The 44,429-nt window shown below is 72.2% G+C and carries 24 protein-coding genes and 1 tRNA gene; 10 read left to right on the forward strand and 15 right to left on the reverse strand.

What is annotated here, in order from left to right; genetic code table 11:
* Positions 1 to 17: 17 nt before the first annotated feature.
* Positions 18 to 91 (reverse strand) — tRNA-Pro (locus ACFVH5_RS28160).
* 99 nt (positions 92 to 190) lie between these two features.
* Between ACFVH5_RS28160 and ACFVH5_RS28165 the strand changes: the two genes are divergently transcribed.
* The 3 genes from ACFVH5_RS28165 (at position 191) to ACFVH5_RS28175 (ending at position 3,812) form a co-directional block, all read left to right on the forward strand.
* On the forward strand, positions 191 to 718 hold the full coding sequence (locus tag ACFVH5_RS28165) for a DUF309 domain-containing protein (protein WP_385836539.1): 528 nt from the start codon (positions 191 to 193) through the stop codon (positions 716 to 718).
* Between the two features lie 69 nt (positions 719 to 787).
* Positions 788 to 1,609: a precorrin-6A synthase (deacetylating) gene (gene cobF / locus ACFVH5_RS28170; protein WP_385836540.1), complete on the forward strand. Its 822-nt coding sequence runs from the start codon at positions 788 to 790 to the stop codon at positions 1,607 to 1,609.
* Between the two features lie 208 nt (positions 1,610 to 1,817).
* On the forward strand, positions 1,818 to 3,812 hold the full coding sequence (locus ACFVH5_RS28175; RefSeq protein ID WP_385836560.1) for an MDR family MFS transporter: 1,995 nt from the start codon (positions 1,818 to 1,820) through the stop codon (positions 3,810 to 3,812).
* Between the two features lie 234 nt (positions 3,813 to 4,046).
* Here ACFVH5_RS28175 and ACFVH5_RS28180 read toward each other — a convergent pair whose 3' ends face one another.
* Together ACFVH5_RS28180 and ACFVH5_RS28185 are read right to left on the reverse strand one after the other, a co-directional pair.
* On the reverse strand, positions 4,047 to 5,936 hold the full coding sequence (locus tag ACFVH5_RS28180) for a glycoside hydrolase family 15 protein (RefSeq protein WP_385836541.1): 1,890 nt from the start codon (positions 5,934 to 5,936) through the stop codon (positions 4,047 to 4,049).
* Positions 5,937 to 6,161: 225 nt separating this feature from the next.
* Complete coding sequence (locus tag ACFVH5_RS28185) at positions 6,162 to 6,944, reverse strand: sulfite exporter TauE/SafE family protein (protein WP_384804099.1); 783 nt, start codon at positions 6,942 to 6,944, stop codon at positions 6,162 to 6,164.
* A 181-nt stretch (positions 6,945 to 7,125) separates the two neighbouring features.
* Between ACFVH5_RS28185 and ACFVH5_RS28190 the strand changes: the two genes are divergently transcribed.
* Both ACFVH5_RS28190 and ACFVH5_RS28195 read left to right on the forward strand, forming a co-directional pair.
* Positions 7,126 to 7,932: an alpha/beta hydrolase gene (locus ACFVH5_RS28190; protein WP_385836542.1), complete on the forward strand. Its 807-nt coding sequence runs from the start codon at positions 7,126 to 7,128 to the stop codon at positions 7,930 to 7,932.
* A gap of 73 nt (positions 7,933 to 8,005) precedes the next feature.
* The gene (locus ACFVH5_RS28195; protein WP_385836543.1) at positions 8,006 to 8,356 is read left to right on the forward strand and encodes a DUF3140 domain-containing protein; all 351 of its coding nucleotides are present in this window, start codon (positions 8,006 to 8,008) and stop codon (positions 8,354 to 8,356) included.
* 64 nt (positions 8,357 to 8,420) lie between these two features.
* On the opposite strand, the gene ACFVH5_RS28200 is transcribed toward ACFVH5_RS28195, so the two are convergent.
* The 8 genes from ACFVH5_RS28200 to ACFVH5_RS28235 all read right to left on the reverse strand — a co-directional run bounded on the left by ACFVH5_RS28200 (position 8,421) and on the right by ACFVH5_RS28235 (position 17,661).
* Positions 8,421 to 9,110: an SDR family NAD(P)-dependent oxidoreductase gene (locus tag ACFVH5_RS28200; protein ID WP_385836545.1), complete on the reverse strand. Its 690-nt coding sequence runs from the start codon at positions 9,108 to 9,110 to the stop codon at positions 8,421 to 8,423.
* Positions 9,107 to 10,021 carry a cupin domain-containing protein gene (locus ACFVH5_RS28205; protein WP_385836546.1) on the reverse strand — a complete coding sequence of 305 codons (915 nt, stop codon included), beginning with the start codon at positions 10,019 to 10,021 and terminating at the stop codon, positions 9,107 to 9,109. The genes ACFVH5_RS28200 and ACFVH5_RS28205 overlap by 4 nt, the downstream gene beginning before the upstream one ends.
* On the reverse strand, positions 10,018 to 11,379 hold the full coding sequence (locus ACFVH5_RS28210) for an amidohydrolase family protein (RefSeq protein ID WP_385836547.1): 1,362 nt from the start codon (positions 11,377 to 11,379) through the stop codon (positions 10,018 to 10,020). The genes ACFVH5_RS28205 and ACFVH5_RS28210 overlap by 4 nt, the downstream gene beginning before the upstream one ends.
* Before the next feature lie 72 nt (positions 11,380 to 11,451).
* Positions 11,452 to 12,432: an alpha-ketoacid dehydrogenase subunit beta gene (locus ACFVH5_RS28215; protein WP_385836548.1), complete on the reverse strand. Its 981-nt coding sequence runs from the start codon at positions 12,430 to 12,432 to the stop codon at positions 11,452 to 11,454.
* Positions 12,420 to 13,427 (reverse strand): thiamine pyrophosphate-dependent dehydrogenase E1 component subunit alpha, encoded by a 1,008-nt coding sequence (locus ACFVH5_RS28220; RefSeq protein WP_385836549.1) that lies wholly within the window; start codon positions 13,425 to 13,427, stop codon positions 12,420 to 12,422. The genes ACFVH5_RS28215 and ACFVH5_RS28220 overlap by 13 nt, the downstream gene beginning before the upstream one ends.
* A complete protein-coding gene (locus ACFVH5_RS28225; RefSeq protein WP_385836550.1) occupies positions 13,424 to 14,761 on the reverse strand; it encodes a M24 family metallopeptidase in 1,338 nt (445 codons plus the stop codon). The genes ACFVH5_RS28220 and ACFVH5_RS28225 overlap by 4 nt, the downstream gene beginning before the upstream one ends.
* Before the next feature lie 47 nt (positions 14,762 to 14,808).
* Entirely contained in the window at positions 14,809 to 15,477 is a 669-nt protein-coding gene (locus ACFVH5_RS28230; protein WP_385836551.1) for a helix-turn-helix domain-containing protein, read from the reverse strand.
* 66 nt (positions 15,478 to 15,543) lie between these two features.
* Positions 15,544 to 17,661: a penicillin acylase family protein gene (locus tag ACFVH5_RS28235; RefSeq protein WP_385836552.1), complete on the reverse strand. Its 2,118-nt coding sequence runs from the start codon at positions 17,659 to 17,661 to the stop codon at positions 15,544 to 15,546.
* A 143-nt stretch (positions 17,662 to 17,804) separates the two neighbouring features.
* Here ACFVH5_RS28235 and ACFVH5_RS28240 point away from each other — a divergent pair, with 143 nt between their 5' ends.
* Positions 17,805 to 18,464: an isochorismatase family protein gene (locus ACFVH5_RS28240; RefSeq protein WP_384804077.1), complete on the forward strand. Its 660-nt coding sequence runs from the start codon at positions 17,805 to 17,807 to the stop codon at positions 18,462 to 18,464.
* A 101-nt stretch (positions 18,465 to 18,565) separates the two neighbouring features.
* Here ACFVH5_RS28240 and ACFVH5_RS28245 read toward each other — a convergent pair whose 3' ends face one another.
* The 4 genes from ACFVH5_RS28245 to ACFVH5_RS28260 all read right to left on the reverse strand — a co-directional run bounded on the left by ACFVH5_RS28245 (position 18,566) and on the right by ACFVH5_RS28260 (position 40,051).
* Entirely contained in the window at positions 18,566 to 18,796 is a 231-nt protein-coding gene (locus ACFVH5_RS28245) for a hypothetical protein (RefSeq protein WP_385836553.1), read from the reverse strand.
* Positions 18,793 to 20,367 carry an amidohydrolase gene (locus tag ACFVH5_RS28250; protein WP_385836554.1) on the reverse strand — a complete coding sequence of 525 codons (1,575 nt, stop codon included), beginning with the start codon at positions 20,365 to 20,367 and terminating at the stop codon, positions 18,793 to 18,795. The genes ACFVH5_RS28245 and ACFVH5_RS28250 overlap by 4 nt, the downstream gene beginning before the upstream one ends.
* A 9-nt stretch (positions 20,368 to 20,376) precedes the next feature.
* Positions 20,377 to 20,601 (reverse strand): MbtH family protein, encoded by a 225-nt coding sequence (locus ACFVH5_RS28255; RefSeq protein ID WP_385836555.1) that lies wholly within the window; start codon positions 20,599 to 20,601, stop codon positions 20,377 to 20,379.
* 103 nt (positions 20,602 to 20,704) lie between these two features.
* Entirely contained in the window at positions 20,705 to 40,051 is a 19,347-nt protein-coding gene (locus ACFVH5_RS28260; protein ID WP_385836556.1) for an amino acid adenylation domain-containing protein, read from the reverse strand.
* 188 nt (positions 40,052 to 40,239) lie between these two features.
* On the opposite strand from ACFVH5_RS28260, the gene ACFVH5_RS28265 reads away from it, so the two are divergent.
* From ACFVH5_RS28265 to ACFVH5_RS28280, 4 genes are all read left to right on the forward strand, one after another.
* Positions 40,240 to 41,262, forward strand: coding sequence for a FecCD family ABC transporter permease (locus tag ACFVH5_RS28265; protein WP_385836557.1), 1,023 nt, complete (start codon positions 40,240 to 40,242; stop codon positions 41,260 to 41,262).
* Between the two features lie 101 nt (positions 41,263 to 41,363).
* Positions 41,364 to 42,383, forward strand: a complete 1,020-nt coding sequence (locus ACFVH5_RS28270) for a FecCD family ABC transporter permease (protein ID WP_385836561.1) — start codon at positions 41,364 to 41,366, stop codon at positions 42,381 to 42,383.
* A 4-nt stretch (positions 42,384 to 42,387) separates the two neighbouring features.
* Entirely contained in the window at positions 42,388 to 43,248 is an 861-nt protein-coding gene (locus ACFVH5_RS28275; protein WP_385836559.1) for an ABC transporter ATP-binding protein, read from the forward strand.
* A 239-nt stretch (positions 43,249 to 43,487) separates the two neighbouring features.
* Complete coding sequence (locus ACFVH5_RS28280) at positions 43,488 to 44,348, forward strand: glycoside hydrolase family 16 protein (RefSeq protein ID WP_366782508.1); 861 nt, start codon at positions 43,488 to 43,490, stop codon at positions 44,346 to 44,348.
* Positions 44,349 to 44,429 lie beyond the last annotated feature (81 nt).

The raw sequence follows: 44,429 nt of genomic DNA on the forward strand, positions 1-44,429 counted from the left end.
CCTGCGACTGTCTCCAGTCGGGACGACAGGATTTGAACCTGCGACCCCTTGACCCCCAGTCAAGTGCGCTACCAAGCTGCGCCACGTCCCGATGCGTCTCGCCGCGGTGAACCGCGTGATCGCGCGAACAGAACCTTACCGCACACAGAGGGGTGCCTCGAAGACGGCGAGTGAGGGGGACAATCGGTGCATGAGCAACACCTCTGGCGACACTTCCGGCGACCGGCGGGACCGGGACACGGAGGGCCGGGCGCGCAATGCCCGGCCCCGCGACGGCCTCGGGCGGCCCCTGCCCTACGGGGTGGACGGCGTGGAGCGGCAGCCCGAGGGGGTGGTGCGCGCCCCCGGGGACACCGTCACCGAGGCCCAGGCGCTGCTGGCGGCGGGGAAGCCGTTCCACGCGCACGAGGTCTTCGAGGACGCCTGGAAGTCGGGCCCCGACGAGGAGCGGGCGCTGTGGCGGGGGCTCGCCCAGCTCGCGGTGGGGCTCACGCACTCGGCCCGGGGGAACGTGACGGGCGGGGCCCGGCTGCTGCGGCGCGGGGCCGGCGCGGTCGAGGAGTGGGGTGCCGCTTCCGGGACTCCGCGTCCGTACGGGCTCGCGTTGGACGAACTCGCTTCCTGGGCACGCGAGTTGGCGGATGTCGTGGAGCGGGACGAGGCCGCCGTGGACGCGTCGGTGTGGGCGCCGCGGTTGCGCGGTGGCGGCGACCTCTGAGCCGTTCACGGGCCGTCCGCGGCCGGGTGGGGTGATCGGGGCCGTGCTGCCGTGCGGCAGACTCTGGACGTGCGAAAGATTCATGTCATCGGCATCGGTTCGGGCGACCCCGACCAACTGACCCTCCAGGCGGTCAAGGCGCTGAGGGACACCGACGTGTTCTTCATCCTGGACAAGGGCGAGGTGAAATCGGACCTCGTGCGGCTGCGCCGTGACATTCTCGGCGCGCATCTGCCGGAGGGGACGTACCGGACGGTCGAGGCGCGCGACCCCGAGCGCGACCGTACGGCGGAGGGCGCGGGCTACTCCCCCGCCGTCGGGGACTGGCGCAGCGCCCGCGCCGGCGTCTTCGAGCGGCTGATCGCCGGGGAACTGGACGAGGACGGGACCGGGGCGTTCCTCGTCTGGGGCGACCCCTCGCTGTACGACAGCACGCTGGGCGTCCTGGAGGAGGTCCTGGAGCGGGGTGCCGTGGCCTTCGAGTACGACGTCGTGCCCGGCATCAGCAGCGTGTCGTCCCTCGCCGCCCGTCACCGCACCGGCCTCAACCGGGTGGCGCGGCCCGTGCAGATCACCACGGGCCGCCGGCTCGCCGAGGGCCTTCCCGAGGGCGTCGACGACGTGGTCGTCATGCTGGACGCCCACCAGACGTTCCAGGGGTACGCCGACACCGGCGAGGACATCGACATCTACTGGGGCGCCTATCTGGGCACCCCGGACGAGATCCTCGTCTCGGGGCCCCTCGCCGAGACGGCGCCGCACATCATCGAGGTCCGCACCCGGGCGCGCGAGCGCAAGGGCTGGATCATGGACACGTATCTGCTGCGCAGGCACCTCGGGGACGAAGGCGGGAAAGCCTCCGGGGACGAGGGCGTTCCCGGGCCGGGCTGAGCCGGAGGGCCCCGCCGGCCCGTGGCAGCGGTCCGCACCCCCATGCGGACGGCCCCGCATGCACACCCCACCGGCCGGTGTGAAGCTGACCGGTGTGACGACCATCGACACCGCCGGAGCCCCTGCCGGACCGCCCGCCGCCGAAGCGCCCGCCACGCAGCCGCCCGTGCTGGACAAGCGGCGCCGCAACGTCGTCTTCGTGACGATCATGCTCGGCATGCTGCTGGCCGCGCTGGACCAGACGATCGTGGGCACCGCCCTGCCCACGATCGTGTCGGACCTCGGCGGCGCCGAACACATGTCGTGGGTGGTCACCAGCTACCTGCTGGCGGAGACCGTCGCCACGGTCCTCGTCGGCAAGTTCGGTGACCTGTTCGGCCGCAAGCTCGTCTTCCAGGCGTCGGCGATCATCTTCATCACCGGCTCGTTCCTGTGCGGCCTCTCCTCGAACATGCTCCTGCTGATCTCCTGGCGGGCCATGCAGGGCATCGGCGCGGGCGGTCTGATGGTCACCGCGATGGCCCTGATCGCCGACGTCATCCCGCTGCGGGAGCGCGGCAAGTACCAGGGTGCGATCGGCGCGGTGTTCGGTGTCGCCACCGTGATCGGGCCCCTGCTCGGCGGCCTCTTCACCGACCATCTGACCTGGCGCTGGGCGTTCTACGTCAACGTCCCCATCGCGATCCTCGTCGTGGTCGCCGCGGCCCGCACGATCCCGGTGGTGAAGTCGCCGTCCCGGCCGGTCATCGACTATCTGGGCATCGCGCTGGTGGCGATCGGCGCCAGCGCCCTGATCCTGGCGACGAGCTGGGGCGGCAACGAGTACGCCTGGGGCTCGCCCACCATCATCGGCCTCTTCGCGGGCGGTGTCGTCGCCCTCGCGGGCTTCTGCTGGGTGGAGACCCGCGCGGCCGAACCCATGCTGCCGATGCGCCTGTTCGGCAACCCCGTCTTCACGGTCTGCTCGATCCTCAGCTTCATCGTGGGCTTCGCGATGCTCGGCGCGATGACGTTCCTGCCGACGTATCTGCAGTACGTGGACGGCGACTCGGCGACGATCTCCGGTGTACGCACGCTGCCCATGGTCGTCGGACTGCTCATCGCGTCGGTCTTCAGCGGCAACGTCATCAGCAAGACCGGCCACTACCGGATCTTCCCCATCATCGGCTCGCTGGTCATGGGCGTCGGGCTCTATCTGCTCTCCCTGATGAACAGCGGCACCAGCACCTGGCTCTCCTCGCTCTACATGTTCGTGCTCGGGGCGGGGATCGGCCTGTGCATGCAGGTCCTCACCATCGCCGTGCAGAACACCGTCGAGTACACCGACCTGGGCACCGCGACGTCCGGCGTCACCTTCTTCCGTACGCTCGGCAGTTCCTTCGGGACCGCGGTCTTCGGCACGATCTACGCGAACACGCTGAAGCCGAACCTGGCGGACGGGATCGCCGAGGCGGCCCGGACGAGCGGGACCGATCCCGGGACGCTCACCAAGGCGGCGACCAGCCCGGAGGGGCTGCACGATCTGCCGTCGGCGACCGCCGCGCCTCTCGTCCAGGCGTACGCGGAAACGCTGCAGACCGTCTTCCTGTGGACCGTGCCCGTGGCGGCGCTCGGTTTCCTGGTCTCGCTGTTCCTCAAGCAGGTGCAGCTGCGCGACAGCGCGCGGATGGGGTCGACCGACATGGGCGATGGTTTCGCGACCCCGTCCGCGGCCGACAACCGGCAGCGGCTGGAAGCCACGGTCGGGAAGATCCTCGGCGGCACCCGGCCCGACGAGCTGCGCCGGATCGTCATCGGGGCGGACACCCGGCTGGACATCGCGGGGGCCTGGTCCGTGATGCAGGTCGAGATGTTCACCCGGATGGTCGGTCATGCGAACCTGTCGCTGATCGCCGCGCGCCGGCGGGTTCCGCCGGAGGTACTGGTGCCCGTGTTCCAGCGGATGGTGGACGAGGGGTACCTCACTCATGACGGGAACCTCTTCTCCCACACCGAGGCCGGGGCCCGCGAGGCGGGTGTCATCGGTGAGGCGTGGGGGCGCTGGCTTTCCGATCGCGTCGAGCAGGACCTCGGTCGTCCCTCGGGCGCGGAACTTCGGGTCGCCGTCGACAGCATCGCGAAGCGGTTGCTGGTGGAGGATCTGACGGACGGGGCGTCGGCGGGGCAGGTTACCGGGGCCCTCGCCACGGCCCCGGCCCCGTAAGGGGCGCGGGGAACTGCGCGGCCCACCCCCACGCAGCCGCAGTCGAGAACCGGACCGGACCTGCCCCTACACCTGCACCTCGCATGCCCACTGCGGGTGCGTCGTGGCTGGTCGCGCCCACGCGGCGAAGCCGCACAGTGTCACAGCCCCGCGCCACTATCGGGCGCTGGTCGCACCCACGCGGCGCAGCCGCACAATGTCACAGCCCCGCGCCCCTGACGGGGCCGGGGCCGGTCAGCCCAGGGCTTTGTCCAGGTTGAAGGCCGCGCTGATCAGCGCCAGGTGCGTGAAGGCCTGGGGGAAGTTGCCCTGTTGTTCGCCGGTGTGGCTGATCTCCTCGGCGTACAGGCCCAGGTGGTTGGCGTAGGTGAGCATCTTCTCGAAGGCGAGGCGTGCCTCGTCGAGCCGGCCGGCCCGGGTCATCGCCTCGACGTACCAGAAGGAGCAGATCGAGAACGTGCCCTCCTCGCCGCGCAGGCCGTCGGGGCTCACCTTCGGGTCGTAGCGGTAGACCAGCGAGTCGGAGACCAGGTCCTCGGTGAGCGCGTCGAGCGTGGAGAGCCACTTCGGGTCGGTCGGCGAGATGAACTTGGCCAGCGGCATCATCAGCACCGCGGCGTCCAGGACGTCGTCGTCCTCGTGCTGGACGAAGGCCTTGCGCGCCGGTGACCAGCAGCGGTCCATGATCCGCCGGTAGATCGTGTCGCGGGCGCCGCGCCAGCGCGGGAGGTCCGCGGGCAGGCCCCGGCGGTTGGCCAGCCTGATCGCCCGCTCGATCGCCACCCAGCACATGAGCCGGGAGTAGAGGAAGTTCTTCCGGCCGCCGCGGGTCTCCCAGACACCCTCGTCGGGCTGGTCCCAGTGGTCGCAGACCCACTCGACCAGCGCGCAGATGTCGTCCCACTGGTCGCTGGAGATCGGCTCGGCCCACTTGTCGTACAGGTAGACCGAGTCGATGAGGGCGCCGTAGATGTCGAGCTGGAGCTGGTCGGCCGCCGCGTTGCCGACCCGGACGGGGGCGGAGCCCTGGTACCCCTGCAGGTGGCCGAGCTCCTCCTCGTGCAGGTCGGTGCGCCCGTCGATGCCGTACATGATCTGCAGCGGGCCCGCCGGCCGGCCGTCGCCGGGGCTGATGTGCCGGGCGGTGAACGCCATGAACGACTTGGCTTCGCTGGTGAACCCCAGCCGCAGGAGGGCGTACACGCAGAAGGCCGCGTCGCGCACCCACACGTACCGGTAGTCCCAGTTCCGTTCGCCGCCGATCTGCTCGGGCAGGCTCGTGGTCGCGGCGGCCACGATCGCGCCGGTCGGCGCGTAGGTGAGCAGTTTGAGGGTCAGCGCGGAGCGGTGCACCATCTCGCGCCACCGGCCGCGGTACTGGGAGGCGGTCAGCCAGTTCCGCCAGAACGCCACGGTGGCGCCGAACAGTTGCTCCGCCTCGGCGCGCGGGCAGCCACGGGGCTCTATGGCACCGCTGACCTGGTCGAGGGCGAACACCGCCGACTCGCCCTCGTGAAGTTTGAAGTCCGCCGTCGCGTCGAGCCCGTCGCAGGCGAGCGGCTCGGTGGAGGTCAGGGCGAGCGACAGGTTCTTGGACTCGAAGACCACCGTGTCGTCGTGGAGGCGGGCGGTGTGCGGCTGCGCCGCGTAGTCGAAGCGGGGTGCCACGCGCGCGTGGAACGGGACCGAGCCGCGTACGCACAGCACGCGGCGGATCAGCCGGTGCCGGTCCGCCTCCGTCCCGCCGCCGTCGCTGTTCCCGTCCCCGTCGCCGTCGCCTTCGACCGGCATGAAGTCCTGGATCTCACCGACGCCGTCCTCCGTGAAGAAGCGGGTGAGCAGGACGTTCGTGTCCGGGAAGTAGAACTGCTTGGTCCTGGCCGGGACTGCGGCGGCCAGTTCGAAGGAGCCGCCCTTGTCCGCGTCGAGGATCGAGGCGAAGACGCTGGGGGCGTCGAAGGAGGGGCAGCAGTACCAGTCGATGGTGCCGTTGATGCCTACCAGGGCGACGCTGCGGAGGTCGCCGATGAGGCCGTGGTCGGCGATCGGGAGGTAGCGGCCGTGGTCTTGGCCTTGGCCGTGGCCTGATGTCGGTGGGTCCTGGTGCGCGGATGCCTCGGACATGGGCTCAGGGTAGACGTTCCACTGGGGGGATTGTCGGTTTTCTGCGGGTCCGATGTGGCTGATCGCGCCCACGCGGCGGAGCCGCACATGTCACAGCCCCGCGCCCCTTCAGGGCGAAAAACCGGGGCGCAGCCCCGTTTTTCAGGGGTGCGGGGAACTGCGCGGCCCGCCCCCACCGGCCCGCGGTCGACGAGCGGCCGATCAGTCGCCACCGCACGGCGCTGTTCAGCGCAGCAGCAGTTGCAGGCCGCCCAGGATCGTCGCTCCGATCACCAGGCGTTCGAACAGGCGCTGGTTGATGCGGTCCACCGCCCATTTGCCGATCAGGGCGCCCGGGAGGACGAACGCCGCGAGGGCCGCGTCCAGGAGCAGGGAGTGGCCGTCGATCAGGCCGAGGCCGACGCTGAAGGGGACCTTGGAGACGTTGACGATCAGGAAGAAGAAGGCGGAGGTGCCCAGGAAGCCGAGCTTGCGGAAGCCGGCGGAGAGAAGGTACATCGACATCACCGGGCCGCCCGCGTTGGCGACCATCGTGGTGAAGCCGCCCATCACCCCGTAGGAGCGGGCCTTGATCCGGCCGGTCCGCGTGGCCACCGAGTCGGGCTCCTCGGCCGCCTCCGCGGCGTCGGCCTTCCGGCGGCGCCACATGGTGACCCCGGCCATGAACAGCAGGATCGCGCCGATCGACGTACGCACCATCGCGTCGTCGGCCCACACCAGGAACACCGTGCCGACGACGACGCCCGCGGCGACCGCGGGGAACAGTTTCCACAGGGTCGGCCAGTGCGCGTGCCGCCGGTAGGTGAGTACGGCGAGCACGTCCCCGACGATCAGGATGGGCAGCAGCACCCCCGTGGACGCCCTGGCCGGCAGGACCGCCGCGAAGATCGCGAGGCTCACGGTGTTGGCCCCGCTCACGGCGGTCTTGGAGAAGCCGACGAGCAGAGCCGCGGCGGCGAGGGCGGCGAACTCCCAGGGAGTGATGTTCCAGAGCGTCATCGTGTTCATGCGGGGACCGATGCTATGCCCACCTATCCGGCCGTGTCAGGGGCGTCTCGACAGGTGACCCCTGCCACCGCCACCGGCCGCGCGCTCTGGACCGCCTCCTCGCCCCCTGGAAGGATCGCCCCCGATCATCCCGTCCGTCCCTGATCGTCCCCGTACCCTCGCCGACGCCGATGGAGGACCCATGGCCGACTCCCGCGAACACACCCTCACGGGCACCCGGAGCAGCATCACGGCACGTGAGTGGCCACGGGAACGGCCGCGGTACGTGGCGCTGCTGGTGCATGGATACGGCGAGCACATCGGCCGTTACGCGTACGTCGCCGACGTGCTGCACGGACACGGCGCGGCGGTGTTCGGCCCCGACCACCTGGGGCACGGCAGGTCCGGCGGCGAGCGCGTGCTCGTCGAGGACTTCGAGGACGTGGTGAGCGACGTCCACGCGGTGGAGCTGCTGGCCCGGGACGCGTACCCGGGCGTGCCGGTCGTGCTGATCGGCCACTCGATGGGCGGCCTCGTCGCGGCGCGGTACGCCCAGCGGTACGGGGACGGGCTGACAGCGCTCGTCCTGTCCGGGCCGGTGATCGGCAGCTGGGGGCCGCTCCAGCAGCTGCTCGCGCTCGATCCGCTGCCCGAGGTCCCCATCGACCCGACGGCGCTCTCGCGCGATCCGGCGGTCGGACGGGCGTACGCGGCGGACCCCCTGGTCTGGCACGGGCCGTTCAAGCGGCCCACGCTGAAGGCGTTCGTGCGCGCCCTGGACACCATCGCCAAGAGCGGTGACGTGGGCGCTCTCCCGCTGCTGTGGCTGCACGGGGACGACGACCGGATCGTGCCCCTGGCCGCCAGCCGGGCCGGCGTCGAGGAGCTGCGCGGCACCGAGTGGGACGAGCGCGTGTACCCGGGCGCCCAGCACGAGGTGTTCAACGAGACGGTCAAGGACACGGTCCTGGCCGATGTGACACGTTTCGTGGACGACGTGCTCGCGTGAAACCGCTCCTGCCGGGCAGGCAGGCAGCACACGAAGCCTCCGAACGAGAAGCTCCGGACGAAAGGGACACCCGATGGCCGACGCCCTCGAACTCGACGCGCTGTGGGCCGAGTTCCACCGCGTGGTGAACATGACCTCACAGGAGCTGGCCGCCTGGCTGCGGGTGAACGACGCCTCCGAGGAGTCCGTGGCGCCGCCCGAGCACGCGGGCGCGCCGACCGGCGAGCATGTGCTGGCCATCCTGCAGAAGCGGCGCATCGATCTCACCGAGGACGACCTCGACGTGATGTACGAGGTCGTGGACACCGTCACCGCCGAGACCGGCCCCGAGCAGGGGGCGGGGCAGGCGTCCGAGGCCGAGGAGACCCGGCGCCGCCATCGGCTGATGACCCTGGGCCACGACCCGAGCCGGCCGCAGCTGTGAGCGGTGCGGCCGGTGCGGCCCTCGGGCGCCGGGTCCCACCGTTTGAGCGCAGGGACCTCCCGCTTCAGCGCAGGGTCCACCCGCCGTCCACCGCGAGGTCGACGCCGTTGACCGCCGCGTTGCGGAGCAGGAAGTCCACCGCGTCCACGACGTCCCGCATGCGCGCGAGCCGTCCCGTGGGTGTCTGCGCGCGGTAGTCCTCCAGCACGTCAGCGGGCTTGTCCGACCAGAACGGGCTGTCGCCGACGATCCCCGGGTGGACGGCGTTGACGCGGATCGGGGCGAGTTCCAGGGCGAGCGTGCGCACGAGGCCGGTGACGCCCGCGTTCACCGTCGCGACGGTCGTGGCGCCGGGGTAGGGCCGTTCCTTGGCCTGTCCGCCGAAGACCACGACGGCGCTCTCCTCGGTCATCCGCGGCAGCAGCGTGTGGACGACCTCGGTGTAGCCGACGAGTTTGAGGGTCACGAGGTGCAGCGCGGCCTGGACGTCGTACTCGGTGACGGTGTTCCGGTCGCGCGAGATTCCGGCGAGCACCAGATGGCCGACGTGCTCGACACCGGCCAGCGCGGGCGCGATCTCCTGCGGCCTGGAGAGGTCCAGGGCGAGCCCGTGCGCGCCGATCTCCTTGGCCACCGTGTCGGCCCGGTGGGCGTCGCGTCCGGTGAGGACGACGTCGTCACCGCGTTCCGCGCGGGCGCGGGCGATCGCGAGACCGATACCGGCCGTACCTCCGACGACGACGACACCGCTCATGGCTGCTCCTCCCTTGCCTCCGGTGCATCCAGTACGTCCCGCAGGTGGTCCCAGTCGCGTGCGAACCGGTACGAGTGGCGCGACGGCGGCTGCGGAGCCTGGGTCTCCAGCCAACGCACCGGCCCCGTACCGGCGTTGCTGAAGCCGTGGACGCATCCGGCGCCCGCCCAGGCGGCGTCGCCCACTCCCAGCCGGTGGTGCTCGCCGTCGAAGGTGGCGTCCACGACTCCCTCGACGATCAGATACGTCTCCTCGAAGGGGTGGTCGTGCGCGCCCGCGACGCCGTCGGCCGCGTACTGGACCATGAACATGGTCGAGGCGACCGCGCCCAGGTCGGCGTCCACCATCGTCTTCACGGTGATCCCGCTGTAGACGAGCAGCGCGGTACGCATGCTGGCCGACACCGACAGAAGGTCCTGGGACTGTTTTCCCGGGTCCATCTGCGCGGGCTCGAAGTGGCCGAAGGAGCGGGTGCGCGGGTCGCGTACGTCGATCCTGACCGGCTCGCGGACGGGCAGGGCGGGCACCGCCTGGGTGTCGTGCCCGTAGCGTGCCCTCGGCACCGGCGCCAGCATGTCCGCCCAGCGCGCGACGGTGTCCCCGCCGCCGCGCCAGGCGTGCGGGACGCCGGTCGGCAGCAGCCCGTAGTCACCTTCTTCGAGGAGGTACGAGCCCTCGGGCGTATCGAGGACCACGGTCCCCGAGAGCAGGTGGAAGGACTCCTCGTACGAGTGGACGTGGGCCCCGATCGTCCCGTCCGGCGTCAGTTCGCACACTCCGAAGCCCGTGTGTACGGAGCCGTCCTCCTCCCCCACCATCGACCACCGCGTGAACCCCCTTCTGGCGTAGGGCAGTTGGGGTGGGGCGGCGAACGTGGCGTCCGCCGCCCGCCGGATCACGTGGTGTGTCATGCCTGCTGTCGCTTCCCACGTGCCCCGGCCGCCGCGGCGAGGCGGTCGCGGGACTCCTCGACCAGGCGCCGTGCCCGCCCGACGTCGGCGAGCAGCCTGCCGTCGCGCTTGTGGACGACGCCGTCGACGATGACGGTCTCGACGTTGGAGACGTCCGCGCTCAGCGTCACGGCGGCCACCGGGTCGATGAGCGGCGCGACGTTGAGCGCCGTTGCGTCGATCGCCACGACGTCGGCGCGTTTGCCGGGGGTCAGCGAGCCGGTCCGGTCTTCGAGTCCGGCGACGTGCGCGCCGTTGACGGTCGCGATCTCCAGCATCTGACGTGCCGTCAGCATGGTGCCGGGGATGGGGCTGTCGGCCTGCCAGCACTCGGCGTTCACACGGGCCCGCTCGGCGCCGAAGGCCGCGCGGATCTGGGTGAACATGTCGCCGGGCACGGTCGTGACGACGTCGATGGACAGGGAGGGCCGCAGACCGTACTCGATCGCCTTCATCACGGGCGGCCAGCCGTGCCCCATCTGTGTCTCCACCTGCGGGGCGACGGAGATGGTGCCGCCGCTGTCGGCGACCATCCGCCACTCCTCCTCGCTGAAGTAGCAGCAGTGCACATAGGTGGTGTCGGGGCCGAGCAGACCGAGGCCGTGGAGTTGTTTCACCATGCCGAAGCGGCCCGCCAGCCGTCCCATGCCGGCGTGCACGGTGAGGGGGATGCCCAGTTCGCGGGCGAGGCGCCATTCGGCCTCGACGACGTCGTTGATGCAGAAGCCGGGGCCGCGGGTGGCGAGGCCCATCGTCAACAGGCCGTCGTCGGAGGAGAAATGGCGTTCGCGCACCCGCCGTACGTCGTCGCCGGGTATCGCGATCTTGCTCTCGTACCAGTAGTCGGCGAGCGAGGTGTTGGCGCTGCCGTACGCGTACTGGGCGCGGATGCCGGTCTCGGTGAGGGCCTGGACCGCCGCGTCGGGGTGTTCGGGGGTGTTGTTGATGTGGGACCAGTCGACGAGGGTCGTGATGCCGGCGTTCAGACACTCCAGCGAGCCGGCCAGATTGCCCGCGTACACGTCCTCGGGGCCGTAGACCGGCGCGTAGGTGTCCAGGACCTCGACGAAGTAGTCGTCGAGTGTGGCGTCGGGCGCGCAGCCGCGGATGGGTGCTTCCCAGGTGTGCCGGTGGGTGTCGACGAAGCCGGGCAGGACGATACGGCCCGTCATGTCGAGCACTTCCGCGTCCGCGTCGATGCCGTGGGCGACCGCGGCGATCCTTCCGTCCTCGATCAGGACGTCACCGCCGGGCAGGTCCCCGATGGCGGGGTCCATCGACAGCACGTGGCCCGAGCGCAGCAGCATTCGGTTGGTCATCGCCCAACTCGCCTCTCTCCATGCCGAGTTCCATGCCGAGTTCCGATTTCGGTGAGCCGTCGAAGGCCCGGTTCAGTACGCGCTGAGGTCGCGGACCTTCGCCACGACCTTGTCGACGGTCGGGACGACCTCCTGTTCGAGCACGTCCGCGAACGGCAGCGGTACGCATGCGGCGGTGACCCTGCTGACGGGTGCGTCGAGGAGGCCGAAGCCCTCGTCGGCGACGATCGACACGAGGGTGCCGCCCCAGCCGCCCTGGTAGGGGTTCTCCTCGACGGTCACGAGCCGTGAGGTCTTCGCGAGGGAGCCGAGCACGGTCATCGCGTCGAGCGGTACGAGGCAGCGCAGGTCGACGACCTCCGCGTCGATGCCCTCCTCGGCCAGCCGCTCGGCGGCGGTGAGCGCCAGGGGCACCGTCGAGGCGAGGGCCACGAGTGTGACGTCGTCGCCCTCGCGCACGACGGCCGCCTGCCCCAGTTCGACGACGTGGTCGGACGGCACGGGCGGACCCTTGGTGGCGAGCAGCGCCTTGTGCTCGAAGAAGACCACGGGGTCGTCGCTGCGGATGGCGGCGGCCATCATGCCGATCACGTCGGCGGGCGTGGCGGGTGCCGCGATCTTCAGTCCGGGGACGGTCAGCGCCCAGTTCTCGGTGGCCTGGGAGTGCTGCGCGCCGAAGCCGAGGCCGCCGCCGTTGGCCGTGCGCACCACCAGTGGGACGGTGACCTGACCGCCCGTCATGTAGCGGACCTTGGGGATCTCGTTGGCGAGGTAGTCCCAGCAGCAGGCGAGGAAGTCCGAGAACATGATCTCCGCGACGGGCCGCATACCGGTCATCGCGGCGCCCATCGCCGCCCCGACGATGGCCTGTTCGGAGATCGGCGTGTCCCACACCCGCCCGGAGCCGAACTCCTCGTGCAGCCCGGCCGTCGTCTTGAACACCCCGCCCGCCGCGCCGATGTCCTCCCCCAGGCACACCACCGCCGGATCGCGCCGCATCTCCCGCGCGATGCCCTCGGCGACGGCCTGCCGGTAGGTGATCACGTCCGCCATCGCGCACCTCCGTCGGCCCATACGTCGGTCAGCGCCTCCCGGAGATCGGGCGGGGGCGCGTTCTTCGCGGCCTCGACCGCCGCCTGTACGACGGCTTCGGCGCGCTCGTCCGCCGCGGCGACCGTCCCGGCGGGCACCCCGAGTTCGGCGAGCCGACCGCGGGCCACGTCGAGGGGGTCGTGCTTGAGCCAGCGCTCCACCTCCTCGGCCGGGCGGTAGGTCGCGGGGTCCGCGCGGCTGTGGCCGAAGTGCCGGTAGGTCTGCGCCTCGAGGAGGCCGGGCCCGTCCCCCGCCCGGGCCCGGCCCGCCAGCCGGTCCACCGCCTCCCGTACGGCGACCACGTCGTTGCCGTCGACGATCTCTCCGGGGATGCCGTAGGCGGGCGCCCGGTCGGCCGCGGGGTGGGCCACGGCGGTCACGTCGGCGATCGGGGTGTACTCCATGTAGAGGTTGTTCTCGCAGACGAACAGCACGGGCAGCTTCCATACGGCGGCCAGGTTGAGGGCCTCGTGGAAGGCGCCGATGTTGGTCGCCCCGTCGCCGAAGAAGGCCACGGCGATCTGTCCGGTCCCTCTGAGCCGGGCCGACCAGGCGGCGCCGACCGCCATGGGGAGATGGGCGCCGACGATCGCGTACGAGCCGAGCATGTTGCCCGACGCCTTGGTGAGGTGCATCGAGCCGCCCTTGGCCCCGCACAGGCCGCTCGCACGGCTCATCAGTTCGGCGAGGCACTCCTCGGGGGTCGCGCCGCGGGCCAGGGCGTGGTGGTGGCCGCGGTAGGTGGCGAACACGTAGTCGTCGTCGCGCAGGGCCGCGCTCGCGCCGACCGCGACGGCCTCGTGTCCGGCGGCGAGGTGGGTGGTGCCCTTGACGAGGCCGGACAGGAACAGGTCGTGGGCGGCCTTCTCGGTGCGCCGGATGACGGCCATCTCCTGGTAGAGGGCGAGGAGTTCGGCGGTGTCCGGGCCGTCTGCGGTCCGCGGGGCGGCGGTCATCGTCCGCCCCTGCCCTCGCGGGTGTTCAGGTGGGACTGGGACTCGCGGCGGGTGTTCAGCTCGCCGCCGACGGTCCAGTACTTGCGGCCCGCGACGAGAAGTTCCTCCGCCGGGAACTTGGTGATCACCTCGCACCCGTCGGCGGTGACGACGACCTCTTCCTCGATCCGGGCCGCCGACCAGCCGTCCGCGGCCGGCCAGTACGTCTCCAGCGCGAACACCATGCCCTCTTCGAGGACTTCGGGGTGGTCGAGCGAGACCAGGCGGCTGAAGACGGGCTTCTCCCAGATGGACAGGCCCACCCCGTGCCCGTACTGCAGGGCGAACGCGGCGGTCTCGTCCGGGAAGCCGAACTCCTGCGCCCGGGGCCACACTTGGACGATGTCCGCGGTGGTGGCGCCCGGCCGGACCAGCGCGATCGACTCGTCCATGTAGGCGCGGCAGCGGATGTACGCGTCGCGCTGCGCGGGTGAGGCGCTGCCGACGGCGAACGTGCGGTAGTAGCAGGTGCGGTAGCCGAGGTAGCTGTGCAGGATGTCGAAGAAGGCGGGGTCGCCGGGGCGGATCAGCCGGTCGCTGTAGACGTGCGGATGCGGTGAACAGCGCTCCCCTGAGATCGCGTTGACACCTTCGACGTACTCGCTGCCCAGGTCGTAGAGGACCTTGCTGACGAGTCCCACGCACTCGTTCTCGCGCACGCCCGGCCGTAGGTGGCCGTACAGCTCCTCGTAGGCGGCGTCGACCATCGAGCAGGCCTGGGTGAGCAGGGAGATCTCGTCGGGTGTCTTGACCCTGCGGGCCTCCAGGAAGACCTGCTGGCCGTCGACGACGTCGATGCCCTGCTCCTTGAGGGCGTGCAGGACGGGCATCTCGGCGAGGTCGACGCCCAACGGTTCGCCGGCCAGGCCGTGTTCGCGCAGTTCGGCGGCCACCTTCGCGGCGACGTCGGCGCCGATCCCGGCGTCCGGGTGGAAGGCGCCGCGCAGGGTGGAGATGCCCGCACGGGCTCCGGTGGGCGGGCCCTCCTTGCCCTCGCTGTGGTCGAGCCACGGGTTGTACAGCTGATGGTGGCGGGCGGCGGAGCCGAAGTCCCAGACGACCGGTTCGCCGCCGCGGACGAGGAGCGCGAAGCGGATCAGCTTGTCCATCGCCCAGGTGCCGATGTGAGTGGACGACATGTAGCGGATGTTGGCGAAGTCGAAGCTCAGCAGTGCGCCCAACTCACTGCGGTCCAGAGCCGCGTGCAGCCGCCGCAGGCGTTCCGTGCGGAGCCGGTCGAGGTCGATGCGCTGTTCCCAGTCGACGGCGTTCGGTCCGTAGGTGCGGATTGCCATGACGACCACCACCCTCATCCGGAGTGAACGACCGTCCGGGGAAAGTGTCAAGGCATACTGAACACGAACCAGACACCCACGGCCGGTTCGTCGCCGTCGTTGCGATAGCGGTGCGGGGTCGTCGACTCGAAGCTGACCGCGTCGCCGGGGCGGATCACGTACTCGTCGAAGCCGAGGGTGAGGATCAGTTCGCCGGAGGTCAGATAGCCGTACTCGGTCCCGGCGTGCCGCATGAGGCCGCCCACGCCGGAGGAGGCTCCGCCGGGGCGGTAGGTCACGAGCAGGAAGTCGACGTCCGTTCCGGGGACCCGGCCGAGGCGCTCCCACACGACGCCCGAGTCCAGCTCGAGCACCTCCCGTTCACCGGCGCTGACCAGCGGGCCGATCCTGCGGCGGGGGTCGGCGGCGAAGGCGGCGAGCGCGTGCAGGACGGTACCTTCACCGGGCCGTGCGCCCACCGGGGCGGGCGCCGGGGCGGGAGCGGGAGCCGGGGCCGGATCGTCCTCGGTGTCGAAGAGCGACTCCACCGGGATGGCGAGCGCGGTGGTGATCGCGTAAAGGGTGCTCACCGACGGCTGGCTCTTGCCGGTCTCTATCTGCGAGACGAGGCTCGCGGACACCCCGATCTCGCGGGCCAGCGCGCGCAGGCTCATGCCCTGCGCCGTACGCGCCCGGCGGATGCGCGCGCCGACCGGCGGCACCACGACAGGGGGCACGGGCGGCTCCTCTCGCGGTGGTGACGTGCGCGGGGGCGTTCACCTCCATTGAACAGTACGGCGCCCTCAGTCGTCGTCGGGTTCTTCGACGAGCAGGGCGAAGTCGGTGACGACGGGGACCAGTTCACCGTGCAGCCAGAGAGGGAGCTGGTCCCGGTGGTGTGCGTTGCCCGGTGTTCCGTGGGCGCCCAGGGGGACGACCCAGAGGCTGTTGTCGCGGTCGGCGAGATCCCATACGTACCGGGCGGAGGGGCCTCGGGAGCTGAGGTCGGTGACGCCGGGGGTGCTCGACGTGGCCAGCACGCAGTCGTGGTCGCCCCCGAGGCCCGGCCAGGGCTCGCCTTCGGTGTCCGGGGGGATTTCGTCCTCGGTGGCCGGGAGGAGCCGGACGGGCGCGAGCCGGTGCAGTTCGCCCCAGGTCACGGCCTCCGCCGTGGCGGCCTCCTCCAGCGCGGCCCGTACGACCGCCGTCCGGTCCAGGCCCGGGAGCAGTTCGGTGGTGAGCAGGTTCTCCAGCGCGAAGGCGACCTTCCCGGTGAGGTGCAGCCATGGCGCGAACACCACGGGGTACGCCGACCGCAGCGCCCCGAGCCCGGCCAGTTCCGGGGTCGCGGCGATCCGGCGTACGACGGCGGAGCGCAGCCGGGCGTAGTCCGCGGCGGCGAAACCGTCGGCGTCCATGTGCCGGTCCCAGGACAGCAGCCGTTCCCTCAGCCGTGCCGCCTCGGGGCCGAGACCGTCGAGACGCTGCACGCACCCCAACAGCGGTGCGGCCGACGCGAGATGGGTGTCCATGTGGATGGCCGCCATGCCCCGGGGCGTCCACTCCCGTGACCTCCGCAGCAGGTCGGCGATGCGGTCGGCGCGGTGGGGCGGGGCGAACTCCGTGCCGAGCGGGGCGGCGAGGCCCCGCTCGTTCGCCATCACCGCGATGCCGTCGACCTCGGCGCGCGGGGTGTCGTGGCGGCCCCGCCAGTCGTGACCGGTCCGCCAGGCGGGCACGATCCGCAGCCGGTTGTCCCGGTGGCGGGCGGGCACGTATCCGGCGACGCGGTGCAGCAGGCCGCCGGAGGAGTCCGCCGCGTGCACGACGTTCACCGGTTCGATCCAGCGGTCGAGCGCCCGGTCCACGTCCGCGACCGTACGGGAGCGCAGGAGGGCCGGGAGCACGTCGAAGCCCAGTTCCTCGGTGACGCGGGGCGGGTAGCGGAGGCTGATGCCCCCGAGGGGCCCGTCGGCTTCGGGGCCGGCATCGGGGTCGTCCAGGACGACCGGGCCGCGTTCCGTCTCGATCACGTCGATCACGACCGGGGCACCTCCCGCGACCTGGACGGTCTCGCGGTGGTGGGCGGCCGGCCGCCATCCCGAGGGGCCCAGAGCCTCGATGCCGCCGTCCGCGCCCCCGTCCGGGCCGCCGTCCGTCCGGCGCAGCCGCTCCCGGTAGAGGTCGTGGTAGTCGGACATGGCGTTGGTGATCGCCCAGGCGACGGTTCCGGTGTGGCCGAAGTGGGCGATGCCGGGCACGCCGGGGACGGCGAGACCCACGACGTCGTACTCCGGGCACGAGAGGTGGATCTGCTGGTAGAAGCCGGGGTTCTGGAGGAAGCGGTGCGGGTCCCCCGCGATCAGCGGGAACCCGGAGGCGGTGCGGTCGCCCGAGACCGCCCAGCCGTTCGAGCCCGCCGTACCGGGGTCGTCCGCGCTGAACAACTCCAGCGCTTGGTCGCCAAGTTGGCGGGCGACTTCCTCGCGCCACAGCTTGGTCGGGAATCCCGCGAAGAGGATGTGGTGGGTGAGCCACACGCCGAGAGGTGTCCAGCTGTTCCAGGGTTCCGGGGCGAGTCCCGTGGCCGCGAATTCGGGTGCGCTCGCCGCCGCGCGCGCCAGACCGGCGTTCACCCCCTCGACGTAGGCGCGGACCCAGGCGGCCGTCCCCTCCTCCAGTGCGTCGAAGCAGCGCCGGGCCGTGTCGTCGAGCCGGGCCCGGCGGGCGAAGCGGTCCCAGGGGACGGCGTCCGCACCGAGGAAGGAGGCGGTGGTGCCCTGGGAGCGGTGCCGTTCCAGTTCCAGCTGCCAGGCACGGTCGCGTGCCGCGTTCCGTCCCTGGGCGAAGGCAAGCCGCAGTGGATCGGCGGCCCGGAGATGGGGGATGCCCCAGGCGTCCCGGTACGTACTGCCGGCCATGATCCGGTCCCCCTCGCACTCGACATTCCTGGTCCACGGCTCGATCGGGCGCCTGACACCCCATCCCTCATCAAGTTAGCTTAGGCTAAGCTAACTTCTCTTAGAGGGCTCGGGTGTCCACGCCACCAGGGAGGAGTCCGCCCATGGTCCTGCCCGTCATCAACTCCTATGCCATGCCCGACCGTTCCGCGGTTCCCGCGTCCGGCCCGGCCTGGACGATCGACCCGGCACGGGCCGCGCTGCTCGTCCACGACATGCAGAACCACTTCGTCCAGGCCTTCCCGCCGGACTGCTCACCCGTCGTGGAACTGATCGACAACATCGCCACCCTGCGCGAACTGGCGGGCACCCTCGGCATGCCGATCGTCTTCAGCGCCGAACCGGCCGAGCAACGCCCCGGCCAGCGCGGTCTGATGCGTGACATCTGGGGGCCAGGCATCGGCCCGGAACCCGACGGGGACGCGGCGGTGGTGGCCCCGCTCAGGCCCCGGGCGGGCGAACACCTGATGGTCAACGTCCGCCACAACGCGTTCCTCCGCAGCCATCTCGGCAGGCTGCTGCGCTCCGAGGGGCGCGATCAGCTGATCCTGTGCGGGGTGCGGGCGCATCTCGGCATCCTGCTCACGGCCGCGGACGCCTTCATGCACGACATCCAGCCGTTCGTGGTGGCCGACGCGGTGGCCGACTTCTCGGCCGAGGACCACTCCATGGCCCTGCGGTGGATCGCCCGGACCGGTGTCGTCTGCACCACCGACCAGCTGATCCGTCACCTTCTGCACGGCAGGGCGGCACAGAGCATGTGACGGGCGCCGGGGGCGACGGACGGGCGCCCGCGCGGACGCGCCAACAGGCGCCACGCGGAGGGCAGTTGGGACTTGGCAGTCGGCAGTCGGCCGTGAGTGACTTACGCGCAAGGGCGTCCCGGATAGTCGTCGCTCTCCGGTACGCCCGCCTCGCGCATCCTGCGCAGGACCTCGCCCCGCAGCGGCCCGTCGCCGATGTCCACCACACCGTTGGTGTCCCGGTCGAAGACGAGGACGTCCCCCGCGGTGTCCCACAGCACCCACCTGCGCGGGTACGCGGGCGCCAGCCACAGATGGGCGTACGTCTCCACGTTGTCGATGCGCGTGCTCACAGTGCGCCTCCCTCGGTCTCCCGGCCGTCGACGAATGTCGCGACCACGTCGATGTCGCCGATGCGCGAGACCTCCACGCCCGTGGGGTCGTCACCCAGGACGACCAGGTCCGCGCTCCTGCCCGGCGTGAGGCTGCCCGCGCGGTCCTCCCAGTGGCAGGCGAAGGCGCCGGCCACGGTGTAGGCGCGCAGTGCCTCGTCGACGGTGATGCCCTCGTCCGGGCCGATGACCTGCCCCGACGCGGAGGCCCGCTCGACCATGAACTGGATCGCCCTGAGCGGCGATCCGTCCGCGACGGGCCGGTCCGAACTGCCGACCAGCGTGACGCCGTGGTCGAGAAAACCCCGTCCACGGTACAGCCAGGGTGCCCGCTCCTTCCCCATGACGGCCGCGTAGTCGTCGCCGAAGTACCGCAGGAAGTTCGGCTGGACCACAGCTGTCACACCCAGCCTCGCCAGGCGCTCCAGCTGGTCGGGCCGGATGAGGCCCGCGTGCTCGATACGGTGCCGGGCGTCCGGCCTCGGCCGCAGGCGCTGCGCCCGCTCCAGCGCGTCGAGGGCCACGTCGGCCGCCCGGTCGCCGATGGCGTGGACGGCCAGCTGCCAGCCCGCGAGATGCCCGTCGACGATCGTGTCCGCGAGCGACCCGGCGTCCTCCTGCAACTGGCCCGCGTGGTCGAGCCCTTCGTAGGGTCGGCTGAGGGCGGCGGTACGGGCCATCATGCCGCCGTCGGTGTAGATCTTCAGCGCGCCGACGGAGAGCCGGTCGCCGCCGAACCCCGTACGCAGACCGAGGTCGAGGGCGCGGGGGATGCCGTCGTCCCGGTGCGCGGCGACGGGGCGCAGCCGGTCCGCGGACACCATGAGCTGTACGCGCAGGGGCAGTTGCCCCTGTTCCGAGGCCAGTTGGTACGCGCCCAGCTCGACGGGGCTGTGCCCGAACAGGGCGCCGCCGATGCCCGCCTCGGCGCAGCCGGTGATGCCCTCGGCCAGGCAGCCGCGGGCCGCGTGACCGATCGCGTCGGCCAACTCCTGCTGCGAGTAGGGCAGTCGCAGGGCCCGCGCGGCTCCCATGGCTCCCTCGGCGAGAAAGCCGTCCCCGTCGGCGAGTTCGGCGGGCAGGAGGTCCAGGACGGCCGTGTTGACCATGCAGCCGTGTCCGGAGTCGTGCATCAGGAACACCTTGCGCCCGGCGCTGACCGCGTCCAGTTCGGCGGCGGTCAGATGGCGGCCGAGGCCCCGCTGGTCGTACCCCGCGAGGTCCGTCCAGCCTCCTTCCGGGGTGCGTGCCACCGCTTCGGCCACCGCGGCCAGTACGTCCTCGACCGACCGGCACGGCGCGATGCTCGGTGTGCCGGCCTTGAAGCCGGTCCAGGCCAGATGGACATGGCTGTCGATGAATCCGGGCAGCACGGTCGCGCCCTGGAGGTCGACCTCCCTGCGGGCGGGCAGGGCGGCCACCTCCTCGTCCAGGCCCACGATCCGGCCCCGCCAGATGCCCAGTTCGCGGGCGACGGGGCGGTCCGGATCCATGGTGAGGACACGGGCGTTGGTGAGTCGTGTGGAGAGCATCTGCGGGGCTCAGCCGACCTGGTCCGCCGCCGTCCGCTCCACCAGGCTCTTGGGGCGCATGTCCGTCCAGTTGACCTCGATGTGGTCCAGGCACTCCTGGCGGGGAGCGGGGCCGTGCGCGACGGTCCAGCCGGCCGGCACGTCCACGAAGTCGGGCCACAGGCTGTACTGGCCCTCGTCGTTGACGAGCACGGAGTAGGTGCCTTCGGGGTTCTCGAACGGGTTGGTGCTCATGAGGGTCCTCCGACTCGCTTGGTTCTGCTGGGGGTTGATGGGGGTGATGTCGACGGGAGTGACAGGGACAGGGGTGACTGGGATGGGGGTGGCAGAGAGGGAACTAGTCACCGGTGGTTCCGGCCGCCCCGGTCGCACGGTTCGCCGCGCGGGCGACCAGCGCCCTGAGCGCCCGGAACCAGCTCTCCGCCAGATCGCGGACCACCTCCTCGTCCAGGACCGCCTCCGGCCAGGACCAGTGGGCGGCCAGGACGGGCCCGTCGGCGCGGTCCTCGGTCACCACGTTGATGCCCAGCGCGTGCCCTTCCCGCATACCGGGCTCGGGACCGATGTCCGAGACGTCCTCCTCGGGGGCGTACGACCAGTCCGTCGCCTCCGGGATGCCGAAGCGCCCCAGGTAGTTGAACTCGATCGGCGGCGCCTCGAAGCCGGCGAGCACCGGTGCGGTACGGGGGTTGAGGTGGCGGAGCATGCCGTAGCCGACGCCGTTCGCGGGCAGCGAGGCGAGGTGCCGGCGGGTCCGGTCGAGCGCCTCCTCGACGGCCGGGCCGCCCTCCAGGGCCGCGTCCAGGTCGACGGGGCCCGGGTCCAGGAGGACGGGGAAGATGCTGGTGAACCAGCCGACCGTGCGGGACAGGTCGACGTCCCCGGCCACCTCCTCGTCGCGGCCGTGGCTCTCCAGGTCCACCAGGACCGGTCCCCCGGCGCCGCCGTCGTGCCGTCGCCGCCAGTCGGCCACGGCGAGTCCGAGGCCGGTGAGCAGTACGTCGTTGACGTTCGCGGCGAAGGCGGAGGGCACCGCGGACAGCAGCGGGCCCGTGTGCTCGGCGGGCAGCCGCAGCTCCAGCCGCCGTACGGTGCCGGTCGTGTCGCGGACCGGGTCCAGCGGGCTCTTCAGCGGCAGGGGGGCAGCGCCCTCCAACACGCTTGTCCAGAAAGGCAGTTCCTGTTCGCGGGCCGGGTCCTGGGCCAGTTCTTCGAGCGTGCGCGCCCAGGTGCGGAAGGAGGTGTCGACGGGCGGCAGCTCGACGGGGCGTCCCGCCTCGACCGCTCGCCAGGCGGTCTCCATGTCCGGCAGCAGGATGCGCCAGGAGACTCCGTCGGTCACGAGGTGGTGGGCCATCAGGAGCAGCCTGCCGGGTTCGTCGCCCGCGTCGAACCACACCGCCTTCACCATGGTTCCGGCGTCGGGGGCCAGGGTCGCGCGGGCGGTGTGGGCGCCTTCCGCGACCGCGGTCCGCAGGGCGTCGGCGTCCAGGCCCGCGACGTCGACGCGCTCGATCCAGGACCCGGGGTCCACGGAGTCCGTGGGCGGGACTGCGATGCTCCAGGTGCCGCCGTTGCCGTCCTCGCCGACTGCGGCCGTTCGTCGGCTCACGGTCAGTGGGGGCTGGTCGCGCAGTTCCCCGCGCCCCTCAAGGGGCGCGGTACGCACCAGCGTGCCGCGCAGCATCGCGTGGCGGGCTGCCAGGGCCCGCAGGACCGCCGTGAGCTTCGGGCGGTCCAGGGTGGCGGGGGTGCGGACCAGGGCCGACTGGTGGTAGCCCTGGAACGGGCCGCCGAGTTCGCGCAGCCAGTGCATGACCGGGGTGAGCGGCACGATGCCGGTGCCGTCGTCGGCGGGACGGGCGTCGGCGGCACCGGTGGTGGTCGCGACCTCGGCGAGACCGGCGACCGTACGGTGCCGGAGCACCAGGCGCGGAGTGATCCGCACGTCGGCCGCGCGGGCCCTGCTGACGAGTTGCATCGCCATGATGCTGTCGCCGCCGAGGGTGAAGAAGTCGTCGTCGACGCCGACCTCGGCCAGACCCAGCACCTCGGCGAACACCGTGCACAGGGTCTTCTCCAGCTCGGTCCCGGGCGCACGCCCGGTGGAGAGCGCGGAGAAGTCCGGGGCGGGCAGGGCGGCCCGGTCCAGCTTGCCGTTGGCGAGCTCCGGCAGCCGGTCCAGGAGGACCACGGCGGCCGGGACCATGTGGTCGGGCAGCTGTCCGCCGACGTGGGCGCGCAGCCGCCCGGGGTCGGGCAGTGCGCCGGACGCCGGGACCACGTACGCGACGAGCAGTTTCCGCGCGCCTTCCTGACGGACCGTCACCACGGCCTGTGCGACGTCCTGGTGGGCGGTGAGGACGGATTCGATCTCGCCGGGTTCGATGCGGAAGCCGCGGATCTTGACCTGGTCGTCGGCACGGCCCAGGTAGTCGAGGTGTCCGTCGGCCGTCCAGCGGGCGAGGTCGCCGGTGCGGTAGAGGCGGGAGCCGGGGGCGCCTCCGAAGGGGTTGGCGACGAAACGTTCGGCCGTCAGGGCGGGCCGGCCGAGGTAGCCGCGGGCGAGGCCGCCGCCCGCCAGGTACAGCTCGCCCGTCACTCCGGGCGGGACGGGCTGCAGCCGGTCGTCGAGGACGTACGCGCTGGTGCCCGCGACCGGGCGGCCGACGAGCGGGCGGTCGCTGTCGCGCACCCGGGCCACGAGCGCGTCGACGGTGGACTCGGTGGGTCCGTACAGGTTGAACGCCTCGGTACCGTTCAGGCGTCCGAGCCGTTCCCAGAGTGCGCCCGGCACGGCCTCGCCGCCGACGCCGACGACCGCGAGGGGGCTGCTGCCGTCCTCGCGTACGAGTCCGGTCCCGGCCATCTGCGCGAAGAACGACGGGGTGACCTCAAGGAAGTCGAAGCCGTGCTCGACGACGGCCGCGGCAAGGAGATCGGGGTCGCGGCGGGTCTCGTCGGAGACGACGTGGACGCAGTGTCCGTCCAGGAGCCACAGCTGCGGCTGCCAGGAGGCGTCGAAGGAGAACGCCCAGGCGTGTCCCGCACGCAGATGCCGTCGTCCGGTGATCGCCCTCGCGGGCTCGTACAGCGTCTCGCGGTGGCTGTGGAAGAGGTTGCCGACCGTCTCGTGGGTGACGACGACACCCTTGGGGCGGCCGGTGGAGCCGGAGGTGTAGATGACGTACGCCGGACTGGGCGGGGTCAGAGCCGCGATGCGGTCCGTGTCCGTGAGGTCGGTCGCGGGCTGGGCGGCGAGCAGTTCGGCGGTCGCCTCGGCGTCGAGTTCCAGTACCGGCGGGCCGTCCGCGGGGAGCAGCGGTGCGAGCTGTCGTGTGGTGAGCGTCAGGACCGGGCGGGCGTCGGCGAGGGTGTCGGTCAGGTGGGTGGTCGGGGCGTCCGGGTCGAGCGGCAGGTAGGCGGCGCCCGCCTTGTGCACGGCGAGGATGGCCAGCAGGGTGCGGGCGGTGCGGGGCAGGGCCAGTGCGACGAGGCGTTCCGGTCCGGCGCCCTGGGCGACGAGCAGCCGGGCGAGCCGGTTCGCCTTCGCGTTGAGCTGGGCGAACGTCAGCTTGATGCCGTCGGACGCGACGGCCGGTGCGTCCGGTGAGAGAGCCGCCTGCCGTTCGAAGAGGGCCGGTACGGTGGTCGGTCCGGCGAGCAGGGGCCGGTCGTTCCACTCGGTGAGGATGCGCCGGCGTTCCGCGTCGCCGAGGATGTCGATGCGGCCGATCGGGGTGTCGGGGGCGGCGACCACGGCCCGCAGCAGCCGCACGAGCCGTTCGGCGATCGCCTCGGCGGTCGCGTGATCGAAGAGGTCGGTGCTGTATTCCAGTACGCCGTCGACACCGCCGCCACCCTCCACGTCATGACCGCCGCGCTCCACGAAGTCGAAGGAGAGGTCGAACTTGGCGCCGGTCGCGCCGACTTCCTCGCGTCGCGCGTCGAGGCCGGCGAGGAAGTCCCCCGTACCGCCCGCCGCGAGATACACGACCATGACCTGGAACAGCGGGTGCCGGGAGAGCGAGCGCGCGGGGCTGAGGACGTCCACCACCCGCTCGAACGGCACGTCCTGGTGGTCGAAGGCGGCCAGGTCGGTCTCCCGGACGCGGGCGAGCAGTTCGCGGAACGCCGGGTCGCCGGAGGTGTCGGTGCGCAGGACCAGGGTGTTGAGGAAGAACCCGACCAGGTCCTCCAGCGCCTCTTCGCTCCGCCCGGCGATCGGGCTGCCGAGCGGGATGTCCGTACCGGCGCCCAGCCTGGTCAGCAGGGCGGCCACGGCCGCCTGGACGATCATGAACATGCTGACGTTGCCGGACCGGGCCAGCTCGCGCAGTCCCGCCGCCAGCTCCGCGTCCAGGGCCATGTCGACCACGCCACCGCGGTAGCTGGCCTCCAGCGGGCGGGGCCGGTCGGCGGGCAGCGCCAGCTCTTCGGGCAGCCCTGCCAACGCCTGCTTCCAGAAGTCGAGTTGGCGGGACGCCAGGCTCCGCGGATCCTTCTCGTCGCCGAGCACCGCACGCTGCCACAGGCTGTAGTCGGCGTACTGGACGGGCAGGGGTGCCCACGCGGGCGTACCGCCCGTCGCGCGCGCCGCGTAGGCGGCGGCCAGGTCGTGGGTGAGGGGCCGGTCCGACCACTCGTCGCCCGCGATGTGGTGGAGCAGGAGCAGCAGGACGTGCTCGTCCTCGGCGGTTCGGAAGAGGTGGACGAGCAGGGGCGCCTCCCGGTCCAGCTCGAAGCCGTACCCGACGGCCTCGGCCAGCCGTTCCGCCAGTTCCTCCTCACCGCTCACGGAGGTGGTCCGCACGGCGATCCCGGCCCGCTGGGGCTCCAGGATCAGCTGGTACGCCCGTCCGTCCTCCTCGGGGAAGACGGTGCGCAGCGGCTCGTGGCGGGCCACCAGATCGTCGACCGCGATCCGCAGCGCGTCGGCGTCGAGGGCGCCGGAGAGCCGCCAGACCAGCGGAATGTTGTACGTGGGACTCGGGCCCTCCACCCGGTACAGGACCCACAGCCGCTGCTGGGCGAAGGAGAGCGGCAGCCGATCCGGCCGGTCCGCCGGGGCGAGGACGGGCAGGTCGGCGCGGGCCCCGTCGGTCGCCCCGTCGCGGAGCGCGTCGGCGAGTCGGGCGGGTGTCGGGGCGTCGAAGACCGTGCGCAGGGACGCCTCGGCGCCGAGCACCGCCCGGACGCGGGCGGCGAGCCGCATGGCCACCAGGGAGTGACCGCCCAGGGCGAAGAAGTCGTCGTGGACACCGACGCGTTCCAGGTCCAGGACCTCGGCGAACAGACCGCAGAGGATCTCCTCGCGCGGGGTGCGGGGCAGGGATTCGGTGGTACCGGCCGCGAAGTCGGGCGCGGGCAGTGCCCTGCGGTCGAGCTTGCCGTTGGGGGTCAGCGGCAGGGCGTCCAGGGCCATGAAGGCCGCGGGGACCATGTGCTCGGGCAGCTCGGCGGCGGCGTGCCTGCGCAGCGCGGCAGAGACCTCGGGAACCGCGGCGGCAGCGGAGGTGCCGGAGACGCCAGGAACCGCAGAGGCACTGGAGACGGCAGGGTCCGTGTCGCGTCCCGCCGCCGGGACGACGTACGCCACGAGTCGCTGGCCGTGCGGGACGACGACGGCCTGGGCGACGGTGTCGTGGCGCCCGAGGACGGACTCGATCTCGCCGAGTTCGATCCGGAAGCCGCGGATCTTGACCTGGTCGTCGGTGCGGCCCAGGTACTCGACCGTGCCGTCGGACGTCCAGCGGGCGAGGTCGCCCGTGCGGTACATGCGCTCGCCGGGCCCGCCGTACGGGTCGGCGACGAACCGCTCGGCGGTCAGTCCGGCGCGGTCGAGATAGCCACGGGCCAGCTGGGCACCGGCGAGGTACAGCTCACCCGCCACACCCGGCGGGACCGGCCGCAGCGCGGCGTCGAGGACGTACACGCGGGTGTTCCACACCGGCCGTCCGATGGGCACCGAGGTGGCGCCCGGATGCACCTGGGCCGCGGTGACGTCGACGGAGGCCTCGGTCGGCCCGTACAGGTTGTGCAGTTCGGTGGAGGCGAGCGTCCGGTGGAAGCGGTGCGTGAGCGGGGCGGGCAGGGCCTCGCCGCTGCACATCACCTTGCGCAGGCCCACGCATCCCGCGGCGGCCGGCTCCTCCAGGAACAGCTGGAGCATCGAGGGCACGAAATGCGCGACGGTGACGTCCTGCCGCTGGATCAGCTCGGCGAGATAGCGGGGGTCCTTGTGTCCGTCGGGCCGGGCGACCACCAGGGCGGCCCCGGTGATCAGCGGCCAGAAGAACTCCCAGACGGAGACGTCGAAGCTGGACGGGGTCTTCTGGAGCACCCGGTCCGCGCCGGTCAGGCCGTAGGCGTCCTGCATCCACAGCAGGCGGTTGACGATGCCCGACTGCGGTACGACCACACCCTTCGGACGTCCCGTGGAACCGGAGGTGTAGATGACATAGGCGGGGCTCGACGGGTCGTACGCGCCGGGAAGCGGGCCCTCGGGCCCCTCGGGCAGGCCGTCGCGGATCACGCACACCGGACGGGCGTCCTCCAGCATGAACGCGAGGCGCTCCTGCGGGTAGTCGGCGTCCAGCGGCAGATGGGCGCCGCCCGCGCGATGCACCGCGAGGAGGGCGATCACGAGGTCCGCCGAGCGCGGCAGCGCGACGGCCACCGTGCGCTCGGGACCCACGCCGAGGCCGGCCAGCACCCGTGCGGTGTGTTCGACGCGCGCGTCCAACTCGGCGTACGTCAGCCGCTGTTCGCCGAAGACCAGCGCGAGCGCGTCGGGTGTGCGGGCCGCCTGGGCACGGAACAGCTCGGGGAGGGTGGTGGGGGCCGTCTCGTGGGCCGTGTCGTTCCAGTCCGCGAGGACGAGCGCCCGCTCGTCCGGCGTCAGCACCTCCACCTCACGCACGGGCAGGTCCGGCGTGTCGGCGACCTGCGCCAGCAGTCGGACCAGGCGTCCGGCGAGGCGTTCCGCCGTCGTTCCGTCGCACAGGTCGGTCGCGTAGTCGAGCAGCAGGACCAGCCGGTCCTGCTCGTCCACGAAGGTGAAGTGCAGGTCGAACTTGGCCCTGCCGGTGTCCATGTCGGACCACTCGGTGGACAGGCCCAGCAGGTCGGGGTCGCCGTCGGGTCGGTAGTGGTAGCCCAGCATCACCTGGAACAGCGGGTTGCGGCCCGCCACCCGCGGCGGGTTGACGGCCTCCACGACCCGGTCGAAGGGCAGGTCCTGGTGCTCGAAGGCGGCGAGCGCCGACTCACGCACCCTGCCGGCCAGTTGACGGAACGTCAGGTCGTCGCCCGACAGGTCGGTGCGCAGGACCAGGGTGTTGACGAAGAAGCCGACCAGGTCGTCGAGTCCGCTGTCCGTGCGGCCCGCGATGGGCGCGCCGAGCGGGATGTCGTCGCCCGCGCCCAGCCGGTGCAGCAGGGTCGCCGTGGCCGCCTGGAGGAGCATGAACATGCTGGTGCCGGTCTCGCCGGACAGCTCGCGCAGGGTGCGGCCGACCTCTGCGGGCACCTCGTGGCGGACCTTGCCGCCGAGTCCGGTGGGCTCGGCGGGCCGCGGCCGGTCCAGGGGCAGCGCCAGCTCCTCGGGAAGGTCGCGCAACGCCTGCGTCCAGTACGCCAGTTGTTCGTCGCCGACCTGGGCGAGGAGCTGTTCCTGCCACAGCGTGTAGTCGGCGTACTGCACGGGCAGCGGCGCCCGGTCGGGCTCCTGACCCGCGACCCGGGCCGCGTACGCGGTGTTCAGGTCGGCCAGGAACGGCCGGTCGGACCATTCGTCGGTCGTGATGTGGTGCAGTACGACAGCCACCACGTGGTCGGTCGGGCCGACCCTGAACACCTCGCAGCGCAGCGGGAGTTCGCGCGCCAGGTCGAAGGGGCGCTGCTGCGCCGACTCGATCAGCCCGTCCAGTGCCTGCTCGGCGCAGTCCGTCACGGTGAGGCCGGGCGCGGCCTCGGCGGCCGGGACGACGACCTGGTACGGCTCTCCGTCGTGCTCGTGGAACACCGTGCGCAGCGCCTCGTGCCGACCCGCCACATCGCTCAGCGCGGACCGCAGCGCGTCGAGATCGAGTTCCCCGCGCAGCCGGAAGACCAGCGGGAAGTTGTACGCGACACCGCTGCCGGTGATGCGTTCGACCAGCCACAGCCGGCGCTGGGCCGGTGAGAGCGGGATGCGGTCGGGGCGTACGACGGGGGCGACGGCCGGACGGGCGGGGCGCCCGCTGTCGGCCCGTGCGGCGAGCAGTTCGGGTGTCGGCGCCTCGAAGAGGTCGCGGATCGCCAGCTCGGCGCCCAGCTCGGTGCGGGCCCGGCTGATCAGCCGGGTGGCGAGCAGCGAGTGGCCGCCCAGGTCGAAGAAGCCGTCCTCCGCGCCGACCTCGGGCAGTCCCAGTACCTCGGCGAAGAGACGGCAGAGCACCTCTTCCTGCGGGGTGCGCGGTCCGCGGCCGGTGCCGAGGGCGACCGCGGGTTCGGCGTCGGGCAGGGCGCGCTGGTCCAGCTTGCCGTTGTCGTTCATGGGCAGCCGGTCGAGGGTCACGAACGCGGCCGGGACCATGTACTCGGGCAGCTGCTGCTTGAGATCGTCGCGCAGCCGCCGGACCAGGCTGTTCGCTCCCCGGGCCGCGGTGGGCTCGTTGGCGTACGGGGCCTCGCCGCCGCCGGGGAGGTAGAGCCCGGCGGTACGCCCGGGGCCGGCGGCGAGGGAGTCGGTGTCTGTTTCGGTGGCGGTGGCGGGGATGAACACGGCGTCGTACGTGCCGGGTTCGCGGGACCAGGTCGTCAGGACCTGGCAGCCCAGCCGCGCGCCGAGGTCGTGCAGCTCCTCGGGGTCCACTCCCCCGGCGGCCCCCACGCGGGCGTCGGGAACGCCGGTGAACCGCAGCGGGGTGACCGCACGGACGAGGTCGGTCAGATCGAGGTCTTCGGTGTAGCCGACGGACGGCACGCGCTCCAGGGCGAGGTCGGCCTCACCCGCGTACAGGACGGCGTCGTAGCGGTGGCGGGTCAGCTCGTTGTGGTGGCGGGCGCGCTTGGTCCGCAGGTCGACGCGGTGGCCGAGGGTGGTGAAGTAGTCGGGGTCGACGAGGAGTTCCTTCTCCAGGCGCAGCCCGCGTTCGACGGCGCGCTCAAGTCCCTCCCCCGTGATGCCCTGGGTCCTGGCCCGCTGGATCTCCGTCTGGAAGGTCCGGGCGAGGCGCAGGTTGCGGACGTCACCGACGAACAGCGCGCCGCCCGGCGCCAGGAGCCGCATGGCTCCCTCGATCACCGTCGTCAGGTAGTCGATGCTCGGGAAGTACTGGATGACGGAGTTGATGACGATCGTGTCGAAGTACCCGTCGGCGGGCAGACCGGTCAGGTCGTCGGCCGGCTGGGCGCGCAGGGTGACCCGTGCGGCCAGCTCCGGGTCCTGCGCCAGCTCCTCGCCGATCTTGCGGATGACGGGGGCGGCGAAGTCGGTCGCCCAGTAGGCCTCGGCCTCCGGCGCGAGCTTCGACAGCAGCAGGCCGGAGCCGACACCGATCTCCAGGACGCGGCGCGGTCGCAGCGAGCGGATCCGGGCGACGGTGGCCTCGCGCCACTCCCGCATCTCCTCGAAGGGGATGGGCTGCCCGTCGTACGAGGAGTCCCAGCCCGCGTAGTCCTCGGTGAAGACGGCGGTGCTGATCTCCTCGTACTCGTCGGAGTAGATCTCCTGCCACTCGCCGACCTGCTCGCGTTCGGCGCCGTCACGGTCGCCGCCGGTGAGCGGGGCCGGGACGACATAGCCGACGAGCCGTTCGTCGCGGACGACCACGGCCGCGTGCGCGACCTGGGGGTGCCGGGAGAGCGCGGTCTCGATCTCGCCCAGTTCCACGCGGTAGCCGCGGATCTTGACCTGGTCGTCGGTGCGGCCGAGGAAGTCGAGGTTGCCGTCGGGGCCCCGGCGTACGAGGTCGCCGGTGCGGTACATGCGCTCGCCGGGCTCGCCGAAGGGGTCGGCGACGAACCGCTCGGCGGTCAGCCCCGGCCGCTCCAGGTAGCCGCGGGCCAGACCGATGCCCGCGATGTACAGCTCGCCGGGGACGCCCTCGGGCACCGGCCGCAGCCAGGCGTCCAGGATGTGGGCGCGGGTTCCGCGGATCGGACGGCCGACGGTCGGGGTGGCGCTGTCGAGGGTGCCGCCGCCGAGAGTGTTGATGGTGTACTCGGTCGGCCCGTAGAGGTTGTAGCCGTACGTGCCCTCGGTGTCGCGGAGCCGGTTCCACACGGTCTCGGACACGGCCTCGCCGCCGAGCAGCACGAGCGGCGGCCGGTGACCCTCCAACAGGCCCTGCTCGATGAGGAGATGGGCATAGGTGGGCGTCACGTTGATGACGTCGACGCGGTGGGTCTCGCAGTACGCGACCAGGGCCTCGGCGTCGCGCCGCAGCTCCTCGTCGCAGATGTGCACCTCATGCCCCTCGACGAGCCACAGCAGCTCTTCCCAGGACATGTCGAAGGCGAACGACACCGTGTGCGCGATGCGCAGTCCGCGTCCGCCCGCCGAGGCGATGGCCGGTTCGAAGATCTCCCGCTGGTGGTTGAGCTGCATGTTGGTCAGGCCGCGGTAGGGCGTGACGACACCCTTGGGCCGGCCGGTGGACCCGGAGGTGTAGATGACGTACGCCGGGTGCTCCAGGCTGAAGCGCCGCCGCTCCAGGTCGGCCGGGTAGGCGGCCAGTTCGACGGTCACCGCCAGGTCGTCGAGGAGGGCGCGGGGGGTGTCGGCCGCCGCCAGCCGTTCGGAGACGGCGGTGTTGGACAGCAGCAGTGTGGGCCGGGCGTCCTGGAGCATCGCGACGAGCCGGTCGTCCGGATGGTCCAGCTCCAGGGGCAGGTACGCGGCACCGGTGCGCAGGACGGCGAAGAGCGCGACGACCATGTCGAGGGAGCGGGGCAGTCCGAGCGCGACGACCCGCTCGGGTGCGGCGCCCCGGTCGATCAGCAGTCGGGCCATGCGGTTGATACGGGCGTCGAGCTGGGCGTAGGTGAGGGTCTGGTCGCCGAAGACGAGGGCGGTGGTGTCGGGCGTGGCCAGGGCCTGTGCCGCCAGCAGGTCGGCGATGGTGTCCTCGGGGTCGGGCACCCGCCCCTCGGCCCTCTCACGCTCCGATCGCTCGTGCTCGGCGGGGAGTTGAGCGTCCAGTCGTCCGACCGGGGCGTCGAGGTCGTGGGTGAGCCGTTCGAGGAGCAGCGTGAACCGGTCGAGCAGGTCCTGCGCCTGGGGCCGCGCGACGACGTCGGCCCGGTGGGTCAGGGTGACCTGGATGGAGCGGCCCGGGGTGACGACCAGGTTGACGGGATAGTGCGTGGCGTCGACGTTGGCGACGGCCGTGGCCCCGTGCTGGTCGCTCAGTTCGGCGAGCCGCTCCTCGGTGTCGCTGTTGCGCAGCACGAAGAGGGTGTCGAACAGCCGCCGGTGCCCGGTCTCGGCCTGCAGCACACCGAGGCCCAGATACTCGTACGGCATGACGGCCAGCCGCTCGTCCTGGACGCGGCGCAGCAGGGCGAGTACGGGTTCGGCCGGGTCGTAGGCGATACGGGCGGGGACGGTGTTGAGGAACATGCCGATGACGTTCTCGATCTCCGGCACCTCGCTCGGCCGGCCCGCGACGGTGGTGCCGAAGACGACGTCACTGCGGCCGGTCGCGCTCGCCAGGGTCAGGCCCCAGGCGGCGTTGAGCACCGTGTTGAGGGTCAGTCCGTGGCGGCGGCCGATGTCGCGCAGCCGTGTCCCGACCTCGTCCGGGACGTGGGCGTCGAGGCTCTCCGGGATGTCCGGCTCCAGGCCCTGGTCGGCGGCGGCGAGCAGGGTGGGCTCGTCGAGTCCGGCCAGCGCGGTACGCCAGGCGGCGGTGGCGACGGCCGTGTCCTGGACCTCCAGCCAGGTCAGGTAGTCGCGGTACGAGCCGGGGGCGGCCAGTCCGCTCGGGTCGCCGCCGGACTCGTACAGGGCGAAGAGCTGGTCGAGGAAGAGCCAGGCGGACCAGCCGTCCCACAGGAGCAGATGGCGGCCGACGACGAGGCGGTCGCCGCGTTCCTCGCCGAGCCGGATCACCAGGATGCGGAAAAGCAGCGGGCGGGTGAGGTCGAAGCGGCGGGAGCGCTCGGCGTCGGTCAACTCCCGCAGGCGGATGTCCTGTTCGGTGGCCGACAGGTCGGAGAGGTCGACCTCTTCGAGGGGGATCTCGGGGTCGCGGACGATGAACTGCACGGGCTGGCGCAGTCCTTCGCTGGTGAACCCGGCACGCAGGCTGGGGGTGCGGTCCAGCAGCACCCGTACGGCGGTGCGCAGGCGGTCGGTGTCGAGCGGGACGGCGATGTCGAACGACTCGTGGACGGTGTAGACGTCCAGGGTGCCGGCGTCGTACGTGGAGTGGAAGAACAGGCCTTCCTGGAGCGGGGCGAGCGGCCAGATGTCGTCCACGGGGCCGGGGCTGAGCCGGTGGACGCGCTCGGTCTCCTCGGCGGTGAGGGCGAAGTCGGAGCGCGGGGCGCTTGTCTCGGCGACCGGGGTGGCCGCCGCGGCCAGGGCGAGCGGGGTGCGGTGCGCGAAGACGTCACGGGGGTTCAGGTCGAGGCCGGCCCGGCGGGCGCGGCTGGAGACGCCGATCGAGGTGATGCTGTCGCCGCCGAGCATGAAGAAGTCGTCGTCGATACCGACCTCGTCGAGCTTCAGCACCGCGGCGAAGATGCCGGTCAGCGCGGCCTCCCGCGCGTCGCGGGGTGCGCGCGCCCCGGCCCGTACCGCCTGCGGGGCGGGCAGCGCGGCGCGGTCGAGCTTGCCGCTGGGGGTGAGCGGGAGTGCGTCCAGGACGACGTAGGCGCCGGGGACCATGGGGGCGGGCAGGGAGTCGGCGAGGGCCGTCTGGAGTTCGGCGGGCTCGGGGTGTGCGTCGCGGGCCGGGACCACGTACGCCACGAGCGCGCTGCCGCCGCTCCCGGTGGCGGTGACGGTGACGGCGGCCTGGGCGACGGACGTCTGCCGGGCCAACGCGGCCTCGATCTCGCCCAGTTCGATGCGGTTGCCGCGGATCTTGACCTGGCGGTCGGTGCGGCCCAGGTACTCGACGACTCCGTCGGCGCGACGGCGTACGAGGTCGCCCGTGCGGTACATGCGCGCGCCGGGCCCGCCGTACGGGTCGGCGACGAACCGCTCGGCGGTCAGGCCCGGCCGGGCGTGATAGCCGCGGGCCAGCTGGACGCCGGTCAGGTACAGCTCGCCGGGCACGCCCGGGGGTACCGGCCTCAGGCAGGTGTCCAGAACGCGCAGGTCCGTGTTCCACACCGGCTGCCCGATGGGCACGGTCGTGCCGGGCGCGATGGCGTGGAGGTCGTACGGGTGGTACGTGACGTCGACGGCGGCCTCGGTCGGGCCGTACAGGTTGTGCAGCGGTACCCCGGTGAGGGCCAGCCAGCGGGCCGACGCGGCGGTGGGCAGGGCCTCGCCGCTGCTGAAGACGCGCCGCAGGGAGGCGGCCCACGCGGGAGGTGCGGTGCCCTCCTCCGGACGCGGGGAGGACGGCTCGAAGGACTGGAGGAACGCTTCGAGCATCGACGGCACGAAGTGCAGGGTGGTGACGCCCTGTTCGCGGATCAGCTCGGCGAGGTAGGCGGGGTCGCGGTGGCCGTCCGGGCGGGCGAGTACGACCGTGGCACCCTCGCACAGCGCCCAGAAGAACTCCCAGACGCTGACGTCGAAGCTGGCGGGGGTCTTCTGCAGCACCCGGTCGTCGGCGGCCAGTCCGTACTGGCCCTGCATCCAGGCCAGCCGGTTGACGATCGCGCGATGGGTGACGACGACACCCTTGGGCAGGCCGGTGGAGCCGGAGGTGTAGATCAGGTACGCGGGGTCGTCGGGGCCCGCCACGACGGCGGTGGCGGCTTCCGGTCGCTCGGCGGCTTCCGGCTGCTCGTCCGCCGGGGCGTCCACCAGGAGGTGGGCGAGGCCCGGGACCTCGGGCAGTCGGTGCGCGGTGCCGGAGGTGGTGACGACCGTCGTCGCGCCGGAGTCGGTGAGCATGTGGGTCACCCGGTCGGCGGGGTAGTCCACGTCGACGGGAAGGTAGGCGGCCCCGGACCTGAGCACGCCGAGCAGGGCGACCATGAGGTCGGCGGAGCGGGGGACGGCGACCGCGACGACGACGCCGGGCCGGGCGCCCTCCGTGCGGAGTCTGTGCGCCAACTCCGCTGCTCGGGCGTCGAGTTCCGCGTACGTGACGGTCTCGCCCTCGTACACGACCGCCGTGGCGGCCGGGGTGCGGGCGGCCTGGGCCTCGAAGGCGGCGGCGAGAGTGGTGTCGGGCACCTCGTGGCGTTCGCCGGACGGGTGGGCCCGGGACAGCTCCGCCGCCGACAGCAGCTCCAGCGCGGCGGCCGACTGCCCGGGGTCCGCCGCCAGAGCGTGCAGGATGCGGGTGAGACGGTCGGCGATCCCGCGTACGGCCTCGGCGTCGAGGCGCTGGGCGTGGTGCTTCAGCCGCAGGTCGAGACGGCGGCCCGGCTTCACGATCAGGGCGAGCGGGTAGTGGACGGCGTCGTGGAACTCGTGGCCCGTGACCCGGACCCGGCCGGAGGGGTCGGCGAGACCGGTGGCGGCCGGGTAGTTCTCGAAGACGACGAGGGTGTCGAACAGTTCGCCGCTGCCCGCGAGCCCGGCGACCCGCTGGATCTCCGCGAGCCCGAGGTGCTGGTGGTCGAGGAGTGCGGCCTGCTCGTCCTGGAGGCGCCCGAGGAGACCGCCGAGGGTGTCCGAGGGCTCCCAGCGGAAGCGGGTGGGAAGGGTGTTGATGAACAGCCCGACCATGGACTCGATGCCCTCGACCTCGGCGTCCCGGCCGGAGACGGTGGTGCCGAACACCACGTCCTGGCGGGCGGTCAGCCGTCCGATCAGCAGGCCCCAGGCGCTCTGGACGACCGTTCCCAGGGTCACTCCCAGCTCGCGGGCGCGGGCCGACAGCCGGGCGGTGACCTGCTCGGACAGCTCGACACGGACCTGCGCGGGCGTGATCGGCGTGCCGTCGGCCGGCGTCTCGACGAGACGGGTGGGCTCCTCGATCCCGGCGAGCGCGTCGTGCCAGGTCTCGCGGGCGGTGTCCCGGTCGGCGGCGGCGAGCGTACGCAGGTACGAGCGGTACGGGGCGACCTCGGGCAGCGGGGCCGGGTTCTCGCCGTAGGAAGCGAGCAGTTCGCGGTGCAGGACGGGCAACGACCAGCCGTCGGCCACACTGTGATGGAACGTCAGCAGGAGACGGGCGCGGTCCTCGCCGAGCCTGATGAAGGCGCAGCGCAGCAGGGGCGGTCGGGCGAGGTCGAAGCGGCGGGCACGCTCCTCGGCGGCCACGGCGTCGGCCGTCACCTCGGCCGTCACTGCGGCTTCCATGTCGGCTTCCGTGCCGGCTTCCGTGCCGGCGACGCGTGCCGCCGCCGACAGGTCCAGTTCGCGCCAGGGCAGTTCCAGTCCCTCGGTGATGATCTGTACCGGGCGTCCGTCGGCGAGGGGGCGGAAGCAGGCGCGCAGCGGGGCGTGCCGGTCGAGGACGCGCTGGGCGGCCTTGCGCAGGGCCTCGGCGTCGACGGGACCGGACAGTTCGAGGGCCTGCTGGACCACGTAGGCGTCGTGGTCGGCGCCGTCGACGAGGGCGTGGAAGTAGAAGCCCTCCTGGAGGGGGCTCAGGGGCAGCAATTCCTGCACGGTCACCGGGTACTCGCCCTGGATCTCGGCGAGTTCGGCGTCGGTGAGCCGCACGAGCGGGGCCTGCGCGTGGGAGGCGCCCGCCCCTGTTCCCGTACCCGCGCCTGGGCCTGAGCCCGCGCCTCCGCCCGTGGCGGTTTCAGCGTCGGCGTCGGGGCGGACGGTCGCCGCCTCCGCGAGGGCCGCGACCGTCCGGTGCCGGAAGACATCGCGGGAGCTGAGCCGCAGTCCGGCCCTGCGGGCGTGGATGAGCAGTTGGATGGCGGTGATGCTGTCGCCGCCGAGGGCGAAGAAGTCGTCGTCGATGGTCGCCGACCGCAGGCCCAGCACTTCGGCGTAGGCAGCGCACAGCACCTCCTCACGGGCGTCGCGCGGCGGGCGGCCGGAGCTGAGGGCCCCGTAGTCCGGCACGGGAAGCGCGGCGCCGTCGAGCTTGCCGCTCGGGGTGACCGGGAGGCGGTCCAGGGGGACGACGGCGGACGGGACCATGTACTCCGGCAGCTGCTCGGACGCGTACGAACGCAGCGCCTTCATCAGGGAGTTCACATCACGGAAGGGCGCGGGGCGGTTGGCGTGCGGGGCGGTTCCGGACGGGCGGTACAGCCCGCCCGGGGTCGCGGACAGGCTGTCGGCGGGGCCGAAGACCACGTCGAGGCTGCCGTCGTCGGCGACCCCGTTCCAGGTGACCGCGGCCTTCAGGCCGTACCGGGCGGCGAGGGCGTGGAGGGCTTCCGGGTCCGGCGCGTCGGCGGGGGACGCGGCGCGGCTGCTGTCGTCGAGCGCGGACAGCGCGGCCAGGTCCTCGGCGAGACGGGCGTTGGGCAGACCGGTGACGCGGAAGGGGGGTGTGTGTTCCGCGGGCGTCGCTGTGCGGCGGCCGACGAGCAGAGCGTCCATGGCGTCCAGGGCGTCGCCGTTGCCGCCGGCCACGTCGGCCCAGGCGATCTCGTCGCCCGTGGCCGGGGTGGGCGGGGCTCCGGCACCCACGCCCAGGTCGCTCGAAAGGGCAGCGTCGCTTTCAGCTCGGTCGCGCGGTTCCCCGCGCCCCTGCGGGGCGGATCCGCCGTCGGTCCGTGCCGGCGTCAGCACGACGTCGTAGCGGTACCGCGTCAGCTCGTTGTGGTGGTGGCCGTGCTTGACCCGGATGTCGACGTCGAAGCCGTCGAGGGCCGCGAAGTAGTCGGGGTCCAGGAGGAGTTCGCCCTCCCAGGCGAGCGACCGTTCCACGGCGGCCCGCAGTGCCTGCTTGTCCCCCGGGTCGGTCGCGCGGCGCGTCTCCACCGCGGCGCGCAGGACGCGCAGCAGCCGGGCGTTGCGCACGTCGCCGACGAACAGCCGTCCGCCGGGGGCCAGCAGCTCGGCGGCGGCGGCGATGACATCGGTGAGGTAGTCGGCGCCGGGGAAGTACTGGGCGACGGAGTTGAGGACGACGGTGTCGAAGTGGGCCCGGGGCAGCCCGGAGGTGTCGTGCGCGGGCCGGGCGCTCAGGTGCACCCGGCCGGCCAGCTCCGGCGCCCGGTCGACCTCGGCGCGCAGGGCCCGTACCGCCTCCTCGGAGAGGTCGGTGCCCCAGTACTCCTCACAGCCGGGGGCGATCCTGGAGAGGATCAGACCGCTGCCGACGCCGATCTCCAGCACACGGCGCGGCGCCAGCTCCTCGATACGGGCGAGGGTCGCCTCGCGCCACTCGCGCATCTCCGCGACGGGGATGGGCAGTCCGTCGTACATGCTGTTCCAGCCGGCGAAGTTCTCCCGGAAGCCCGCGGTCGCGCCGGCGCCCGGCCCCGCCGAGCCGTCCCGGGTGCCCTCGGATCCCGCCGCCGAGTACAGCAGTTCGTGCAGGTCCTTCCACTCCTGGACCTGTTCGCCGAAGTCCTGGTCGGCGTCCAGCGAGGGAACGACATAGGCGGCGAGCCTGCGGTCGCCGGGGCGGTCCTCGCGGACCAGGACCGCGGCCTGCTCCACGGCCGGGTGGGCGCGCAGCACGGACTCGATCTCACCGGGTTCGATCCGGAAGCCGCGGATCTTCACCTGCGCGTCGGCGCGGCCCAGGAACTCCAGCCGGCCGTCGGCCTTCCAGCGCACCAGGTCGCCGGTGCGGTACAACCGTTCGCCGGGCGGGCCGAACGGGTCCGCGACGAACCGCTCGGCCGTCAGGTCGGGCCGCCCGAGGTAGCCGCGGGCGAGACCGGCTCCGCCGAGGTAGAGCTCTCCCGGGACACCGGCCGGTACGGGCTGGAGCCGGGCGTCGAGCACGTAGGCGCGGGTGCCGGGGTCGGGGACGCCGATCGGCACGATGGTGCCGGCGGGGGTGTCGGGATCGCAGAGGCCGAGGGTGGAGTTGGTGGTCGCCTCGGTGGGGCCGTACGCGTTGAACATCATCCGGCCGCGCGCGTACCGGCCGACCAGCTCGGGCGAGACCCGTTCGGTGCCAGCGAGCAGGGTGGCGGGCGGCAGTTCGACGCCCTCGGGCATCGCGGCGAGGAGGGCCGGCGGGAGGATCATGAAGGTGATGCCGTTGGCGTGGGCGTAGTCGGCGAGCGGGGCGCCGGGCACCCTCAACTCGGCCGGTACGACGACGAGTCGGCCACCGGAGAGCAGCCCGAGGCACAGGTCCCAGAACGCCACGTCGAAGCTCGGCGAGGCGAACTGCAGGACGCGGCTGTGCGGTCCGATGCCGAACCGCTCGCTCTGCGTGGCGACCAGCTTGGCGACGCCCGCGTGGGAGAGCACCACGCCCTTGGGCCGGCCGGTGGAGCCGGAGGTGTAGATGACGTAGGCGGCGTTCCCGACGGAGAGCGAACGCGCCGGTGCGCCCGGCTGAGACTCCGTCAACTCCCGTACGGTGTCCGGCGCGTCCAGCACCAGGACGTCCATGCCGTCGCACGGCGGGATGTCCGCCGCGACCTCGGCGGTGGTGAGCAGGCAGGCGGGCCGGGCGTCGGCCAGCATGTACGAGACGCGGTCGGCCGGATAGTCGGTGTCGACCGGCAGATAGGCGGCGCCGGACTTCAGTACGGCTACCTCGGCGACGATCAGTTCGGCCGAGCGGGGCACGGCGAGGGCCACCACGCGTTCGGGTCCGGCGCCGCGCGCGACGAGGGCGTGGGCCAGCCGGCCGGACCGTTCGTCCAGTTCCGCGTAGGTGAGTGTGGTGTCCTCGAAGACGAGCGCGATCTCGTCGGGCCGCTCCCGTACCCGGTCGGCGAACATCTCCGGCCAGGTCCGCAGCGGGATGTCGTGCTCGGTGTCGTTCCACTCCTCCAGGACGCGGTGCCGTTCCTCGGCGTCCAGCAGGTCCAGTTCACCGATCGGGGTGTACGGGCGGGCGATCGCGTCGGCCAGCAGGGTGGCGTAGTGGCCCGCGGTCCGCAGGGCGGTCCCGTCCCGGAACAGGTCCGGCCGGTAGGTGACGCGGACGTCACCGGCGCGGACTTCGAGCGCGAGGTCGAGCGAGCCCCCGTAAACGCCGGTGAAGTCAGTGCCGCTCCCCGCTTCCGCTCCGGAAGCCGTGGCCGCTGCGGACACCGTGTCCGTCCCGAACAACGTGTTGAACAGCAGCCCGCCGCCCCGGGTCGGCTCCGGCCTCAACTCGGCCACCAGAGAGGCCGGTTCGACGCGGTGGGTCTCGGCCTCCTCGCACGCCTCACCGACGCGCCGGACCAGTTCGGAGAACCCGGTTCCGCCGTCGAGAGTCACCCGGACCGGCAGTCCCCCGTACCCGACGGTGAGGTCGTGCGCGCCGCCGTAGCGGTGCAGCAGCGCCACGAACGCGGACAGGAGAGTGACCTCGTCGGCCGTCGCGTCCAGGGTGCGACTGATCGTGCGCGGCGCGCCGCCGGGCTTGAGCGGATACGGGAAGTCGACGGGCAGGACCGCCTCCTGAGGGAGGGGGTCGAGCCGTCGACGCCAGTACGCCGTCGCGTCAACCTCGTCGACACCGGACACACGCGATTCGAAACCGGACACAGCTGACCGTGCCTCCAGAGTGTGCGGAACCGGCTCAGCCGGAGGACCGCAGGTCATACTAAGGTAAGGATTACCTAACCAAAAGGCCCAGTCCCGGTGGACCACGTGATCCCCACTACGATTAAGGCCTGCCTAACCTAAGGGAGCTGGCCGTTGGAGACCGCAAGGTGACGGGCAAGAGAGTGCGCCCTGTCCTTCTCGTGACACTGCTGGGTACCGTCCTGGCCGTCCTGTGTCTGCTGTCACTGGCGCTCGGCGCGGCCAACATCCCGCCGGACCAGGTGATCTCGGCTCTGTTCGGCGACGCGCCGAGCCGGTTCGTGGACAACGTCGTCTGGTCGGCGCGCGTCCCGCGCACCGCGCTCGGGATCACCGCGGGCGCGGCCCTCGGGCTGGCCGGGGCACTGATGCAGGCACTGACCCGCAATCCGCTCGCCGACCCCGGAGTGCTGGGGGTCAGCGCGGGCGCCGCCTTCGCCATCGTGCTCGCCGTCGGCGTGCTCGGCATCAACTCGCTCTACGGATATGTGTGGTTCGCGTTCGGCGGGGCGCTGATCGCCACGGTGGCCGTCTATCTTTTGGGCGGTCTCGGGCGGTCCGGGATGACTCCGGTGAAGCTGGCGCTCGCGGGCATCGCCGTCACCTCGATGCTGTGGTCGTTCACGCAGGCCATCGTGCTCACGGACGTGGACGCGCTGAACAAGTACCGCTTCTGGTCCGCCGGTTCGCTCGCGGAGGCGGACAACGGCATGGTGTGGCGGGTCCTGCCCTTCCTCGTCGTCGGCGGGGTCCTGGCGCTGGCCTGCGCCCCCGCCCTCAACAGCCTGGCCCTCGGCGACGACGTGGCGGCCTCGCTCGGCCGGCGCCTCGGCCTGGTCCGGCTGGCGGGCGTCGCGGCGATCACCCTGCTCACGGGGGCGGCGGTCGCGGTCATCGGCCCGGTGGTCTTCCTCGGCCTGGTGGTCCCCCATGTGGCCCGCGTGCTCGCCCAGTCGGCGGGCATCGGCCCCGACCAGCGCTGGCTGCTGCCCCTGTCGGCGGTCCTCGCCCCCATCCTGCTGCTCGCCGCGGACATCCTCGGACGCCTCGTGGCACGGCCCACCGAGATCCAGGCGGGGGTGCTGGTCGCCTTCATCGGCGGTCCGTTCTTCATCGCCATGGTCCGTCGGCGCAATCTGGCGGAGGTGTGAACGTGCCGAAGCAGAAGTCCGACCCCACATCCCGTTCAGCCCTCACGTCCCCCGCCGCCGCTCCCCGTTCGGCCGGGTCCGTCCACCACCGCACCTACCGGCTGGCGCTCCCGCCCGTCTCCGGCGTCTTCCGCCCCCGCCTCGTGGCCCTGTCCGTGGTGCTCGCCGCGGGCACCTTCGTCCTGTTCTGCTGGGGCCTGACGACCGGCGACTACCCGATCGGCTTCACCGACGTCGTACGGGCCCTGGTGGGCTCCGGCAACCCCGGCACCGTCCTCGTGGTGGAGGAACTGCGGCTGCCCCGCGCCCTGGTGGGGCTGCTCGCCGGGATCGCGTTCGGGGTCTCCGGCGCGCTGTTCCAGACCATGACCCGCAACCCGCTGGCCAGCCCCGACATGATCGGCCTCACCCAGGGCGCGGGCACCGCGGTCGTCGCGGGCATCGTGCTGGGCTGGGACGGCGGCCTGGGCACCCAGGCACTCGGCCTGTTCGGCGCCCTGGTCACGGCCCTGACCGTCTACGCACTGGCCTGGCGGCGCGGCACCACCGGCTACCGGATCATCCTGGTCGGCATCGGCGTGGCCTGGATCTGCACGAGCGCCACCGACTATCTCGTGGCCAAGGGCGGACGCTTCCAGGCGCAGGCCGCGCTGGGCTGGCTGGTCGGCAACCTCAACGGCCGTACCTGGGGGCAGGTGGGCCCGCTCGCCATCGCGCTGGCCGTGCTGCTGCCGACGGCCCTGCTGCTGGGCCGGCTGCTGCGCACGCTCCAGCTCGGCGACGACGTGGCCACCGGCCTCGGTACGCGCGTCCAGCCCGTACGCCTCGCCATCCTGCTCACCGGGGTCGGTCTGATCGCCTTCGCCACCGCGTCCGCGGGGCCCGTGGCGTTCGTCGCACTGGCCGCCCCGCAGATCGCCCAACGGCTGGCCGGTACGGCCTGGCCGCCCACCGTCGCGTCCGGACTGACCGGGGCCATGGTGGTCCTGGGCGGCGACCTCATCGCCCGTACGCTCGTCTCCGGCACGGAACTGCCGGTCGGCATCGTCACCGGTGTGCTCGGCGCGCCGGTCCTGCTCTGGCTGCTCGTCCGCGCCAACCGCGCGGGCTCAGGAGGTTGATTCCATGTCGGCTGAACCCCTGTCGGCCCCCGGCCCCGATCCCGATCTGCGGGCGAGCGGTCTGCGGCTGGCGTACGACAACCGGCTGGTCGTCGACGGCCTCGACCTGGCGGTCCCGCCCGGCCGGATCACGGCCATCGTCGGCGCCAACGCCTGCGGCAAGTCGACCCTGTTGCGGGCGCTCGCCCGGCTGCTCGCCCCCAAGGAGGGGGCCGTCCACCTCGACGGCCGGGCGCTGCAGTCCATCCCGAGCAGGGAGCTGGCCCAGCGGCTCGGCATCCTGCCGCAGAGCCCGGTGGCGCCCGAGGGGCTGACCGTCATCGACCTGGTCAACCGCGGCCGTTCACCGCATCAGACCTGGTGGCGGCAGTGGTCGAAGGCCGACGAGCAGGCCGTGCACCAGGCGCTGGCCGCGACCAATATGACGGACCTCGCCGACCGGCCCGTCGACGAACTCTCCGGCGGCCAGCGCCAGCGCGCCTGGATCGCCATGGCGGTCGCCCAGGGCACCCCCGTGCTGCTGCTGGACGAGCCGACGACGTATCTCGACCTGGCCCATCAGATCGACGTCCTGGACCTGGTCACCGACCTCAACCGCCGGGAGAGCCGTACGGTCGTGATGGTGCTCCACGACCTCAACCAGGCCTGCCGGTACGCCGATCACGTCGTCGCCATGAAGTCCGGGAAGATCGTCGCCGAGGGCAGCCCGGCGGAGGTCATCACCGCCGAGACGGTCGAGCACGTCTTCGACCTGACCTGCCGCATCACGATGGACCCGGTCAGCCACACCCCCCTGGTCATCCCGATGGGCCGCCACCACGGAGGCCCGCCCCTGGAGGCGGCGGCGGTGCAGGCCGCCGACTAGTCCCTATCGGGCGGGACTTGCGTGCGCCGCCCTGCGTGCGTAGGTCTCGTTCACGTCACCTTGTGTGCGTCGTATGACCGAACGGTGACCGTAAGAGGCAGATGAGGCCGGGGGGACGGAAGGTCCGTACCTATGCCTTGACAGTGATCTCGTTCACTTCTTAGAACGAGAGGCGAAGCATTTCCCCCCACCTCAGTGGGTGCGCCCCCGCACAGGGACGCCCCACGGAAGGGAGAGTCGTGGCTTCCCCACGTCTGCTCCGCAAATGCCTTCTCGCCGCACTGCCCGCCGCCCTCGTCGCGGCCGCGTCCGTCGCCCCCGCCGCCCACGCGGACCCCACTCCGCGGGCGGCCCAGGCCGTGACGTTCTCCGACACCTTCGACGGGGCCGCCGGCTCCGGTGTCGACCAGGGCAAGTGGCAGGTCGAGACCGGCGACAACGTCAACAACCACGAGCGCCAGTACTACACGGCCGGCAACAACAACGCGAAGCTCGACGGCCAGGGCCATCTGGTCATCGAGGCCCGCCGCGAGAACCCGGCCAACTACCAGTGCTGGTACGGGTCGTGCGAGTACACCTCGTCGCGGCTCAACACCTCCGGCAAGTTCACCGCGACGTACGGGCACGTCGAGGCCCGGATGAAGATCCCGCGCGGCCAGGGCATCTGGCCCGCGTTCTGGATGCTCGGCCAGGACATCGGCGACGTCGGCTGGCCCAACTCCGGTGAGATCGACATCATGGAGAACGTGGGCTTCGAGCCCGGAACCGTGCACGGCACTCTGCACGGCCCCGGCTACTCCGGCTCGGGCGGCATAGGCGCGGGCTACTCGCTGCCGAACGGCGAGGCGTTCGCGGACGCCTTCCACACCTTCGCGGTGGACTGGGCGCCGAACAAGATCACCTGGTCCGTGGACGGCACCGTCTACCAGACCCGCACCCCGGCCGACCTGAACGGCAACACCTGGGTCTTCGACAAGCCGTTCTTCCTGATCCTCAATCTCGCGGTGGGCGGCTACTGGCCCGGCGATCCCGACGGTTCGACCAGCTTCCCGCAGCAACTGGTCGTCGACGAGGTGAAGGTGACGACCAGCGACGGCTGACGGAGCCGCCGGCGACACCCTCTGAAGCGTGGCCGCCACAACGCGTTCAAGACCCGAACACGTCGGTGCCCGGCCGGGAAG

It is taken from the genome of Streptomyces sp. NPDC127119 (assembly GCF_042677425.1).
Taxonomy (GTDB): Bacteria; Actinomycetota; Actinomycetes; order Streptomycetales; family Streptomycetaceae; genus Streptomyces.

What these genes read in the sequence shown, in the direction of transcription:
- ACFVH5_RS28215 (WP_385836548.1), bottom strand. Translation starts at nt 12,432, where the DNA reads ATGGCGGACGTGATCACCTACCGGCAGGCCGTCGCCGAGGGCATCGCG.
- ACFVH5_RS28275 (WP_385836559.1), top strand. Translation starts at nt 42,388, where the DNA reads ATGTCGGCTGAACCCCTGTCGGCCCCCGGCCCCGATCCCGATCTGCGG.
- ACFVH5_RS28165 (WP_385836539.1), top strand. Translation starts at nt 191, where the DNA reads ATGAGCAACACCTCTGGCGACACTTCCGGCGACCGGCGGGACCGGGAC.
- ACFVH5_RS28210 (WP_385836547.1), bottom strand. Translation starts at nt 11,379, where the DNA reads ATGACCAACCGAATGCTGCTGCGCTCGGGCCACGTGCTGTCGATGGAC.
- ACFVH5_RS28255 (WP_385836555.1), bottom strand. Translation starts at nt 20,601, where the DNA reads ATGAGCACCAACCCGTTCGAGAACCCCGAAGGCACCTACTCCGTGCTC.
- ACFVH5_RS28225 (WP_385836550.1), bottom strand. Translation starts at nt 14,761, where the DNA reads ATGGCAATCCGCACCTACGGACCGAACGCCGTCGACTGGGAACAGCGC.
- ACFVH5_RS28250 (WP_385836554.1), bottom strand. Translation starts at nt 20,367, where the DNA reads ATGCTCTCCACACGACTCACCAACGCCCGTGTCCTCACCATGGATCCG.
- ACFVH5_RS28175 (WP_385836560.1), top strand. Translation starts at nt 1,818, where the DNA reads ATGCTCGGCATGCTGCTGGCCGCGCTGGACCAGACGATCGTGGGCACC.
- ACFVH5_RS28200 (WP_385836545.1), bottom strand. Translation starts at nt 9,110, where the DNA reads ATGAGCGGTGTCGTCGTCGTCGGAGGTACGGCCGGTATCGGTCTCGCG.
- ACFVH5_RS28190 (WP_385836542.1), top strand. Translation starts at nt 7,126, where the DNA reads ATGGCCGACTCCCGCGAACACACCCTCACGGGCACCCGGAGCAGCATC.
- ACFVH5_RS28220 (WP_385836549.1), bottom strand. Translation starts at nt 13,427, where the DNA reads ATGACCGCCGCCCCGCGGACCGCAGACGGCCCGGACACCGCCGAACTC.
- ACFVH5_RS28235 (WP_385836552.1), bottom strand. Translation starts at nt 17,661, where the DNA reads ATGGCCGGCAGTACGTACCGGGACGCCTGGGGCATCCCCCATCTCCGG.
- ACFVH5_RS28185 (WP_384804099.1), bottom strand. Translation starts at nt 6,944, where the DNA reads ATGAACACGATGACGCTCTGGAACATCACTCCCTGGGAGTTCGCCGCC.
- ACFVH5_RS28195 (WP_385836543.1), top strand. Translation starts at nt 8,006, where the DNA reads ATGGCCGACGCCCTCGAACTCGACGCGCTGTGGGCCGAGTTCCACCGC.
- ACFVH5_RS28205 (WP_385836546.1), bottom strand. Translation starts at nt 10,021, where the DNA reads ATGACACACCACGTGATCCGGCGGGCGGCGGACGCCACGTTCGCCGCC.
- ACFVH5_RS28240 (WP_384804077.1), top strand. Translation starts at nt 17,805, where the DNA reads ATGGTCCTGCCCGTCATCAACTCCTATGCCATGCCCGACCGTTCCGCG.
- ACFVH5_RS28180 (WP_385836541.1), bottom strand. Translation starts at nt 5,936, where the DNA reads ATGTCCGAGGCATCCGCGCACCAGGACCCACCGACATCAGGCCACGGC.